At 41.8% G+C, this 57,671-nt stretch carries 53 protein-coding genes and 1 pseudogene (2 of these 54 cut by a window edge); 31 read left to right on the top strand and 23 right to left on the bottom strand.

The window, feature by feature from the left end:
• Positions 1 to 136, top strand: the 3' end of a protein-coding gene (locus ACWATR_RS24515) for a M90 family metallopeptidase (protein WP_460338185.1). Its footprint begins 689 nt before the window's first position; 136 of the gene's 825 nt are visible here — the last part of the coding sequence; its start codon lies off the left edge, out of view; the stop codon is at positions 134 to 136.
• 96 nt (positions 137 to 232) lie between these two features.
• Here ACWATR_RS24515 and ACWATR_RS24510 read toward each other — a convergent pair whose 3' ends face one another.
• Both ACWATR_RS24510 and ACWATR_RS24505 read right to left on the bottom strand, forming a co-directional pair.
• A complete protein-coding gene (locus ACWATR_RS24510) occupies positions 233 to 688 on the bottom strand; it encodes an EVE domain-containing protein (protein ID WP_460338183.1) in 456 nt (151 codons plus the stop codon).
• Positions 689 to 1,186: 498 nt separating this feature from the next.
• Positions 1,187 to 1,831 (bottom strand): class I SAM-dependent methyltransferase, encoded by a 645-nt coding sequence (locus tag ACWATR_RS24505; RefSeq protein ID WP_460338181.1) that lies wholly within the window; start codon positions 1,829 to 1,831, stop codon positions 1,187 to 1,189.
• 138 nt (positions 1,832 to 1,969) lie between these two features.
• Between ACWATR_RS24505 and ACWATR_RS24500 the strand changes: the two genes are divergently transcribed.
• The 5 genes from ACWATR_RS24500 to ACWATR_RS24480 all read left to right on the top strand — a co-directional run bounded on the left by ACWATR_RS24500 (position 1,970) and on the right by ACWATR_RS24480 (position 8,852).
• Entirely contained in the window at positions 1,970 to 3,628 is a 1,659-nt protein-coding gene (locus ACWATR_RS24500) for an ArnT family glycosyltransferase (RefSeq protein ID WP_460338179.1), read from the top strand.
• A 480-nt stretch (positions 3,629 to 4,108) separates the two neighbouring features.
• The gene (locus tag ACWATR_RS24495) at positions 4,109 to 4,576 is read left to right on the top strand and encodes a MarR family winged helix-turn-helix transcriptional regulator (RefSeq protein ID WP_420760226.1); all 468 of its coding nucleotides are present in this window, start codon (positions 4,109 to 4,111) and stop codon (positions 4,574 to 4,576) included.
• Between the two features lie 159 nt (positions 4,577 to 4,735).
• A complete protein-coding gene (locus tag ACWATR_RS24490; protein ID WP_460338175.1) occupies positions 4,736 to 6,178 on the top strand; it encodes an HlyD family secretion protein in 1,443 nt (480 codons plus the stop codon).
• Positions 6,179 to 6,641: 463 nt separating this feature from the next.
• Complete coding sequence (locus tag ACWATR_RS24485; protein ID WP_460338173.1) at positions 6,642 to 8,222, top strand: DHA2 family efflux MFS transporter permease subunit; 1,581 nt, start codon at positions 6,642 to 6,644, stop codon at positions 8,220 to 8,222.
• 48 nt (positions 8,223 to 8,270) lie between these two features.
• On the top strand, positions 8,271 to 8,852 hold the full coding sequence (locus tag ACWATR_RS24480; protein ID WP_460338171.1) for a Uma2 family endonuclease: 582 nt from the start codon (positions 8,271 to 8,273) through the stop codon (positions 8,850 to 8,852).
• Here ACWATR_RS24480 and ACWATR_RS24475 read toward each other — a convergent pair.
• A complete protein-coding gene (locus tag ACWATR_RS24475) occupies positions 8,849 to 9,628 on the bottom strand; it encodes a Uma2 family endonuclease (RefSeq protein WP_460338169.1) in 780 nt (259 codons plus the stop codon). The genes ACWATR_RS24480 and ACWATR_RS24475 overlap by 4 nt on opposite strands.
• Before the next feature lie 123 nt (positions 9,629 to 9,751).
• Here ACWATR_RS24475 and ACWATR_RS24470 point away from each other — a divergent pair, with 123 nt between their 5' ends.
• On the top strand, positions 9,752 to 11,176 hold the full coding sequence (locus ACWATR_RS24470; protein WP_460338167.1) for a hypothetical protein: 1,425 nt from the start codon (positions 9,752 to 9,754) through the stop codon (positions 11,174 to 11,176).
• Between the two features lie 91 nt (positions 11,177 to 11,267).
• Here ACWATR_RS24470 and ACWATR_RS24465 read toward each other — a convergent pair whose 3' ends face one another.
• Complete coding sequence (locus ACWATR_RS24465; RefSeq protein ID WP_069068560.1) at positions 11,268 to 11,948, bottom strand: tetratricopeptide repeat protein; 681 nt, start codon at positions 11,946 to 11,948, stop codon at positions 11,268 to 11,270.
• A 239-nt stretch (positions 11,949 to 12,187) separates the two neighbouring features.
• A complete protein-coding gene (gene acs / locus ACWATR_RS24460; protein ID WP_460338165.1) occupies positions 12,188 to 14,161 on the bottom strand; it encodes an acetate--CoA ligase in 1,974 nt (657 codons plus the stop codon).
• Between the two features lie 391 nt (positions 14,162 to 14,552).
• Here acs and ACWATR_RS24455 point away from each other — a divergent pair, with 391 nt between their 5' ends.
• The 8 genes from ACWATR_RS24455 to ACWATR_RS24420 all read left to right on the top strand — a co-directional run bounded on the left by ACWATR_RS24455 (position 14,553) and on the right by ACWATR_RS24420 (position 22,879).
• The gene (locus ACWATR_RS24455; RefSeq protein ID WP_460338163.1) at positions 14,553 to 15,200 is read left to right on the top strand and encodes a restriction endonuclease subunit R; all 648 of its coding nucleotides are present in this window, start codon (positions 14,553 to 14,555) and stop codon (positions 15,198 to 15,200) included.
• A 28-nt stretch (positions 15,201 to 15,228) separates the two neighbouring features.
• Positions 15,229 to 15,897: a Uma2 family endonuclease gene (locus tag ACWATR_RS24450; RefSeq protein WP_460338161.1), complete on the top strand. Its 669-nt coding sequence runs from the start codon at positions 15,229 to 15,231 to the stop codon at positions 15,895 to 15,897.
• Positions 15,898 to 16,048: 151 nt separating this feature from the next.
• On the top strand, positions 16,049 to 16,738 hold the full coding sequence (locus ACWATR_RS24445; RefSeq protein WP_460338159.1) for a hypothetical protein: 690 nt from the start codon (positions 16,049 to 16,051) through the stop codon (positions 16,736 to 16,738).
• A gap of 68 nt (positions 16,739 to 16,806) precedes the next feature.
• Complete coding sequence (locus ACWATR_RS24440; RefSeq protein ID WP_460340651.1) at positions 16,807 to 17,247, top strand: hypothetical protein; 441 nt, start codon at positions 16,807 to 16,809, stop codon at positions 17,245 to 17,247.
• 697 nt (positions 17,248 to 17,944) lie between these two features.
• Complete coding sequence (locus ACWATR_RS24435) at positions 17,945 to 18,292, top strand: hypothetical protein (RefSeq protein WP_460338157.1); 348 nt, start codon at positions 17,945 to 17,947, stop codon at positions 18,290 to 18,292.
• A 25-nt stretch (positions 18,293 to 18,317) separates the two neighbouring features.
• Positions 18,318 to 20,837, top strand: a complete 2,520-nt coding sequence (locus ACWATR_RS24430; RefSeq protein ID WP_460338156.1) for a hypothetical protein — start codon at positions 18,318 to 18,320, stop codon at positions 20,835 to 20,837.
• Positions 20,815 to 21,480, top strand: coding sequence for an OmpA family protein (locus ACWATR_RS24425; RefSeq protein ID WP_460338154.1), 666 nt, complete (start codon positions 20,815 to 20,817; stop codon positions 21,478 to 21,480). The genes ACWATR_RS24430 and ACWATR_RS24425 overlap by 23 nt, the downstream gene beginning before the upstream one ends.
• A 13-nt stretch (positions 21,481 to 21,493) precedes the next feature.
• Entirely contained in the window at positions 21,494 to 22,879 is a 1,386-nt protein-coding gene (locus ACWATR_RS24420) for an EH signature domain-containing protein (protein WP_460338152.1), read from the top strand.
• A 20-nt stretch (positions 22,880 to 22,899) separates the two neighbouring features.
• Here ACWATR_RS24420 and ACWATR_RS24415 read toward each other — a convergent pair.
• Positions 22,900 to 23,253, bottom strand: a pseudogene (locus ACWATR_RS24415) (DUF5615 family PIN-like protein).
• Positions 23,250 to 23,486: a DUF433 domain-containing protein gene (locus ACWATR_RS24410; protein ID WP_194041914.1), complete on the bottom strand. Its 237-nt coding sequence runs from the start codon at positions 23,484 to 23,486 to the stop codon at positions 23,250 to 23,252. Before ACWATR_RS24410 ends, ACWATR_RS24415 begins: the two are co-directional and overlap by 4 nt.
• Before the next feature lie 40 nt (positions 23,487 to 23,526).
• Here ACWATR_RS24410 and ACWATR_RS24405 point away from each other — a divergent pair, with 40 nt between their 5' ends.
• Both ACWATR_RS24405 and ACWATR_RS24400 read left to right on the top strand, forming a co-directional pair.
• Positions 23,527 to 23,667: a hypothetical protein gene (locus ACWATR_RS24405; RefSeq protein WP_460338150.1), complete on the top strand. Its 141-nt coding sequence runs from the start codon at positions 23,527 to 23,529 to the stop codon at positions 23,665 to 23,667.
• Positions 23,668 to 23,757: 90 nt separating this feature from the next.
• The gene (locus tag ACWATR_RS24400) at positions 23,758 to 24,480 is read left to right on the top strand and encodes a TerC family protein (protein WP_460338148.1); all 723 of its coding nucleotides are present in this window, start codon (positions 23,758 to 23,760) and stop codon (positions 24,478 to 24,480) included.
• A gap of 109 nt (positions 24,481 to 24,589) precedes the next feature.
• On the opposite strand, the gene ndk is transcribed toward ACWATR_RS24400, so the two are convergent.
• Complete coding sequence (gene ndk, locus ACWATR_RS24395; protein WP_435024668.1) at positions 24,590 to 25,039, bottom strand: nucleoside-diphosphate kinase; 450 nt, start codon at positions 25,037 to 25,039, stop codon at positions 24,590 to 24,592.
• 231 nt (positions 25,040 to 25,270) lie between these two features.
• Here ndk and speA point away from each other — a divergent pair, with 231 nt between their 5' ends.
• A complete protein-coding gene (gene speA / locus ACWATR_RS24390; protein WP_460338145.1) occupies positions 25,271 to 27,286 on the top strand; it encodes a biosynthetic arginine decarboxylase in 2,016 nt (671 codons plus the stop codon).
• Between the two features lie 189 nt (positions 27,287 to 27,475).
• Here speA and ACWATR_RS24385 read toward each other — a convergent pair whose 3' ends face one another.
• The 3 genes from ACWATR_RS24385 to ACWATR_RS24375 form a co-directional block, all read right to left on the bottom strand.
• Positions 27,476 to 28,645, bottom strand: a complete 1,170-nt coding sequence (locus tag ACWATR_RS24385; protein WP_460338143.1) for a sugar phosphate nucleotidyltransferase — start codon at positions 28,643 to 28,645, stop codon at positions 27,476 to 27,478.
• 231 nt (positions 28,646 to 28,876) lie between these two features.
• Positions 28,877 to 29,707: a segregation/condensation protein A gene (locus ACWATR_RS24380; protein WP_460338141.1), complete on the bottom strand. Its 831-nt coding sequence runs from the start codon at positions 29,705 to 29,707 to the stop codon at positions 28,877 to 28,879.
• A 200-nt stretch (positions 29,708 to 29,907) separates the two neighbouring features.
• The gene (locus ACWATR_RS24375) at positions 29,908 to 30,993 is read right to left on the bottom strand and encodes an AI-2E family transporter (RefSeq protein ID WP_460338139.1); all 1,086 of its coding nucleotides are present in this window, start codon (positions 30,991 to 30,993) and stop codon (positions 29,908 to 29,910) included.
• A gap of 127 nt (positions 30,994 to 31,120) precedes the next feature.
• On the opposite strand from ACWATR_RS24375, the gene pdxH reads away from it, so the two are divergent.
• Positions 31,121 to 31,765: a pyridoxamine 5'-phosphate oxidase gene (gene pdxH / locus ACWATR_RS24370; RefSeq protein WP_069068576.1), complete on the top strand. Its 645-nt coding sequence runs from the start codon at positions 31,121 to 31,123 to the stop codon at positions 31,763 to 31,765.
• A 180-nt stretch (positions 31,766 to 31,945) separates the two neighbouring features.
• On the opposite strand, the gene ACWATR_RS24365 is transcribed toward pdxH, so the two are convergent.
• Entirely contained in the window at positions 31,946 to 32,563 is a 618-nt protein-coding gene (locus tag ACWATR_RS24365; protein WP_460338136.1) for an FMN-dependent NADH-azoreductase, read from the bottom strand.
• A gap of 150 nt (positions 32,564 to 32,713) precedes the next feature.
• Here ACWATR_RS24365 and ACWATR_RS24360 point away from each other — a divergent pair, with 150 nt between their 5' ends.
• Positions 32,714 to 33,112, top strand: a complete 399-nt coding sequence (locus ACWATR_RS24360) for a winged helix-turn-helix transcriptional regulator (protein WP_460338134.1) — start codon at positions 32,714 to 32,716, stop codon at positions 33,110 to 33,112.
• Position 33,113: 1 nt separating this feature from the next.
• On the opposite strand, the gene ACWATR_RS24355 is transcribed toward ACWATR_RS24360, so the two are convergent.
• Together ACWATR_RS24355 and ACWATR_RS24350 are read right to left on the bottom strand one after the other, a co-directional pair.
• Positions 33,114 to 34,004 carry a DUF3153 domain-containing protein gene (locus tag ACWATR_RS24355; protein WP_460338132.1) on the bottom strand — a complete coding sequence of 297 codons (891 nt, stop codon included), beginning with the start codon at positions 34,002 to 34,004 and terminating at the stop codon, positions 33,114 to 33,116.
• 191 nt (positions 34,005 to 34,195) lie between these two features.
• Positions 34,196 to 34,738, bottom strand: coding sequence for a tetratricopeptide repeat protein (locus ACWATR_RS24350; RefSeq protein ID WP_460338130.1), 543 nt, complete (start codon positions 34,736 to 34,738; stop codon positions 34,196 to 34,198).
• A gap of 169 nt (positions 34,739 to 34,907) precedes the next feature.
• Here ACWATR_RS24350 and ACWATR_RS24345 point away from each other — a divergent pair, with 169 nt between their 5' ends.
• The gene (locus ACWATR_RS24345; protein WP_460338128.1) at positions 34,908 to 35,318 is read left to right on the top strand and encodes a hypothetical protein; all 411 of its coding nucleotides are present in this window, start codon (positions 34,908 to 34,910) and stop codon (positions 35,316 to 35,318) included.
• A gap of 55 nt (positions 35,319 to 35,373) precedes the next feature.
• Here the strand turns inward: ACWATR_RS24345 and argB are convergent, their stop codons facing one another.
• On the bottom strand, positions 35,374 to 36,270 hold the full coding sequence (gene argB / locus ACWATR_RS24340; protein ID WP_460338126.1) for an acetylglutamate kinase: 897 nt from the start codon (positions 36,268 to 36,270) through the stop codon (positions 35,374 to 35,376).
• Positions 36,271 to 36,618: 348 nt separating this feature from the next.
• Here argB and ACWATR_RS24335 point away from each other — a divergent pair, with 348 nt between their 5' ends.
• Positions 36,619 to 37,221, top strand: a complete 603-nt coding sequence (locus ACWATR_RS24335) for a Uma2 family endonuclease (protein ID WP_460340648.1) — start codon at positions 36,619 to 36,621, stop codon at positions 37,219 to 37,221.
• An 11-nt stretch (positions 37,222 to 37,232) separates the two neighbouring features.
• Here ACWATR_RS24335 and ACWATR_RS24330 read toward each other — a convergent pair whose 3' ends face one another.
• Complete coding sequence (locus tag ACWATR_RS24330; RefSeq protein ID WP_460338124.1) at positions 37,233 to 37,778, bottom strand: shikimate kinase; 546 nt, start codon at positions 37,776 to 37,778, stop codon at positions 37,233 to 37,235.
• Positions 37,779 to 38,607: 829 nt separating this feature from the next.
• On the opposite strand from ACWATR_RS24330, the gene ACWATR_RS24325 reads away from it, so the two are divergent.
• Positions 38,608 to 38,805, top strand: coding sequence for a hypothetical protein (locus ACWATR_RS24325; RefSeq protein WP_069068584.1), 198 nt, complete (start codon positions 38,608 to 38,610; stop codon positions 38,803 to 38,805).
• Between the two features lie 19 nt (positions 38,806 to 38,824).
• Here ACWATR_RS24325 and ACWATR_RS24320 read toward each other — a convergent pair whose 3' ends face one another.
• The 3 genes from ACWATR_RS24320 to ACWATR_RS24310 all read right to left on the bottom strand — a co-directional run bounded on the left by ACWATR_RS24320 (position 38,825) and on the right by ACWATR_RS24310 (position 42,688).
• Positions 38,825 to 39,523: a LapA family protein gene (locus ACWATR_RS24320; RefSeq protein ID WP_460338122.1), complete on the bottom strand. Its 699-nt coding sequence runs from the start codon at positions 39,521 to 39,523 to the stop codon at positions 38,825 to 38,827.
• 173 nt (positions 39,524 to 39,696) lie between these two features.
• Positions 39,697 to 40,317: a flavin prenyltransferase UbiX gene (locus ACWATR_RS24315; RefSeq protein WP_460338120.1), complete on the bottom strand. Its 621-nt coding sequence runs from the start codon at positions 40,315 to 40,317 to the stop codon at positions 39,697 to 39,699.
• Between the two features lie 16 nt (positions 40,318 to 40,333).
• The gene (locus ACWATR_RS24310; protein ID WP_460338118.1) at positions 40,334 to 42,688 is read right to left on the bottom strand and encodes a ribonuclease R family protein; all 2,355 of its coding nucleotides are present in this window, start codon (positions 42,686 to 42,688) and stop codon (positions 40,334 to 40,336) included.
• A 977-nt stretch (positions 42,689 to 43,665) separates the two neighbouring features.
• Here ACWATR_RS24310 and ACWATR_RS24305 point away from each other — a divergent pair.
• Positions 43,666 to 44,553, top strand: a complete 888-nt coding sequence (locus ACWATR_RS24305; RefSeq protein ID WP_460338116.1) for a hypothetical protein — start codon at positions 43,666 to 43,668, stop codon at positions 44,551 to 44,553.
• Between the two features lie 334 nt (positions 44,554 to 44,887).
• Here ACWATR_RS24305 and clpP read toward each other — a convergent pair whose 3' ends face one another.
• On the bottom strand, positions 44,888 to 45,499 hold the full coding sequence (gene clpP, locus ACWATR_RS24300; protein ID WP_335197050.1) for an ATP-dependent Clp endopeptidase proteolytic subunit ClpP: 612 nt from the start codon (positions 45,497 to 45,499) through the stop codon (positions 44,888 to 44,890).
• A 479-nt stretch (positions 45,500 to 45,978) separates the two neighbouring features.
• On the opposite strand from clpP, the gene ACWATR_RS24295 reads away from it, so the two are divergent.
• From ACWATR_RS24295 to ACWATR_RS24285, 3 genes are all read left to right on the top strand, one after another.
• Complete coding sequence (locus ACWATR_RS24295) at positions 45,979 to 46,134, top strand: hypothetical protein (RefSeq protein WP_460338114.1); 156 nt, start codon at positions 45,979 to 45,981, stop codon at positions 46,132 to 46,134.
• 283 nt (positions 46,135 to 46,417) lie between these two features.
• Positions 46,418 to 48,475: a thioredoxin domain-containing protein gene (locus ACWATR_RS24290; RefSeq protein ID WP_460338112.1), complete on the top strand. Its 2,058-nt coding sequence runs from the start codon at positions 46,418 to 46,420 to the stop codon at positions 48,473 to 48,475.
• Between the two features lie 375 nt (positions 48,476 to 48,850).
• Positions 48,851 to 49,453 carry a molybdenum cofactor guanylyltransferase gene (locus ACWATR_RS24285; RefSeq protein ID WP_460338110.1) on the top strand — a complete coding sequence of 201 codons (603 nt, stop codon included), beginning with the start codon at positions 48,851 to 48,853 and terminating at the stop codon, positions 49,451 to 49,453.
• A gap of 100 nt (positions 49,454 to 49,553) precedes the next feature.
• Here ACWATR_RS24285 and ACWATR_RS24280 read toward each other — a convergent pair whose 3' ends face one another.
• From ACWATR_RS24280 to cofH, 3 genes are all read right to left on the bottom strand, one after another.
• Positions 49,554 to 51,056 (bottom strand): family 10 glycosylhydrolase, encoded by a 1,503-nt coding sequence (locus ACWATR_RS24280; protein WP_460340645.1) that lies wholly within the window; start codon positions 51,054 to 51,056, stop codon positions 49,554 to 49,556.
• Positions 51,057 to 51,762: 706 nt separating this feature from the next.
• A complete protein-coding gene (psb27, locus tag ACWATR_RS24275) occupies positions 51,763 to 52,167 on the bottom strand; it encodes a photosystem II protein Psb27 (RefSeq protein ID WP_176726911.1) in 405 nt (134 codons plus the stop codon).
• Between the two features lie 151 nt (positions 52,168 to 52,318).
• Positions 52,319 to 53,464: a 7,8-didemethyl-8-hydroxy-5-deazariboflavin synthase subunit CofH gene (cofH, locus tag ACWATR_RS24270; protein WP_460338108.1), complete on the bottom strand. Its 1,146-nt coding sequence runs from the start codon at positions 53,462 to 53,464 to the stop codon at positions 52,319 to 52,321.
• A gap of 593 nt (positions 53,465 to 54,057) precedes the next feature.
• On the opposite strand from cofH, the gene ACWATR_RS24265 reads away from it, so the two are divergent.
• From ACWATR_RS24265 to ACWATR_RS24250, 4 genes are all read left to right on the top strand, one after another.
• A complete protein-coding gene (locus ACWATR_RS24265; protein ID WP_460338106.1) occupies positions 54,058 to 55,083 on the top strand; it encodes a multicopper oxidase domain-containing protein in 1,026 nt (341 codons plus the stop codon).
• A gap of 266 nt (positions 55,084 to 55,349) precedes the next feature.
• A complete protein-coding gene (locus ACWATR_RS24260) occupies positions 55,350 to 56,387 on the top strand; it encodes a helix-hairpin-helix domain-containing protein (RefSeq protein ID WP_460338104.1) in 1,038 nt (345 codons plus the stop codon).
• A 172-nt stretch (positions 56,388 to 56,559) separates the two neighbouring features.
• Positions 56,560 to 56,994 (top strand): ferritin-like domain-containing protein, encoded by a 435-nt coding sequence (locus ACWATR_RS24255; RefSeq protein ID WP_181929404.1) that lies wholly within the window; start codon positions 56,560 to 56,562, stop codon positions 56,992 to 56,994.
• Between the two features lie 128 nt (positions 56,995 to 57,122).
• On the top strand, positions 57,123 to 57,671 hold the 5' portion of the coding sequence (locus tag ACWATR_RS24250; RefSeq protein WP_460338102.1) for an FTR1 family iron permease. It continues 420 nt past the right edge of the window; 549 of the gene's 969 nt are visible here — the first part of the coding sequence; the start codon lies at positions 57,123 to 57,125; its stop codon lies beyond the right edge, outside the window.

Here is a 57,671-nt window from a genome sequence, read left to right as displayed (position 1 = left end):
AACAAATCCCGCAGAATTTTTCGCCGTAGCGACTGAGACATTCTTTGAAAAACCACACCAATTGTTATCCAAGCATCCGGCACTTTATGAGCAACTGCAACGTTACTATCAATTAGATCCTGTGCAATGGGCGTGAACTAAGCAATCACAAATCACGACATTATGTCCAGTTAATCAACCTTCCTTAAAAATGTTTTACGAATTACGAATTACGAATTACGAATTATTTTAATTAGGAGGTTTTCATCGCCAGAATCTTCAAAGCTATTGCTTCAGGGACAGGCATTACAGATAACCGATTTCCTTGTCTCAGCAACATTAACTCTTCGGCGCTAAATTTCTCTTTGAGTATTGATAGCGAGATGGGGTTAGAAAAAGTCTCGATAAACTCCACTACAACTGTTTGCCATCGAGGGGATTCAAAACTTGATTTCGGGTCGTAGTATTTACTTTCTGGATCAAACTGGGTTGGGTCAGAAATATCTTTTTTCACCACACGCATTAACCCAGCAATACCAGGAGGATTAGTGCTGGAGTGATAGAAAAAAGCTAAGTCTCCTTCATCCATTTGGCGCAAAAAGTTTCGAGCTTGGTAATTGCGAACACCGTCCCAGATAGTCTCATTTTGCTGTTGAAGGTCAACAATACTATAGGCTTCTGGTTCTGATTTCATTAGCCAATAATTCATCTACAGAAATTATCTATATACAAATAACAAGGGTCTTTAACGAATGACACTAAGAAAAGCCCAAAAGCTTGTGTCGTCTCGTTCCCAGCTTCCAGGCTGGGAATGTATTTAAAAGAGGCTCTGCCTCAATTCAACGAACTTTGGGGGTTTGAGTCCCCTGCCTCTATAAGCAGCACGTTTTGTGTTGGGGTTAAATCCCCGTTACAAAACATAATTGCGTTAGCGGAGCGGGGCGTTAGCCCATTGCGAATTGTTTTAAGCTACTGGAGGCGGAGCCTCCCAGAATGGATTCCCAGCCTGGAGGCTGGGAAGCAGTCAGAACAAGGGCTGTATCTTTATCTTAGGGAAGTGGAGGTTAAGAAATAGTAATCAAGAAACAGGGGAAGCAGTCAGAACAAGGGCTGTATCTTTTCTTAGTGCCATTCGGTCTTTAACAAGGGGATTTTTCCCTTGTCTTTGAGATAATAGCTGGATTTACGCCGTGCTGTACTAATAAATTTAACTGCGGTAAGCTATAACTGCATAAAACGGATCTCCTCCAGGTGCGCCCAACCACTGCAAGAAATTCGGTAATGTTGATTTTTGAGCTATAACTTCTGCGGTTGTAAATCCTGGAATTGAGGCGAAGTAAGCTTTGACTAATTCCACTCGCTGTGATTCTGAAGCTTCTCGCCAAGCTTGAATTGCTTTTTCAAAAAACATTCGGTTAGAAAAGCTGATAATTGCGACACCACCAGGTTTCAGGATGCGGTAAATTTCGGAAAATATTGCTTCTGGATATTGCACATACTGCACTGATACGCAATTTAGAACAGCATCAAAATTTTCATCTGGTAAGGGTAACTGCGGATTTTCGTTAAGATTTTGGACAAAGTAATGATTTAAGCGGGAATTTCGCCCTAGTTCCTCGGCATTGAGTCCGTGTCCCTCCACATGGTCAAACTCCATCTCTTCTGGTAGATGAGACACCCAGCTGCTCATCATATCAAAAATACGGGTGTTGGGTTTTAGGCGATCGCGATATAAATCTGTTAACTGTTGAATAAATCCTTCATCCACATGGGTTACGAAGCGGGGATAGGCATAGAATAGCTTATCGTCTTTATCGTCTAATTTCAGGCGTTGATTCGGTTTTAACTGCATAAATCTCTGCTTTGGAGAACTTTTTCCGACAATTGCGGCAATTTCAGGTATTTTTCAACAATCCCTATGTAAGATATTTTAATAACAGCAGGACACTTAAACGAATCTAAGTAGCAGCATTCAATTTTTATCAATTAAATGTTATATAAACTACCCTTGTTGCAGTATATTTGGCGTCAAATCCGCCTAGTTGGATCATCACCCCATTTTAGTTTGTTAGTTTGGATACTCCCTTTATTATTATTTACTTCTGGGCACAATAGTCTGATGGCACACGATGAAGCCCTTTATGCTTCGCGGGCCCGTCTGATGTTTGATTCTGGTAATTGGATAGCTCCTTGGGAAAAGGCACATCACAAAACCCCTGGCCCTTATTGGTTAATTGCTAGTTTCTACCAGATATTTGGTGTTAGTGATACTACTGCGCGTCTTCCTAGTATGATTGCTGGCATTTTGAGCTTATGGCTTGTGTATGAAATCGGCAAAATTATGCTAGGCAAAAAATTAGCTTGGCTTGCTGCTGCAATTTTAAGTGTAGAATTTCTCTGGCTGCAATACTCTCGCTTAAGTACACCTGATGTACCGATGGTTTTTTTGGTACTTTTAGCTATTTGGTCTTTTATTAAAACGGAATTACATCCTAAATATCGCTATTTTTGGAGCTTTATAGCTGGTTTAAGTTTAGGTTTAGGCTTCTTAGTCAGAAGCTTTATGATTTTTTTGCCAATCACAGGTTTATTACCTTATTTAATTTGGGAACATCGCCGTCATCGTCATCTTACTAACCCAATTTTATATTTAGGATTTTTCGTAGGTTTAATACCTACTTGTGTTTGGCTGTGGTTAAGTTGGCAGCACTATGGAAATCAGAGTTTTGAAGAGTTGCTCAACTTTCTTTTGTTTCTAAGTTCTAATGACCCTTATGATAATGGCCCGCTATTCTATATATGGAATATTCCTTTAAAATCATTTCCTTGGGCTTTCTTCGGACTTTTAGGTTTGTTTTTGACTGTCCGTCGTCCAATTAGTCGCTACAATTTAATATTAGTTGGGTTTCCAATTGTCTTATTTTTGGAACTGAGTTTTTTTACTACTCGTTTCCCTCATTATAGTCTTCTCCTTTATCCATTCGTAGCTTTGCTTGCATCTGTAGGTTTAAACTGGCTAGGTAATATTTATCAAACAAGAAATTCCTCAGAATTACCTCTTACAAAAGGTAAAAAAAATGTATCCAACTTTTTCGCCAAGCAGAATCTTCCCCGGAATCTTAGTTATGGCTTTGGTGGGTTAGGTGTTTTACTGATTATGGCGAGTATTGTGATTATTAGTTGGGGTGGTTCTGATATCCGTAAGTATGCAACTATTGGCTTTGCTATGGGATTGGGTTGGCTAATTTTACCTGGGGTGTGGATTAGTCGTTACCACTTTGGCAAGAAGTTTCTTACAGCCCGTTACTGGATTGCAGGTTGGCTAATTCCCTGTTGGCTAGCTTTGGCGGCGATAGGTAGCATAGGCCTGTTAAGCGACTATAATCCTGTTTTTAGAACTTTTTTACAACAACCTGCGATCGCCTCAATTCTCCAATCTCATCCGATCTACTTTGTGCAAATGGACGATAAAATCCAAGTAATGCTTGATTTCTATCTTCCTATTCAAGCTCAACCAGTTGTCTCTATTTCCCAAGTACCCGCTTTGAGCTATGCTTGGGTTTATACTAACCAGACCCCTAAATTATCTCGGCCTCACCGTATTATCGATACAGTCAAAGAGTATCAGTTTATTCAAGTTCTTCCCTAAGATAGATGCAAAGCTAAGACTTACGCACTGTACAACTTAATCATGGTATGCATATACGAAAATGGGTCGTTTCAGCCTTTTATTAATTGTTCTTCGATGGTCATCTGTAGGGGTAAAGCACATTGCTCATTGGTGTCAACTTAACGCGAAACCGCACGTCCGCCAGGGATTGTAAATCCCTGTCTCATAGCTAAAGTCCTCTGAAGAGGACTAGATATCCCCAAAAATATTCAGTCTACTTCAGTAGATTTTAGCTATGAGCCAGAGAATTGATTCTCTGGCGGGTTAGGAAGCCCGCAGCGAAGCTATTTTTGGCTTAAGTTGACACCAATGAGCAATGTGCTTTACCCCTACGACAGACGTGCTTTTTCAAAGAATCCATATTTGGTATTTTCTATCAATGCGTAAGTCCTAAAAGCAACAGTTGCTAAAAAACACTAAATCTAGTTACAATAGTACGTATACTAAGTATTTTGCTAAATGGTTTCTACATCTAATCACTCCCCAGCTTTAGAGTCGTGGCAGCAAAATCTGGCACCATACAATTTAGGTTACAGAATCAAATTAGTCTCACAATTGCTCAGTCGCAAATTTACTGAGAGGCTAGAACCATTTGGATTGACGCCATTTCACTGGCTGGTTTTGTGCTGTTTATGGCAAGAAGATGGTTTACCGACTTCTAGTATTGGGGATAAACTCAAACAAGTGGGAGGAACTTTGACAGGTGTACTAGATCGCATGGAAGAACGCGGCTTGGTGCGTCGAGAACGCGATACCCACGATCGCCGGATCTGGCGGATTTGGCTAACGGATGCAGGTAAGGAACTAGAAGCTGTCTTACCGCCAATCGCCGCAGCCGTGCGTGATGAAGCGATGGAAGGTATTTCTTTTGCTGACCGAGAACTGTTTTCCCAAATCTTGAATCGAGCGATCGCTAACCTCTCCTAAAAGCTCATCCTAATAATCACCCAACCGGGGGAAGTGATGTCAGAATTGGTTTTGAGATAATACTACGCATACTAAGGAAAAAAGATTTTTTTCAGGAAATATTACGCATTCTAAATAAACGACTATCAATCAAATTATCGAACAAGCGAGTTAAGAATCATGAGCGCTAATACTTTTAACGGACACAACCAAAACAAGATCCCAGTTATAGAAAAAGAAATGATTCCTGATTCAGAGACTTTAGAAGCTGTGACTGTAACAACAGAAGCACCTGAGATCGAGAAAGAAGTTCCACCGAAGCGGAAAAAACCGACTGCTTTAATTTTGGCAGGATTAGGTGTCGCTGCGATCGCCGCAGGTACTTTTGGTTATCACTATTGGCAATATGCCTCTACCCATCAGGAAACAGACAACGCCACCGTTGCGGGAAATATTCACCAAATTAGTAGCCGCATTCCCGGAACTGTAAGTCAGGTGCTTGTGAATGATAACCAACTCGTGCAACCGGGACAATTGTTAGTGGAGTTAGATCCACGGGACTATCAAAGTAAGGTACAGCAAGCCGCCGCCGCCCTAGAAAATGCTCAAAGTCAGGCGCAAGCCGCCCAAGCAAATATTGCTTTAACTTCACAAACCACTAGTGGGAAGACAACCCAAGCGCAGGGGGATGTCAGCGGTGCAGTAGCAGCAATTTCCACAGCCCAAGCAGCAGTACAAGAAGCCCAAGCTGGGATACCAGCAGCCCAAGCCCAAGTCAGACTAGCCCAAGCAGGAATTCCCGCCGCCCAAGCGCAGGTAGCGCAAGCCAATGCGAATTTGGAAAAAGCTCAAACAGATTACAATCGTTACAACGAGTTATATAAGACAGGTGCGATCGCTCGTCAGCAGTTAGACACCGCTAAAGCAGATTATGATGTCGCTTCCGCACAGAAAAACGCCGCCATTCAGGGAGTAGAACAAGCCCAAGCCAAGTTAGCCTCCGCCAAAGTTGGTGTAGCCCAAGCCCAATCTCAATTAGCACAAGCGCAAGAAAATGTAGTCAGCGCCCAAGCTAAATTGGCAGCATCTAAGGGAGGATTGCAACAAGCTACCGCCGGCGGACAAGATACAACAGTAAAACGTAGTCAATACGAAGCGGCAAAAGCTGCGATCGCGCAATCAGAAGCATCGCTTAAAGACGCACAATTGCAACTATCATACACCAATATTACCGCGCCCAGTGCCGGACGCATAGGTAGGAAAAACGTGGAAGTTGGCAACCGAGTCCAATCGGGAACACCATTAATGGCGATCGTGGATAACAGCTATTGGGTAATTGCGAACTTCAAAGAAACTCAATTAGAAAAGATGCGGCCACAAGAGCCAGTAGAAATCAAGCTAGATGCCTTCCCTCATCATACCTTTATTGGTCGTGTTGACAGTATTTCGCCAGCTTCCGGCGCTCAGTTTGCCTTATTGCCACCGGATAACGCTACAGGTAACTTTACCAAAGTTGTGCAGCGCATTCCAGTAAAAATAGTTTTCGATCAAAAGAGCATTCAAGGATACGAATCGCGGATTACACCGGGGATGTCTGCGGAAGTTGCTGTGGAAGTTAAGTAGGTAATTGGTCATTGGTCATTTGTCATTTGTCATTGGTCATTAGTCATTTGTCATTGGTCATTAGTCATTAGTCATTTGTCACAAGACAAAGGAATAATGACGAAAAATTCAATAATATTTAATCATCAGAATTTTTGCTAAATAAATTGGTAGGAGTAAACCAAATTATGTTATGAAACGTAAATCGGCTTAGAGGTTGTTTAAAAAGTCCTCTTGTCGGTATCAAAAGTTTTAGATCCCCCTAAATCCCCCTTAAAAAGGGGGACTTTGACTCCGATTCCCCCCTTTTTAAGGGGGGTTAGGGGGGATCAAAAGTGCCTAATTTTACAGAACAATACTTTCCAAACATCCTCTTAAAACCATTACCAATGACGAATGACAAATGACCAATGACAAAGGACAAAGGACAAATGACAAATGACAAATGACAAATGACAAATAACTTTAAAACAGGAAAAACATTATGGCTAATACAGGTGTAATTCATCAGCAAGCGCCGCCAGAACGTGTCCCGCTCAAAACGTGGATTGGTGTATTAGCTAGTATGCTTGGCGCATTTATGGCAGTATTAGATATTCAAATAACTAATGCTTCGCTGCAAGATATTCAAGCAAGTTTGGGAGCAACTCTAGAAGAAGGTTCTTGGATTTCTACAGCGTATCTTGTTGCAGAAATTGTGGTAATTCCTCTCACAGGATGGTTATCACGGGTGTTTTCCCTGCGGCGTTATTTGTTAGTAAATACTGCACTATTTATTTTCTTTTCTATATGCTGTGCTTGGTCGTGGAATCTAAATTCCATGATTTTATTTCGCGCCTTACAAGGTTTTAGTGGGGGAGTATTAATTCCCACCGCTATGACAGTTGTCTTAACAACTTTACCCCAATCTAAGCAATCGGTTGGACTGGCTGCATTTGGATTTAGCGCAGTATTTGCACCCTCAATTGGCCCGACATTGGGAGGTTGGTTAACAGAAAACTTTGGTTGGGAATACAACTTTTATATAAATGTAATTCCAGGGGCATTAATGCTGGCTGGTGTTTGGTATGGAATTAAGCAAGAACGTCCCCAAATTAGTTTACTGAAACAAGGTGATTGGTGGGGAATTATTGCAATGGCTCTTGGGTTGGGTTCCCTACAAATTGTTTTAGAAGAAGGTAGCCGCAAAGATTGGTTTAGTTCCGCGCTGATTTTGCGCTTAAGTGTAATTGCGGCAATTTTTTTGGCGATATTTTTCTTTATAGAATTAACTCGGAAGCAACCATTTATTAATTTACGACTTTTGTTTAGGCGTAACTTTGGTTTAGCCAGTATTGTCAATGTGTCGCTGGGAGTAGGATTGTATGGTTCAATTTATATTTTACCGCTGTATCTCGCTCAAATTCAAAAGTACAATGCGCTGCAAATTGGTGAAGTACTAATTTGGGCTGGTATTCCCCAACTGTTTATTATTCCCCTTATACCCAAATTGATGCAACGCATTGATGTGCGCTTAATGGTAGCTGTTGGTGTAACATTGTTTTCCATCAGTGCATTTATGAACTCTGGAATGACGAATGAAACAGGATTAGATCAGTTACGCTGGTCGCAATTTGTGCGTGCAATGGGACAACCTCTAATTATGGTTCCGCTGACATCTATCGCTACTGCTGGATTAAGTCCAAAAGAAGCAGGTTCGGCAAGTGGTTTATTTAATATGATGCGGAATATGGGCGGTTCTATAGGAATTGCATCTTTAGCAACTTTATTAAGTAATAGAGAACAATTTCACTCGAATAGATTGGGCGATGGAATATCTTTATATAACCCAGAAACTCAACAGCGAATTGACCAAATGACACAGTATTTTATCAGTCGAGGAGCAGATTTGAGTACAGCGCAAAGTCAAGCGATCGCATCTATATCTAACATCGTCCGCCGAGAAGCATTTGTGATGGCTTTTAACGATTGTTTTTACTTTATTGGCATTGCATTGTTACTTAGTGGCATTGCCGTTTTATTCTTCAAAAAGGTGAAGCCAACTGGTGGCGTTGTCGCTCATTAGATTTGTTCTATGGGTTAAAATGTTTGATAAAGCTACTAAGGTACTAAAATGGTCACTAGCCAAAGTGAGTACTATATCTCCCCAGAAGAATATTTAGAAGGCGAGAAATTTAGCGAAATCAAACACGAGTATATTGATGGGCAAGTCTACGCAATGGCAGGAGCAAGTGACGCTCATGTTACAGTTAGCCTAAATGTATCTATGCTGCTGCGTAACCATCTCCGGGGTAGTGGATGCCGTGTCTATATGTTAGACATGAAAGCACAAATTGATGTCATCAACCGCTATTTTTATCCCGATGCAATGGTGACTTGTGATATACGAGATAAAGAATTTGAATATTTTAAGTGTTATCCTTGCTTAATTATCGAAGTGCTTTCTGAGTCAACAGAAGGCTATGACAGAGGGAAGAAATTTGCTAGTTACCGACACTTAGAATCGCTACAAGAATATGTGCTAATTTCACCAGATCGAATGAGTGTAGAATGCTTCCGCCGTAATGAGGAAGGACATTGGGTACTTTACCCTTATGAAAAAGGGGAAGAAGTGCATTTAGCTAGCGTTGATTTTCGTTGTGCGATCGCAGAAATATACGAAGATGTAACTTTGATAGATGATAATATTTCCTAATCTAGCATTTCTGGGTCAATTCCTAAAGCGTTGAGCTGTTCAGGAGACAGAGTACGCAACTTCTCTGTAATTAAGAGCCTCTTCTGTCGTTCAGTTTCAGCCCTTTGTCGCTCAAGTTCCGCACGTTCTTCACCCGTCAGCAGTAAATTTCCTTGTGCATCCCACCACCGCAACCAAGGTAACTGTGCATTTTGATAAAATCCTTGCCAGATTCCTAACTCTACACCCATAGGAGCAATTGGGAAATGTCCTCGGTCATTGGCTTTCATCCGTTGATAAGTATTATCAACTAGGTGGTAAACTTCCACTTGCGCCTTTGTTACTTCATAAATCCCATAATAAGGCACTCGAATTGCCTGCTCATAAACCCAAAACTTCCCAACATTTCCACCTTCCCCTTGAGATGGTGGTGTGTTATCTCGTTCTTCTGAACCATCTCCAGAGACAAATTCCAGCACAATCAAGGGTGCAATATATTCCTTCCACAGCACATAAGAACGGCGCATTTTACCGTTAAGTGTCGGTGGTACATTGGGTACATAAAACCAGTCTGGTGCTTCAGCGCCCTTTTCAGGAGGATCTGTCAATCGCCAGTAGATGCCAGAATCTTGTCCAATACAATATTGACTATCAGGATGAAGTTTCTCTAGAACAGGTTTAATTGAATCTGTGATTAAAATACTTTGCGGATGCTCCTGAAGATTTTTCACGAATGTACCGTCTGAGTCTGGTAACTGGGTGTGATCAGGTAAAGTTAATGCCGATAGGGAAGTCATGGGCTTTAACCGAAGGTTTCTATGATTTTCATTGTAAATTATGATTTTGTATACTACTGAAAGTTGGTATTTATTTTATATTACAACTATAATACGTTGTATAAAAGTAATCTCAATAAACAAATGGACTCGTCTGACATAATTACACAGCAAAGCTATAGTTCCCAGTTAAATAACTTTGAAGCAAGTGTATTAGGTTTTTTGATAGAACAAGGTTTACCAACTGACTCTGTATTAGTTTCGGTAAATGAGCGTGTAATTGTTTTTAAAAATCTTACCGATGTACTATCAAAAATTAATGATGAGCAGAAGCCCCATTCTGTATACATTTCTAAATATATTGCTGCTGTAGCATCAGGTTTATTTGATGCAGCATTAAATTACTTGTGGGACGAAACAATCTTAGAGTTAAGAAAGCGGGTATCGCAATATGATATTTCATATTTTTATGATAATGCCGTAAATAGCCCAGAAAAGCGTAAAAGTCTGAATTCAGAAGATGATTTAGTTAAAGTAAATGATAGTGAATTAATTGAGGGTGGTAGAAAAATAGGATTAATTTCAGAGATTGGATATAAGCATTTAGACACAATCAGATATATGCGTAATTGGGTAAGTGCCGCGCATCCAAATCAGAACGAGATTACGGGCTTAAAACTAGTTTCTTGGTTGGAAACCTGTATTATAGAAGTTATTTCTTTACCTTTGTCTAATGGAACAATAGAAATACAGAAATTTCTCAAAAATATTAAAAAAAATAATATTTCTGAATCGGATGCTAGACAAATAGCAGCATTTTTTATAGAGCTTAACCAAGAACAAACTAACAATTTAGCATCAGGATTATTTGGCATATACACACGCTTAGATACAACACCACAGACAAGACAAAATCTTCATAGGCTAATACCTTATCTATGGGATAGAGTCGATGAGCAGACACGTCAGCAGTTTGGGATTAAGTATGGCAGGTTCGTTGCAAATAATGATCAACTAGAAGCAAAGCTTGCCCTTGAGTTTTTAGAAATAGTTTCAGGCAAATCGTATATTCCTGAAACTCTTTTATCCGCGGAAATAGATACTGCCGTTGATAATTTACTTAATGCTCATCGCGGGTGGGATAACTTCAATAATGAGCCACCGTTTGCAAAAGCATTAGAGACACTTATTAACGACAGGGGGCAGGTTCCTCTTCAAATACGTGAAAAATATGTTTTGGGGCTGGTAGAAGTTTTTATTACTAATGGAAATGGAATTTCCCGCAATGCTGAAGCTAGCTATAAGTCTCTCATTGAACGATTCAGCACAACTCAAGCAGTTATGGCAATTTTGTCTTTCAATAACACAATGATTGCTAGTAAACTCCAGCATAACTTATGTCAAAGTAAGTATCGTGAACTTTTAAAAATGATGGAATTAAAAGTTTCGGCTCCAGCAGTTAAGGAACTAATAGATGAAATTGAAAAATATAAAGGGCCATTACATAGGTTGAAAGAGCAATCAAATTTTAAGAAAAAAGTTGAGAATATGCGAAAAATTATTTTTTAAAAAAAGTAAATAACAATGTAGGGCACGTTAGATTTTAGCAACACACCCTACCTGTTACGATATCTTACAGCATTGGTTTACCTGCTGATTCTCAGGAAATACCAGGATCATCAGCCGTTTTGATCTCTTTCAAAATTCGTTCTACTTGGTTAACTTTTTCACCTCTATTTTGTTCTTTGAAAATATTTAAAGCTTTTTCTAAAGAAGATAGTGCCTCATCTTTTTTATTTGTTTGCCATAATGCCAGTGCAAAATTAGTCAGCCCCTCTGCATAATTAGGATTAATGTCTAGAGCTTTTTTATATTCAGCAATGGCTTCTTCCCAGCGACTTTGGCTTGCATAAACCATACCGATCGCATTGTGAGCTAGAGCGTATTTTGGCTGGAGGCGAATGGCTTCTTGATAGGCGCTAATTGCTTCTTCTGGTTTCTTTTGGCGAAAAAGCACATTTCCTAGTTGAAAGTGTCCAAAGGTATCTTTTGGGAATTGTTTAATTAATTTACGTAAATTTTCCTCTGCACCTGTCAAGTCTCCCTGATTCAACAAAGCATTGGCTTGTTGCAGGAGTTGCGATCGCTCTGATGGGCCTGTATCGGAAAACTGTGCTAGTTTTTGTGGTTGTCTCTGTGCATTCTGTTCTGGCGTATGCAAAGAAACTTTGCCCGGAACCGCTAACACTAATGGTGATAGACCAACTACAGTTATGATACTCAGCATCATGCCGCTAAAAGATTGAACAAATGCTGATTTGGGTTTGTGCTTCACCTTCATGGCCCTAAGTGCCTCAATAATGTTCTTATCTTTATGATAAATTGGCGTGTGTTGGCGCGTAATGCGTCACAAGACAGATCGGTAAGGGTCGCATATATAAATGAGAGCCAGAGCGAATAGAATTCGCGGCTACACAGGCAAAGTCCGCCTCCACGGACTAAGAAAAAATTGAGGATTTGAAACCCACGGAGGTGGGTTTTGTTTGTGTAGACGCGGTTTCTAACCGCCCTTTTAACTCTTCATGCGCCTTCCCGTAATTTATCCAACACGCTTCTGTCTTCCAATGTCGAAGTATCTCCAGATACCTCTTGACCAGCAGCTAGATTCCGCAGCAAGCGCCGCATAATCTTACCCGATCGCGTTTTGGGCAAAGCGTCTGTAAAACGAATTTCTCCCGGACGAGCGATCGCACCTATTTCTTTAACAACGTGCTGCTTAAGTTCTTTAATCAGTTCCTCACTTCCCTGATAAGTGCCTTCTAATGTCACAAAAGCAACTACTTCTTCACCCTTAAGATCATCAGGTTTACCCACTACCGCCGCTTCTGCAACTGCTGGATGCGAAACTAAGGCTGATTCTACTTCCATTGTACCGAGTCGGTGTCCTGATACATTCAGTACGTCATCCACACGACCCATTACCCAGAAGTAGCCATCTTCATCTTGTCTCGCGCCATCACCAGCAAAGTAAGTATATTTACCATTTTGGGGTGGAATGTGTTCCCAGTAGGTGCGGCGGAAGCGTTCTGGATCGCCGTAAACTGTCCGCATCATTCCTGGCCAAGGATGGCGGACTGCTAGATAACCGCCTTCGTTATTGGGTACGGTGTTTCCTTCCAAATCCACCACATCTGCAATAATTCCGGGGAAGGGAAGAGTTGCGGAACCGGGTTTGGTGGGAATTGCCCCTGGTAATGGTGTAATCATGATACCGCCAGTCTCCGTTTGCCACCAAGTATCAACGATTGGACAGCGATCGCCACCAATTACTTTGTGATACCACATCCAAGCTTCGGGGTTAATTGGTTCACCGACGGTTCCCAGCAAACGCAACGAAGATAGGTTTCGCGCATTCGGATGTTGTTCACCCATCTTAATAAATGCCCGAATTGCCGTAGGTGCGGTATAAAAAATATTAACGCCGTATTTTTCAATTACATCCCAGAAACAACCAGGATTAGAAGCACGGGGCGCACCTTCATACATCACCGTGGTTGCACCATTGGAAAGAGGGCCGTAAACAATATAGCTATGTCCCGTAATCCAACCTACATCGGCGGTACACCAATATACATCCGTGTCTTGCAGGTCGAATATCCATTTGGTGGTGATATGGGTATACAGATTATAACCAGCAGTTGTATGGACTACGCCCTTCGGTTTGCCCGTGCTGCCGGAAGTGTAGAGGACAAACAGCATATCTTCGCTGTCCATTGGTTCGGCGGGACAATCTGCTGATACTCCTTTTTGCAAATCATGCCACCAATGATCGCGTCCGCCCAACTGCATATTAGTTTCTTGTCCAGTGCGTTTGACAACTAGGACATTTTCGACACTGGGAACAGCACCATCAGCTAAGGCTTTGTCTACCTGTTCCTTGAGAGGAACGATCGCATCTTTGCGCCAACCACCATCAGCGGTGATTACTAGTTTAGCTGTAGCATCGATTAAGCGATCGCGCAAAGCTTCGGCACTAAAACCACCAAATACCACACTATGAGGTGCGCCAATTCTGGCACAGGCTAACATTGCGATCGCAGCTTCGGGAATCATCGGCATATAAATACCAACGCGATCGCCTTTTTGTACACCCAGTTGCTTCAATACATTGGCAAACTGGCAAACTTCCCGGTGCAGTTGGGAGTATGTGAGAGTACGCGAATCCCCTGGTTCTCCTTCCCAAATCAATGCTGCTTTATTTTTGCGCCAAGTAGTGAGATGTCTGTCAAGACAGTTGTAAGAAATATTAATCTTACCGCCAACAAACCACTTAGCAAAAGGTGGCTGCCAGTCTAATACGGTATCCCATTTTTGGAACCATTCTAATTCTGTTCCAGCCAAATCTGCCCAAAATTGCTGCGGATCAGCTTTGGCTTTGTCGTAGAGGCGCTGATAGTCTTCTAGACTTTTGATATGGGCGTTCTGTGAGAATTCCGAGCTAGGGTGAAAGAGACGATTCTCTTGTAGGATTGATTCTATGGTTGGTTGAGACATGATTACATTTACAAACGGTATTGTTACTGAAAACTATTTTTAGTTTAGTTGTGCTAGACGGTGTTTAGATTTTCGTTAAAACCATTTTCAAACCGGTGAGAGGTATAGGTATGCAAATCGACCTAACCCCCTAACCCCCAACTCGTCGCGGGAAGGGGGAACAATTCAAAGCCTCTCTCCTAAAAGAAGAGAGGTTTGGAGAGAGGTCAAAATCGTACTTCATGCTTGTCGAGAACCGCTATAAGCTAGGTATAAATTGCCGAGTTATTTAGTTTACATTCATTTTCATCTACCGAAAGCAAGCGATTAAAAAAATTAAAGACGTTTTACAACCTATCTACCAGGAATGTTGCAATATTGTAAATAGTATTGACAAGCAAAGCCTGAAATTATGACGCTTACCGTTGAAGCCAGCAGCTTATCTCTCAACGATGTTCATCGCTTTCTTAAACTAGAAGAACTTTCAACTGGTTCATTCACAGACTTCTTAAGTCTAGAACCACTCTCTGAGTTTGAACAACAGGATTTATTGCGAATCAAAAATGACTTCCGTCGCTATTTAAGCGCAGGCAAAATTTCTGAAGGATTGGTTAAATTTTTAACAATTGCACCATTAATGCGGTTAGCTGGATTTTACGATGTGCCGATTCGGTTGACAATGGAAGATAGCATTGCGATCGCAGTCGAAGATGAAGACACAAGAATTACCGGACGGATGGATATTTTAGCAATCAACAATCCTCAAAGTAATATTGCGCCGCCTTTTTGGGTTTTAGTAATTGAAACTAAAAATAGTGCGGTCAATGTAATTGAGGGTTTACCTCAATTACTCACTTATGCTTTTAAGAGTTTAGAACAGCAGTCATTAGTTTGGGGTTTGGTAACTAACGGACAACTTTATCAATTTGTTTATTTAAGATGTGAAAATCAGCCCATTTATCAATTAATGCCATTATTAAATATGATTGAGTCTCCCGGTGCAATTGAGTTATTAAAAGTTCTCAAAGCTATCTGCAAGTTACCGAATTTTCAGGAATAATGAACGTAGAATCGCGGAGCGATCGCTAATGTCTGAACCTGCTACCCTAGAATTGATCTCTGATAATATTTCAGAGGATGAAGTTATTTTTCCTCCTAGCGATATATTGAGTAGCGAACCACTTTTAGAAAGTGACCTGCACCGTGACCAAATCGATTTGCTGATTCGCATACTTAAATTATGGTGGCGAGAGCGGCAAGATTTCTACGCTTCTGGCAATTTGACTATTTACTACAGTCCTAACCAGAAAAAATCAGAACATTTTCGCGGCCCAGACTTTTTTGTAGTTTTGGGAACCGAGAAAAAAGACCGTAAAAGTTGGGTAGTTTGGCAAGAAGACGGCAAATATCCCAACCTGATTGTGGAAATTTTGTCAAGTTCAACGACAGCAGTTGATAAAGATTTAAAAAAACAAGTTTATCAAGATACCTTCCGTACACCAGATTATTTTTGGTTTGACCCTGTAACAATGGAACTACAGGGATTTCATCTAGTTGATGGTAAGTATCAAGAAATCCAAGTAACCACTGATGGACGTTTGTGGAGTCAGCAGTTAGAACTTTATTTGGGAGTTTATGAAGGTAAATTAAGATTCTTCACTACTGAAAATCAATTGATACTATCATCAGAAGAATTGGCTGAACAAGAACGTTTACGTGCTGACCAGGCAGAAAGACGCGCCCAACAGGCAGAGTAAGAAATTGCTCGACTACGGGGGTTTTACGTACACAGGGCATCGACTCAGAGAATATTTAATGACATCAGAAAATTAACTAAGGACATTTTCAAGTTAAGATTTAATTATCAGTGTGTAAAAAAAGCGTTATCTTCTGAAAGTAGGGCATCGTTTGCAAGGAAAAGAGATTAAGGATAAGCTAAAGTCCCTTATCGAGCAAGCCTCCTCGATAGATTATAATTTAGCGAGAAAATTAGATGAAATCAATCGTTGGGTAAAGAATATCAAGCCAGGTTCCCTGACTGCAAAACCCTTTGTCATTGCCTTTCTATTAGAGGTGATTACAGATTCTACTATTTGGCTGATCATCAAATCCTTACCTTTGGAAGAACAAAAAGCAAAGTTCGAGCAAATGACACCCATTGAGAGATATTGGTATGGTTATCTCTTTCCTAGATGGATTAATGCAAGTGACTCCAAGTTTTATATTTGGAAACAAAAATTGATGGCAGGCGAATTTAATCAGGTTGATGATGATATCATTAAATCAATAGCCCAAGATGTTGTAAGTCGAGAAGGTAGTTTTTGGCAGCGTTATATCGCCGACCTATCGATGGCAACAGACCTAATTGTAAGTAGTCGTAACAATCAACCACTGTGCATTCAAGTAACTAGTGTATCTGAAGAACTTAATTACCCAAAGTACCAAGCTTGGCAAAATACACTGCGATCGTGGGAAATAGAGAGAGGGCTGTTCTTAAGTTACAATCCCAAGGACGCTAATTTTGTCAACCAGTTAGTCAACGTGGCCCTGTATAACAGTGATTACCTTTCTGGTGGCAAATATTTAAAATTTTCGTGAAATTTCTGGAATTCGATACTCAAGGTTTGTGTTCTAGCCTACATACTTACGTGCTAATTACGGCTTTTATGGCTAACAAAAGAGAAACTCACTGCAACAATCAAGTAGATACATTTGCTGAAGCTTTAGAAACAGCGCGACAAATGCAGCAGAACTGGCTAACTTACGGGGTTGATTTTGTCAATTTTTACGTTGAAGATGTAGATGGAGACTGGCTAGAAACGTGGGGACATGACGAAATATTAGGTAATTTTCAATTAGATACTATTAAAGAATTTTTGGTAAGTAATGATGCTGTAGCTGTTAGGGTAAGAGAGCATTTAGGAGAGCGATCGCTATTTGATTTTGCCGTAAACTTAGAAGAATCTTGGAGAATTACTGAGACTAATGACAGGTTATCTGCTGTGAGAAGCTTGTTAGCTGGTGAAGAAGATAGTATTGATACTCACGATATCAGGTTATTGGATTTAGCAAATACTCTGGTGGTAAAGTTAGCAGAGATTTTGTGAAGTTTTTAGTTTAGTGGTGGTAAATTCAATTGCCCTTAAAGTATTGAATTTGCAATGGTAATGTTGAGCTACTAAAACAGAATATTAGCGATCGCTGTTTGATTTTACAGTAAAAAACCTCACCTTGTCCTATCAGACATCCCTCTCGTTACTAAGCCTACGGTAAGGAATAATTAATGAGTCCATTCTTTGTAGAGACGCGATTTATCGTGTCTCTACATGAGGGGTTTCTCGCTATCTCAAGCGTATTGGGATAAAACTGGTGACTTGTGTGTACACCGTAGCATTACTAAGGAGAGAGACAAATTTTACATAGTCAAATCAATATGAGGTATCTTAATTGCACACACCCTAAATATTTGTTGCAAAATTTCAATTTTTTATTGCCAATGTTCAAACAATTGTTACTCAGGTTAAAGCATTTATAAAAAAGGCTTAAGTATTTATTGCAAAGATTAAATATTTACTTATCAATGTTGAAACAGTTGTTACTCACGTTAAAGCATTTATAAGAAAGGTTTAAGTATTTATTACAAAGATTAAATATTTACTTATCAATGCTGAAGCAATTGCCCAAAAAGCGGCTTGGCATCCAAAAGTACTTTTATCAAAATAGATTTACCAATAAAAGTTAAATAAAAGTTCCTATTTTGGGAATTATAGACCTATTAAAGCTCAGGCAAGTAGGTCAAAAGCATTGATTAGTGAAACCGCAAAACTACTTTACCCATCGGTGGAAAAATTGGTTAACGAAATTGTGGCGGTTAACCACGCTTGGAAAGTTGCTCGTGAATTATTTGGACAAGATTCACCCCTATCTATTTCTTCACGGGATTTAAAAACCTGTTTGCAAGTGCGTTTGTTACGAAGCTATGCACCAGAAAAAGTTTATTTAATTGAGGATAAAGAATCAGAAGGTGAAGCACTTTACAGCTTACGTCTCCGAGAACCTATAGGAGAACGCCTGTATGCAGAGCATCTCCCAATGCGGATAGCTCAAGAAGTTTTTGCGGATAAAGAATTAGAGCTATTCAAAAAAATATAACCAAGATAAACAAGAAAGGTGCAGTGTGGAAATAGCAAAAGTTTGGGACATTATTTGGGATAACGAACCTTTTCATTGGGCAACTGCTTTTGTCTTAATAGCCGCAATTATTGTCGAGCTTTGCACACTATTTCAGTATTGGCGCTCAGAGTGTGGCACAACTGGAGCCTCTATTAAATTTTTGAGTAATTTGAAAAATGGTAAAAATGTAAAGCTTTCAAACGAAGTTCGCCAATGGTTAAAAGTTCATTTAGGAACTGATGACTCCAGTAGATTCAGACAAAAAGATGGTAACTTCATACTGATAAAATATCCATCTGTTTTAGCCCACGCCATACCTCGTAGTTCCCTACGCTTCGTGACAACCTTGTGTACTGCCATCGGCGTTCTAGGAACCTTTTATGGTATACAACAGGGACTCCAAGGAATCAATTTATCTACAGAAGATACCAAAGAATTGATGACTGCCAGTAAAGAGTTGTTGGTGGGAATGAAAACAGCCTTTTCCACTTCCCTAATGGGGCTTGGTTCTGGTAGCTTGTTTACTCTAGTTTTGTTTGGGTGTGATTCGCTACGGCAGAAACGGCGCGATAGTTTGCGTCAGAAATTGAAGGCGATCGCAACTTTAAAAACGGCAGATAACGACAACCATGAAGTAGCTGAAGCACTTAGTCTTGTAGCAAAAAACTTGACTGGGTTAAAGCAGCTAAATGCAGAAGGCATTGGTCAAGCTGTAAGTAGGAGTATTGCAGAACAATTCGCAGGTTTAAATCAATTATCAGCCCAAGCTATAGGTCAAGCTGTAGGTCAGCAGATTAAGCCAGCCTTGGAAGCAATGTTCAAAGAACAGAAAAAGCTTCGAGAAATTCAAGAAAATCAGGGACAGAGAGTTTTAGAAGAACTCATCAAAGATTTGCGAATTCAGGTACTTGAACCGATTGCGGATCGGCTAGATAAAAGTGCAGAGTTAACCCAACAAGCTTCCGAAGCTGTGCTGAGTCTGCATAGAGAATTGGGTGGTATATCTCAAAGTTTGGCAAGTTCCATCTTGACAATTCAGAGCTTTCAAAAAGAGACTCTGGTTGAACTCCAAGGATTTGCTAAGAATTTGGGAGACACTCTCAATCAATTCCAAACAGATACAAAAGATGTTTTACAACAAACAGCACAGGAAATTAACCAAGCCGTACACCAAAGTATTCAAGGACTGACAGCCCAGCGAAGTGCTTTTGAAGCAAGTGCATTGCAAGCGGCTGCTACCTTCCGGGGAATTCGAGAAGAACTGCAAACAGCGCTACAAGAACGCGCAACAGTTGAACAGGAGATGCTTCAAGGATTTGCTAACAATATGGGGCAAACTTTGAGTCAATTCCAAACTGAAACTACGGGAGTTATACAACAAACATCTCACGAAATTAATCGAGCGGTACTTCAGAGTATCCAGGGAATTACAGCCCAGCGAAGTGCTTTTGAAGCAAGTGCAGTGCAAGCGGCTGCTACCTTCCGGGGAATTCGAGAGGAACTTCAAACAGCGCTACAAGAACGCGCAACAGTAGAACAACAGATGCTTCAAGGATTTTCTAACAATATGGGGCAAACTTTGAGTCAATTCCAAACTGAAACTACGGGAGTTATACAACAAACATCTCACGAAATTAATCGAGCGGTACTTCAGAGTATCGAAGGAATGACAGCCCAGCGAAGTGCTTTTGAAGCCAGTGCAGAACAAGCTGCTGCTACCTTCCGGGGAATTCGAGAGGAACTTCAAACAGCGCTACAAGAACGCGCAACAGTAGAACAACAGATGCTTCAAGCTACTCGGACTGGAATTATCCAAATTCTCACCCAAGCAAATAGAACCTTTCAGGAGCAAACCAATACTCTACAAACAGTGGGTAATCAAGCTTCTGGGTTGATGAATGATGCGAAAGATAATCTTCTGGCTACTTTAGGAAATATCGACGCAACACTCACAGCAACTCGCCATACAGTAGAAGATGATTTGACAAGATTTAGGGAAGAATATCAAACAAATTTACAGACATTCTTTCAACAACAAAATAACTTACTTGAGGGGACTCTAGGCAAACAACGAGATGGATTATCGGGGATTGTGAATAATCTTGATCAAGTCTTTCGGGAAGAATCTCAAAGGCGTAGTGAATTGACTCAAGAGGTAGACAAAAGTATGACTAAAATTCAGACATCTGTCGAACAAATTAACAAATTAGTTAGCGCGGCTGGATTAAACGATGCACAACGACTAATTCAACTAGAAAAGCTTGCAAGCGGAATTGGTCAGCAAGTGCAAATAGTAGATAATTCATACATAAGTTTGAATAAAACATTTCACAATAGTCTTGAGTCTTGGCAGAGTCACCTTGAAAGTTCTATGCAAAGAACTGTTGACTTACAGGAAAGCTTTTTCCAACAAGCAGATACTTCTATGGCTAGGGTTTGCGGAGATTTACTAGAGACAGCAAGAGTTCTAGTTGCTGCACATGATAACCGCCAATTTGGTAATGGTGGAAGCAATCATGGATGATTTTATCCGAGGTGAAATTGATGCAGAGATTATAGAGGATGATGACTCTAGTATCTATCTGTCTATTGGCGATCTGATGTCTGGGTTACTAATGTTTTTTGCTTTGCTATTTATCACTGCACTACTCCAGCTTGCACAAAAGGATGTACCAAAACGGGTAGTAATTGGTAATGTTGTGGGACAAATGAAAAGCAACAATATTAATGTCAAAGTCAACCCGGAAACTGGGGATGTCAGTATCCAAGAATCAATTCTTTTTGCCAAGGGAAGTACAGAACTTAAACCAGAAGGTAAAGCCTTCCTACGTCGCTTTATTCCTGTTTACAGTGGGGTTATTTTCTCAAAACCAGAATTTGAGCAGGAAATTAGCCGCGTAGTTATAGAAGGTCATACTAGCTCAGATGGAGACGATAAAACTAATCTACAACTAAGCTTGTTGCGATCATCATCAGTTTACAACTACATTTTTTATGATATGAATTTCCCTACCAAAGCACCTTTAAGCCAGAAAATATTAGCTGCTGGTCGGGGAGAAATTGAATCTGACAATAAACGTGATAATCCAGGCGATCGCAAAGTAGTTTTCCGCTTTCAGTTTCGTAGTGATGAGTTAAAGAAAAATATCACTAAAACCTCTTTTTAAAGGAACTAAAACATTGAATTTTCAGTTTTCCATTCCTTCCCTACCTGAAACTCCCCAGTGTAGTCCTAATCAACTTATTCAGCTTGCAAGTAAGTTACCAGATGCAACAATATCAATACCAAGCGTTGATAAAGTATTGGAAGCTATTGAACAGGGTAAAGCTGATCGAGTAAGTAAGTTAGATTGGATTTACTGCATCCATGCTAAAGCACAGTGGGATCAGCAAAATATTGACCGATGCAGGAAAACATCAGCAGCCATTTGGAAGGTAGCAATTTCTAATTTATGGTTGCAACATCAGCTATTGTGGCGTTTAGCTCTTTATTATAGTGGTCATCAAGAACAGGGGTTAGCAAAGTCTCTAGCTGAATCTTTTGATATCTTTGCTAATTCTGACTTAGTTAGTCACCTGCTACCAGTTCAAATTATTCGGGCGCTTTGCAGTAAACAAGCAGGTAGAGAATTAGCAAAAATTGCTTGTGAACAGCGTATTAACCGAACTGAACTTCTAAACAAAATCAAAGGAGATTTACCTATTTGGATTACATTATTCAGCAGATTCATAGAAGATATAACCCCCTATTTTACTACAATTCGCTCTCCAACTCAGCAGCAAGTAAGATGGTTGTTAAGTTGCTTGGATGAAATGTCAGATAGTCAGCAAATAAAAGCTGTTAATCATTTGCTAACTAATGTTTCCAATGATATAGCAAGCAATCATTCTTTACTGGTTGATTGGTTGAGACATAACTATAGAAATGGTGAAAATTGGTATAAACTTTCAGATCAAGCAAGGCAAAGACTTCGAGAGTGGATTGGAGGTATCAATTATGGTGATTTCCAAAAGTTAGTAAATCTCATATTGAACAAGCTGGATTTAGAAAACTTCGAGTCAAATCGGCTATGTAGTCGCAGGGATTTTTGGGCTAATTACAGTAACCGCTTTGAACGGCTTCGTATCTTGTTACCCAAGACATCACAAATTGCCATAGGGTATCAAATCCAAGGTGATGTTGATCTATTAGAGGATGATGGTAGCGATCCAACAGAGGTTTGTATATTCGATTTTGGTGAGTGGTTTGTAGTCGAATTCTTTCGTGGAAGAGGTAGTGAGACGCGCCTGTTTCCGAAAAATTCCAGAAATGAGCAAATCCTTTTTGGTGAATCCACACTTTCAGTCAAACGGATTCGCTGTCTAGGTGGCGATAGACACGATCATGTTTATCTTTGGCAGGTATTTTCCCACGCCTGGCTTGCAGATAAAGGAATTTTGCCTAATCTAGATACCCAGCCTTCCAGAAACCCGACAGTACATCAATTGCAAGAGCGAGAACACAAGTTTGAGCCGTGGAAAAGAGAGATTGAACGTCTAGAACGAGAAGCTAAAGCCTATGTGTGATGTTAGAAATTTTATAGAGACTACTGATGCACAATAATGGTGTCTCGATTTATTTCAATATAGGAATGCTGCTTAAACAATTCAACTACAGATTGTAAGTTAGCTATAAATAGGGATTCCAATTCTGAGTTATTGATATTTCCTGTCGTGATTAAAAGTAGTTTATAAGGTTGCTGAACTGTTAAAAAAGAATTGACAAAATCCACATCTTTGGTAATTCAAATTCTATTTTGTTGAATTGATACGGTATTAATCTCATTATCTGGCGTAGCATTTTCCCGTGGTAAGTCTCTGGTGTGGATCGTGTCATAACCTGAAGTTTTGAGAAAACGGGCAAGACGAACTGGTAACTGAGCATCGACAAGAAATTTCATGAGGCAATTCGATGAATGCTTTTGACTTGGCTAAGTCGAGCGGCAAATAACAAGACAGCCAGAATATCTTCAGATTCTAAATCGTCATAATCTTTCAATATTTCTTCAGTAGTCATGCCAGAACTGAGTAGTTCCAAAATAAACTCAACTGGATAACGAAGTCCTCGAATGCAGGGTTTACCGTGGCAGATATTTGGATTATGAGTGATGCGTTGTAGAAGTGTGTTATCCATAAATTCTTACCATATTTTTGTTGTCATCTTTTAATTTTAGATGCGAACTGACAACAGTCCATTGCGATCGCATTCACTAAATGTTAAAACTTTGGATGTATTGACTTATACGCAAACTACCCCATTTGTATTAGGAACGCACACATTCAACCCTCTTCAAAATGCACCACAAGCACGTTAAGCTGAATTAGAGAGACAATTTATTGCCCTTTTTAATATACAAATCTCTGTTCCTGTCAAATTTTAATTTTTTCTGCTTGAGAAACCCGGAATGCTAGACCGAATTTTTGATTACCTCGACTTTCATTTCAGCCTTGAAGCCCTTATAGTTCTGGTGATCCTGGTGCTTTTAGAGGCGCTGTTATCTGCCGACAATGCGATCGCTCTGGCTGCGATCGCTCGCGGGCTGGAAGACAAAGAACTTGAGCGTAGAGCTTTAAACTTTGGTTTAGTCGTTGCTTATGTGCTGCGAATCAGCCTGATTCTCACTGCCACTTGGGTACAACAATTCTGGCAATTTGAATTATTAGGCGCTGCTTATCTGCTGTGGTTGGTGTTTCAACACTTTACCTCGGAAGAATCAAAGGACGATCACCATCACGGGCCGCGCTTTAATTCGTTGTTGCAAGCAATACCCGTGATTGCATTTACAGATTTGGCATTTTCTTTAGATAGCGTGACAACTGCGATCGCAGTTTCTCAAGAAAAATGGCTGGTGCTAACGGGTGCAACAATTGGTATTATCACACTGCGATTCATGGCAGGATTGTTTATCCGTTGGCTAGATGAATATGAAAATCTAGAAGATGCCGGCTATATAACTGTAGCGTTCGTGGGCTTACGCCTGTTGTTGAAAGTGGTGAACGATAGTTTAGTTCCCCCAGAATGGATCATGATTACTGCCATCTTCCTGATTTTAGGCTGGGGATTTTCCAAGCGCGTTGGCACTGAATTACCCCAAGTAGAACCGGAAAAGAGCGAAGCATCTAAATAAAAAGAGCAGGAGGCAGGGGGCAGGGGGCAGGGAGATTAGTTTTCCCCTCTGCCTCTTTTCAATTCCCAATTCCCAATGCCCCATGCCCCATTCCCCACTCCCTAATGTCTTACTCGCGCAACCAAGGCGTTAAGTGTGGTTGCCAACTGACTAATTCTTCATCCTTAAACCATAGAGCTATTTCCCGTTGTGCGGTTTCTTGAGCATCAGAACCGTGGATTAAGTTGCGACCAATATTCAGGCCAAAATCGCCCCGAATCGTTCCCGGTTCTGCTGTTAAGGGGTTCGTCGCACCAATAATCTTTCTGGCAGATGCAACAACGCCATCACCTTCCCATACCATCGCTACCACTGGGCTAGAAGTGATAAATTCCACTAGACCACCAAAAAAGGGACGTTCTCGATGAACATCATAGTGTTGTTCAGCCAATTCCCGACTAACTTTCAGGAACTTTAAACCAACCAGGGTAAAACCTTTGGTTTCAAAGCGACGGATAATCTCACCTACTAATCCCCGCTGGACTCCATCAGGCTTAATTGCTAAAAATGTGCGCTCCATTGCTATCTCCCAAAGCTTAATAAAGTTTTTATCTAGTCAATTGTCCTTTGTCCTTTGTCCTTTGTCCAAGGGTTTTACACTAATGACTAGTGACTAATGACCAGTGACTAATGACATACGACTCTTGACCAATCAGAGTTTATCTCAGAAATTATCTTTGGGTGCATATACGTTCCCAGATGAATGCGCTAAATTGTTAACTCGTGGGTGAAAAACAGAGGTTAGGAAGAAATGGGTGTTGAGTCAACTGCTACATCTGACGAGGTGGTACAAGTACCGTCCAATGGACAAAAAGAAGTGAAAAATCATAAGCACAAAAAACTGTTACCACCTAGTCCTACCACAGGAGATTTACCTCGCTCCTGGAAAATTGAGGATAGCGAAGCCTTGTACCGCATTGAAGGATGGGGACAACCTTATTTTTCCATTAGCGCTGCTGGTCACGTTACCGTGTCACCCAAGGGCGATCGCGGGGGTTCTCTTGACTTGTTTGAATTGGTCAACTCCATGAAACAGCGCAACTTGGGACTTCCCATGTTGATTCGCTTTTCTGATATTTTGGAAGACCGGATTGAGCGGTTGAATGCTTGTTTTAATAAAGCGATCGCTCGCTACAATTACCCCGGTGTCTACCGTGGCGTGTTTCCCGTCAAATGCAATCAAGAACGGCATTTGATTGAAGATTTAGTGAAATTTGGCAAACCCCATCAATTTGGTTTAGAAGCAGGTTCCAAACCAGAATTAATGATTGCTCTGGCTGTGTTGGATACACCAGGAGCATTGTTAGTTTGCAACGGCTACAAAGACCGAGAATACATCGAAACGGCAATGTTAGCCCAAAGACTAGGGCAAACACCAATCATCGTTTTAGAACAAATTGAAGAGGTTGATTTGGTGATTGATGCCAATCGCCAGTTAGGTATTAAGCCGATTTTGGGGGTTCGTGCTAAACTCAGTACCCAAGGCATGGGACGTTGGGGAGCCTCTAGTGGCGATCGCGCTAAATTTGGTTTGACAATGCCTGAAGTCATTGAGGCTGTTGACAAGTTACGCGAAGCTAACCTGCTCGATTCTTTGCAGTTGATGCACTTCCACATCGGGTCACAAATCTCTGCCATTAATGTGATTAAAGATGCTATCCAAGAAGCCAGCCGCATTTATGTGGAATTGGCAATGCTGGGGGCAGATATGAAATACCTTGATGTTGGTGGTGGCTTGGGCGTAGATTATGATGGCTCCCAAACCAACTTCTATGCATCGAAAAATTACAACATGCAGAACTATGCCAACGACATCGTGGCAGAGTTAAAAGATACCTGTGCGGAGCGTCAGATTCCCGTACCAACACTGATTAGTGAAAGTGGACGAGCGATCGCTTCCCATCAGTCGGTATTGATTTTTGATGTTCTGAGTACCAGCGATGTCCCCCTCGATGCACCAGAACCTCCACAAGAGGGAGAATCCCCGATTATCAATTACCTGTGGGAAACTTACCAATCCATCAATAAAGAGAACTACCAAGAGTTCTACCATGATGCCGCACAATTCAAAGAAGAAGCCATCAGCCGCTTCAACTTAGGAATTTTACGCCTCAGAGAACGAGCCAAAGCCGAACGCCTCTACTGGGCGTGTTGCCAAAAAATTCTTAACATCACCAGACAGCAAGAATACGTACCCGATGAACTGGAAGACCTAGAGAAAATCATGGCTTCCATCTACTACGTTAATATGTCAGTGTTTCAATCGGCACCAGATTGCTGGGCGATCGATCAGCTATTCCCGATCATGCCAATCCACCGCTTAGATGAAGAACCAACCCGGCGGGGAATTTTAGCAGACTTAACCTGCGACAGTGATGGTAAAATCGACCGTTTTATTGACCTGCGCGATGTCAAATCGGTTTTAGAGTTGCACACCCACAAGCCCGGAGAACCCTATTATTTGGGGATGTTCTTGAATGGAGCTTACCAAGAAATCATGGGCAATTTGCACAACCTATTTGGCGACACCAACGCCGTTCACATCCAATTGACGCCCAAAGGCTATCAGATTGAACACATAGTCAAAGGTGACACCATGAGTGAAGTGGTCAGCTACGTCCAGTATGACTCCGAAGATATGGTGGAAAACATTCGCCAGCGTTGTGAGAAAGCATTAGAAGAAAAACGCATTACCCTAGCGGAATCTCAGCGACTACTGCAAACCTACGAGCAGAGTCTCAGAAGATATACGTACTTAAATAGTTAGGAATAGGGGACTGGGGACTTGGGACTGGGGACTTGGAACTGGGGACTGGGGACGACTTGGAACCGGGGACTAAAAGAGAGTAAAGAGTGGGGACTAGATAGGAAAGTTTTTCCCAATACCCAATACCCAGTCCCCAATACCCATTCCCCATTCCCCATTCCCCATTCCCCATTCCCCATTCCCCATTCCCTAATTTACATTTGTTCCCAACAATTCCTCTATCGCTTGTCGTTCAACAGGGGTATGAGATGGTGGTGTCTGACGAGCATCGGTAATTAGCCAGTCTAAAGCAGCGGCTTGAACATCAATCGCAGCACCAGTTTTATCCACGCAATAACGTCCAAATACCAGCTTATCGACTAACCGAACTCCGGGACCCAAGCGCGACCATTCAAAAATCACGCTGTTATCTACTGTTGCACCACTACATATCCAACAATTGGGGCCAATCATTGCTGGGCCGACAATTTTAGCTCCATCTTCGATTCTCGTCATACCGCCGATATAAACTGGGCCTGTAATATCCACTTTGTCCCAATTTACAGCGACATTTAAGCCAGTGTAGATGCCGGGGGCGACTTCATGACCAGGAATTTGCACATTTTTGATTTCACCCAGCAGTACACCGCGAATCGCCCGCCAATAGTCTGGGACTTTACCAATATCTACCCATTCAAAGTCCATAGGAATGGCGTAGAAAGGAGCTTTGATTTCTACCAATTTGGGAAACAATTGGCTACCAATGTCATATTCCACATCAGAAGGAATATAGTTAAAAACCTCTGGCTCAAAGATATAAATACCTGTGTTGATGTTAGTGCTGAGAGCTTCTTCAGTTGAAGGTTTTTCTTGGAAAGCTTTGACACGACCATCTTCGTCAGTCACAACCACACCGTAGCTAGAAACTTCTTCCTTGGGGACAGATTTCGTGATAATAGTAGCGATCGCTCCTTTCTTTTTATGCCATTTAACTGCCGCAGTTAAATCCAAATCAATCAAAGCATCACCGCACAAAACCACAAAGGTATCATCAAAAAACGGTGAGAAGTCTTGGATGCGGCGCATTCCTCCCGCTGAACCAATTGCTTCCCCCTCCAGTTTACCGTCGTCATCAATTTTCCCTTCAAAGGAATAGGCAATCTGTACCCCAAACCGCTGTCCGTCACGGAAATAGTTTTCTATTTCCTCAGCCAAATGACTAACGTTGACCATAATCTGGTCAAATCCATGTTGGCGTAATAGTTCTAGTAAGAACTCCATCACTGGCTTTTGCAGGATGGGAATCATCGGTTTGGGAATTGTATAGGTAATTGGACGCACGCGAGTACCCTTACCAGCTGCGAGAATCATCGCTTTCATAAAATTTATTCCTCAACCACAAGCCAGTTTACTTTCATCGAGTGATACTTAATCATCAGTTTTTATTTCTGCTGTAAGTTATCCTTCAAAATAGGAATAACAGGAATTTAGTGGTTATTACAACCATCAGTATACTTAGATGACAAGCGATCGCTTATCTTTTCAATTTACTCGGATTTTGGAATTGAATCAAAAATCTGTAAATTATCTGTAGGGCGACTTTTGATTTTCTTAGTTCATAGATTGCTCAAAAGGTTTACAGGTCTTAGCTGAATCTGTAAGTAGACGAACTTTAATCTCATGATAAAACTCCTCTTGAAACAGCTCTACTTTGGATTGAGCCGAAAGTAATAGTAGCGCCCAGAAAACGCTAACTAAATTACTGTGTTTAGTCTCATGTCCAGACCCATTTTGCTTGAGAAGCTTTGTTTTAGTCCACAAATCTACAAGTTGTTCTAAATTCAACCAATTTTGTTCTGAATTCAGTTCCCTTGCTGATAAGTTCAACACCTGCTCCAGTTCCCCAGCTACTTCTGTCAGGTTTTCCTGGTGAGCTAACTCCAGAGCCTCCCGCATACTTTGAACGCTAGGTTGGCGTCTGGGACGGATCGGTTTAGGGACTTTTTCTACTAGTTTTAGCTGGTTCGCCATAATCTGCAATTGCTTGATTAGCTCTTGCAGAGTCACCCGGCGCTTTGGTGGCGGCATTGCCGATGGACGACGACGCAATTGCCGTTCTAATGGTAGACGATGACCCTGATGTGATAAACCATCTTCACCTTCCAATAGGCCATCATCTTCTACACCATCTTGGACATCTCCTACTGTTGACAATTGCATCAAGGTATTGGCTTTGAATAATACCAGCATTGATGCTGACAAAAATGCTTGTCCAGATTGAGACAAGTCCGCTTCATAGCCTCTTCCTATTGACTCCGGTGCCATAAGTTCTAAGTAACGGTCAATCACCTCAATCACTTGGACATCCCAAGGGTCAATTTCTCCCTGTTCAGCTTGGTAAATCAGGAGTGTGATTGTTTTTAATAGCTCGGAAGCTTCCATCAACAGGTTCTAAATTAATTAATGAGAATCAAAAGACTTTAAATTCAACAGTAAACTCATTGACTATTGGCAAAGCGTGTAGTTCATACATTTGCTTGCACTTCTTTTAATCAGAATTGCCTGCTGGCAGTCAGTATCTTCTGAAATTTGTAATCAATCACCATTGTGAATTGTGAGATCAGAATGTGCAACTTTTGACATTAATCTGGAGGCGAGTCATGGGGAATAGTGACAGTTGATACAAAGTCACCCGACTTACCGCTCTTGATCGCATCAAAAGTGCCTTTAATAGTACCAGCAATGGGAACAGCAACAAGCGTTCCCAACAACCCAGCAATCTCAAATCCCATCAAAATAGCCACAAAAATCCAAATGGGATTGAGTCCAATAAAGTTGCCAAGTAACCTGGGAGCTAAGAGGTTATCTTTAACCTGCTGCATGAGAATTGCCGCCACAGCAACTTCAACTGCTAACCACCAATTTTGCAACAGTACTAAAATCGTCACCAGACCAATGCCGAGAAATGCCCCAATAAAGGGAATGAGTTCTGAGATACCGATTAATATGGCAAACAACAGGGCAAAGGGTACCTTCATCACTAAGAAAATTGGTGTTAGAGTTACCACCATGAATAGACCTAGCAACAACTGGCTGAGGAAGAAGTTCTGGAAATTTAGGCGTAAGGATGTAGTGAGGGGATCTCCAATATTAGAAGGCAAAAGATTGATCAGACCATACCAGACGCGATCGCCATATAAAAGCATATAAAATGCAAGCACAATCACTAACACTATGTCAAGCAATCCTGAGAGCAATGTCCCAGCAAATCCCACTGCACCAGAAGCTAGCTGTTGTACCAAATTCTGAATGTTGGCGTTGATTTGGCTGCTTATAACTCTCAGATCAATTGGCAAGCGTCGTTGCTTTGCCAGGATCTCAAACTGCTCTAGGTTTGCTTGACTGGCGGTTAACCAATCAGGGATCTTATTTAACAGTTGGATTGTTTGGTCAATAATCAACGGCACTAGGGTGACGCCCAGAATCCCAAATAGGGTTAATGTTGCAAGTAAAACTATGATCACCGCCTGAGTGCGGGTGATTCGGGCACGTTCAAAGAACTGAACCGGGTAATTTAGGAGAAAAGCCAGAATTGTCGCAATGCTCAAGACGGTAATGGGATGCTGAAAATAGCGAAAAAGCACAGACAGCAGCCACACATTAAGAGCGATAATTGGGCCACTCAGACCATAAATTAACAAGCGTTGAAGGGAGGCTGAACGGCGCATTTGATGCAACCTATTTTAGATATTCTTTGAGAGAATTTGTAAAATTCTTGATGGCACTGATCATCATGATAGATATTTTTAACAAAGATATATATAAGCGTATCTGATAGTAAGGAAACAAATCACAATGGACAAAACCGTAGCTGATCTTCGTAAGGACTACACCTTGGAAGGTTTGAGCGAACTCGAAGTAGACCTCAATCCTTTTATCCAATTTAAAAAATGGTTCGATCAGGCAATCGCAGCACAACTTCCTGAACCCAATGCCATGACCATTGCCACTGCCACACCAGATGGGAAGCCCTCTGCCAGAATGGTTTTACTTAAGGATTTTGATGAACGGGGCTTTGCCTTCTTCACCAACTACAACAGTCATAAAGGACAAGAACTGGCAGAAAATCCCCAGGCGGCTTTAGTCTTCTGGTGGGCAGAACTGGAACGTCAAGTCAGAATTGTGGGGTATGTGGAGAAAGTTTCCGAAACTGAGTCCGACCAGTATTTTGAAAGTCGCCCTGGTAAGAGTCGCTTGGGTGCGTGGGTATCTAATCAAAGTGAGGTGATAGAAAGCCGAGAAGTCTTAGAGCGGCGCTTGCAAGAGTTTAATAGCAAATATGAAAATGAGGAAATCCCCCGACCGCCCCATTGGGGAGGCTTACGAGTGATCCCCACAGAAATTGAGTTTTGGCAAGGACGCCCTAGCCGTCTGCACGATCGCTTACTCTACAGGCGTTTAGATAATGGCACTTGGAATATTGAGCGATTGTCACCATAAGGGACTTCCAAATAAATAAATATCCCATCGCTATGTAGGCAGGGACAAGGAGCAGGGAATAGAGGGAGAGAAAGTCGTTTTGCAGGAGTGAAATTGGATAATTTATTTCTTGGAGTTCCCTAAGAAGACGCGGGCATTGGGAACAAAATTACTACAACTTCTCCCCTGCTCCCTGCCCTCTTACCACTGGGCGATCGCATCTTGAATTGCTGCCCGTGCTTCTGATAGAGATTGGGTACGGGCATCACCCTCATTCAAGCTGTTAGCGTTAATAAATTGAATGTCTGTAATCCCAATAAAACCGAAAATCGTCCGCAGGTAGGGTTCTTGGAAGTCGTATGCAGAAGCAGGAGATGTCGGGCTGAAGTCACCGCCGCGGGCTGTGATGATAACTGCCTTTTTACCCTCGACTAACCCTCTAAAACCTTGAGCTTCTAAAGCAACAGTCCGGTTAATGCGAACGATTTGGTCGATATAAGCCTTAAAAGTGGAAGGTATATTGAAGTTGTACATTGGCACTCCAAAGACGTAGCGATCTGCTGCCAAAAACTCATCAACCAGTTCGTCAGAAATCCTAATTGCCTCAGTTAATTCTGGGGTATGGGTTTCTGGTGGGGAAAATGCCGCCGCAATCCAAGCTTCATCAACGTGAGGAACTGGGTAATGCCCTAAATCTCGATAGACGATCGCATCTTCAGGATGCTTTGCTTTCCAAGCACTGACGAATTCCTTAGATAGTTCTCTTGAGTGCGATCGTTCAGCACGGGGGCTGGAATCAATATGTAGAATGTTTACCACCAAATATCTCCTGATTAACTAGGATTTACTGCTTTTACTTTTCTTTAAGTCTTTATTTCAAAGCATTACATTAGATACTAAAAGTAACTAGTTACTAAAGTAAAGTAGTTACCATAAAGTAACTACCGGATAATTTTGGCTAATTTATCGATGTCTGCTTCTAAAAATCCTGATGCTTGCCCAATAAGTATTTTGATGTCCCTATTATCAGGGCCCTGGACAATGTATATACTCTGGGTGTTGGGTAATAGTGGGCCTACTCGCTTTGGTGCATTGAAGCGCCAAGTCGAGGGCATCTCAACCAAAATGCTGACAGAAAGACTGAGGATGCTTGAAGCAGCAGAAATTATTTATCGCCAGTATGAACCAACTATCCCACCCCAAGTAACTTACGGTCTTACAGAACGGGGTCAAGAACTCATTGAAATCCTTCATCAACTCAATGCACTTGCTGAACGTTGGTATGGCGGCGAACAACAGTCTGAATGTGAATTAAAAAAGCCGATGGAGAATGCATCGGCTTCGCTAACAAAATTCAACAGAATATAGTCTACTGTTCCTGTATCACTGCTGCTTTAGGAGGAAACTGAATTCTGGGATCTGGCATGAAATTGTATCTCAAGTACAATCCTCCCCAGACAAACAAGATAATTAACAACGCACCAATACCAAGAGGGCTAGGAAGCCAGAAAACAGCTTCTATGTGGTTTAGCTCACCAGGCTGGAGTTTCCACACTAATTGATTGCCATTTTTTTCTGGCTCAATTGCAGTTTCAGTTAGTTGGATGTTTTTGGCTCCCCAAGGAGTCTTCAGGCTAAATTCCAAATCGAGAATTGAACCAGCATTAGTCAAGACGTTACCTTTGCTGGCAATTAGAGATAGCGATCGCAAATCCAAATCATAAATCAACCGATTTCGGACTAAAAGTAAAAAATTGTTCTCCTCTAAGAGGACGTTTGATTCAATTTTCGGCAGTTCTGAGTCAGATTCGCTCTGGACAGGCTCGGAGGGTTGATTCGCATGGGAGTTAAAAAATTCGTTGAACTTTTCTTGCAATTCCGTACCACTGCTAAAAGGAATGGTGACAATAATTTCTTCTTGGGAAACTCGTTGCGCTTTGCCCTCAAGTTGACGGGCACGGCGTTCTATGCTGTTTAACCATTCGTATACAGAATCACCACTAAAACTAGTTAATCGTTCTCCCAACTTAATATGCTGTACTAGTTCACCACTATTTGAATTGTCAAAATTAACCCCCACATCGTACTTTACACAGCCAGAAAGTAGCAGGGATGTTAACAGCACTAGCCACAGAATAGGGCTTCGCATAGGAAAGACACGGTTCATTCGATTTCGACCATTTAGTTTTATATTTCTCAATACCAAACTAAATGGTCTGATGAACCACAAAAAAATCTTTCCGAAAATTGAAAAATTCATAATTATAAATCTCCCCAAAAGTCAAACTTTTTAACCAATCTTGACTTCTTAGTATTGTTTCAACTTCCTGGAACACCATTTTGATCACTCTGGGTACTGGGGAAGAAAAGATGAGTAAGAATTTGGTTTGGGTCTGAATCCTCATTCAAATCTTCCCAATCCCCAATTCAATCAAAAATCCAAAATTGATATCAGCTAGGGGTTCCTGAGAAATTCAACCAAAGCAAGTACGAGATGGTTAAACCAATGGCAATTAGCGCCACCCAGATAAAGCGATTATCTCTGGTATTGACCTGACTGAGATCAACGAATTCTGGCTCCGTAGGTTTAGGTTTTTGCTGAACAGAAGATTTAGTGGATTTAGCAGCTACAGAAATTTTGAGTTCATTATCGGGTAGTGCGGCCAAATCAGGGATTTCGGTCATCCATTCGCTAGGTCTTTTCAGCTTTGGTGCTTTTAAGATGTAAAGCATCCGTCGCGCTTGTTTGCCGGTTTCAAAATAGGGATGGCGTTTGAGTCTTTCGCAAAGAGCGATCGCATCGTCGGTGCGTCCAGCTGCTTCATAAGCTGTCACCAGATAAATTTCTACTTCACCCCCAAGCCGAGAATTACGAGCTAACAGGGCACTGGCCTTTTCTAAATTTTCTACAGCTTCGCGATATTGCCCATTTTCAAAGGCAATTTTTCCAGTCTGGTAGTGGGTTTTAGCAATTTCTAAACTTTCTGCACTCACGTCTTATACAAAAATTAGCACTATTTTTATTTTGCCAATGCCAGCAATCTTTTTGGAATCTTTTCAAAAGCTGGCAATCTGAAAGTGGATAAACTTCTAAAATTTTAAGTAAGTAGCTGCGACTATTTTCTGATTAAAAATTCCGGTATCTTATGCGGGTGAGCAAAATATGTTGAAAATCAAGCATTCACAACTGAATTGGCTCCTAGCAGGTATGACTTTAGCAGTGATGGGTGTAACCATTGCTCCAGCTTCCGCCCAGCGTGTAATCGTCATTGATGGTGGTTATGGAGTTAGGCGAGCGCCATCTGTCGGTTCCTTTATTTATGGTAGTCCGATTCCTACACCTATGCCTGTAGACCCAGCAACAGGATTAATCCCACAACGCAATCATTTCCGCGATTATTCCTATCCCCAATTCAGACAAAACGTGAGAAATTCCACCCTGATTAATCCGACTCTGGTTAATCCGTCAATTCGAGACTCAACCATAGTTAATCCGGTGATTATCAATAATTCATGGCGTCGGACACCATTTAGTGGCGGGCGATCGCGCGTTATCATTACCTATCCCCGCTAAGGAAGTGGGTGAGCAGTAGGAGAACTCTTCACTCCTCACTCCTCACTCCTCACTCCTAAGAGGTAAACTGCGAACCCAGAATCATTGTCCCAATCCCAACATCGGTAAAGATTTCTAGTAATAGGGCGTGGGGAATGCGGCCATCAATGATGTGTGCTGCACGGACTCCTTGAGCAAGCGATCGCACACAACAACTCACTTTGGGAATCATCCCACCGCTGACTATACCATTAGCAATCAACTCGCGGGCTTCGCGGATGTCTACTTTCGGAATCAAAGTAGATTGGTCTTTGTAATCTTTTAAAATTCCACTGGTGTCGGTCAGTAAAATTAACTTTTCTGCACCTAATGCTGCGGCAATTTCTCCAGCTACAGTATCAGCATTAATGTTATAAGCTTGTCCCGTTTCGTCTGCGGCGACGCTGGACACTACCGGAATATAGCCATTGCTAGCGAGGGTGTCCAAAATCTTGATGTTAACATTGCTAACTTCCCCCACAAAGCCGATGCCTTCTTGACCTTGGGGACGGGCTGTAAATAGATTACCGTCTTTACCGCAAAGTCCTACAGCCAATCCACCAGCTTGGTTAATTAGCGCGACAATTTCTTTGTTAACTCGACCAACTAAAACCATTTCCACCACATCCATTGTGGCGGCATCAGTGACTCGCAAACCATTCTTAAATTGTGGTTCGATGCCCAGTTTATCTAACCAACTGTTAATTTCTGGGCCACCGCCGTGAACTACAATCGGACGCAAGCCCACGCAGGATAAGAATACAATGTCGCGGATAACTTTGTCTTTGAGTGCGCTATCTTTCATTGCTGCGCCACCATATTTGACAACAACAGTGCGACCGGCAAATTGTTGAATATAAGGTAGTGCTTCGCTTAGTACACGTACACGAGTGGCTTCAGCTTGCCTGATGTATTCAGAATCGTTGACCGTCATGAGGAGCCGCCGTTGAGAGTTAAAACCTATTTCAGTAAGTGTAGAAGACTTTGTAACCTGTAACAATGTCTTGTGGCTGCCAAGAGCAAAATAAGCTTTTTGTATAAGTATCACTTACAAAAACTTATTTTTAAGATACAAGATTAGGTGCAGCGTTAGCAGAACCCAACATTATAAATAAACTGCTTAAGGAGCAATATTCAGTACAACATTATGCCTGATGGTAGTGTTCGGAATAACTGAATACTAAATAAATCACTGTTGCCAGATTACCCGACACAATAAGCAAGCGATCGCTCCTTCAAACCTCTAGAATTGAAATCATTCGGCTGGAGCTAGGGAATGAAAATGACCACGCTGCTAATTCAAACTGAAAGCACACCCCTAACAGTAAATTTCCCCTCGCTGGTGCAGATGACAAATGAGCAATTCTACGAATTCTGCCAAGCCAATGGAGATTTACGAATCGAGCGTACTGCCAATGGGGAAGTCATCATTATGCCACCAGCTTTTTCAGATACGGGCAACCGTAACTTTAACATTGCTGCACAGCTTGGGTATTGGACTGAACAAGATGACACTGGCATAGGCTTTGATTCCAGTGCAGGTTTTACGCTACCCAATGGAGCAATGCGTTCCCCTGATGCTTCTTGGATTGAACTGGAGCGCTGGAATACCTTAACAGATGCACAAAAAGCTTCATTTGCACCAATTTGTCCCAGCTTTGTAATTGAGTTACGCTCATCCAGCGATCGCCTGAGCAAATTACAAGAGAAAATGCAGGAGTATATTGATAACGGTACATCACTAGGCTGGTTAATTGATCGGCAGAATCGAAAAGTCTACATTTACCGTCCGAATCGAGAAGTTGAAATTTTGGATAATCCCGAAGTAGTTAGTGGCAATCCAGAATTACCAGGATTTGTCCTGCGGATGAGCAAAATTTGGTAATTTGAGTTTTCTTAATGAGAAACTTGTGTTTTGAGAACACTAGGAATTGCCTCAAGTATTCGCTTGGCAATGTCTTCAGGTGTATCCCCCTCTCGCTCGGTGATATGCAAATCGGCTTGAGAGTAAAGTGGGGTTCGTTGTTCAAGGAGCGATCGCAACTTACCTTTAGGATCGGCATCTTCTAAAAGTGGTCTTGTGATATCCTCAGCTAAACGGCTGTAAATTAGCTCTACTGGCGCATCTAGCCACACTATCAACCCGTGGTGCAAGTAACCCCAGTTTTCTCGCCGCAGTACAATGCCCCCACCAGTTGCTATAGTCAACTTTGTAAAAGCACAGACTTGTGAAAGTACGTCGCTTTCTAATTGGCGAAATCCCGCTTCACCTTCTTGGGCAAATAACTGATTGATAGATTTACCTGTCGCTTGGGTAATAACATCATCGGTATCAACAAATCCATAGCCCAGTTCCTTTGCTAGTAAGTGACCTACTGTCGTCTTACCAACGCCCATCATCCCAATTAAGTACAGGTTGACTCCTTGTAATAAGCTGCTCACCAGTTGCTTCGCTCCAATTATTAGTTCTGAGTCACAGTTTAAAATTATAAACTCAATGACTCAATCTAAGATTTAAAAATACGGAGTTTTGCATCTATCTCACAACCAGATATATAAAAGAGGGATCGCACTATGGGTAGTCACAAAGGCAATCACTAATCAGGTTTTAATCTGGGAAGTTCTTAAACCAGAAAAAATGAAAAATCAAATTGTTTGTAAATCTCCAAGAAATTTATTTTCAACTGATGTCAAGGCTTTTCTCTCTGCGGATATCAAATTTACGTATAAGTTTTCTAACGTTCAATTATTTTTAACTTCTACAGATTCATCTTCTATTTACTATGAATCAACTGCGGTCATTACCGTTATTAATGTATTGAAAGTAACTTAGGCAATAAATTAACGATTCTTCTGTGAAATTACCATAAGTAATAAATTACGAATTTATCAGGAATGTAGTAAATTCCCTGAAGTAACTTGGTAATTGCTGCATAGCGATCGCTCTGCTTAACAAAAAAATTAATATAGCTTGTTTGAAACTTTATCCAAACAATATCTGTCTATCTAAATAATCAGGATTTTTACCCTGTTAGGTAATTTTAAGTATACACAATACTGTGTTTTTAACAGCACAGGGTCGTTATTCTAAAAGTTCAGTTATAACAAGCCCCGCTCAATTAAATGTTTCTTATAAAGGTGTAAATGATGACTTATTCGCTGCGATCGCTAAAAAAAACCTTGCAAAGTTGAAATTTCGGCACAAAGAATACTGCATATTTCACCCCAATAAGCCTGAATGAATAAATATAGTATGAATGAGGTGTCAACCATGACTCGAATTCGTGACGTTGTACAAAGAGCTTTAGCTACTGGCTATTTGACAGTGGAAGCTGAAGATCAACTACGACAACTGTTGACTACCCGATATGACTTAGAAGATTTTAATGCTTTCATGACTTTGCAGGAAGCTGCCATGACTGGTAAGGTCAAGCAGGAGTCTAGAGAGCAGTGTGGCATTAACAAGTAGAGACGTAGCCTACTACATCTCAACGACGGGGGCGTTTATCATCATCCTCAAAATCATCATCATCCTCAAAAAAGTCCCAATCATCATCATCGGCTTGATTGGTAGTCGGCGGCTGATAAGGGGGGATGATTACTCGGTAATCAGCATCATAAACAGATTCAGTTTTTCCCGCAGCTGTATTTTTTGGCTCACGGTAGCTGTAAGAATAAACTGAACCAGACTGAGAACTGCTTTTGGCTTCTGATTGACGTTCGTAAGTTTTAGAGTCTCTAGGCTGTTGAGCTTGAGGATTGGGGGTAGGCGCTTCCTCTGAATTTTCATCAAAATTCCAATCATCATCTCTACCATTTGTCTCCCAATCATCAAATACATCATTGCTAGCCTCTTCTTTTTTACTAGCTGGTGGTGGAGGGCTGGCAGGACGAGATGTAGGTTCTTCTCTCCGAGTTGTCTTGGCACGCGGTGAAGTTGCAGTTGCTCTGTTAGGAGTTTGGCGTTGTCCTCCTACAAAATAACTGGATAATTTAAACAAGGTAGCAATCAATACAGATGTGAAAGCACCAGTGGCAGTACTGAAAAAAATCCATATCGCTAGTGGTAATGGTTGAGTTTGCACGCCCAAAAATACTAGCGATAGGGCAGGTGAGAAATTTTGGACTAACAACAGTGTTAGTCCTCCCAGTACTGCCACCAATAGAATTAAGCGAATTACAGCCATAGCAATTTTGTCAGTTGTCAGTTATCAGTGGTTAGTTGTCAGTGGTCAGTTGTCAGTTATCAGTCTGATTACTCTTCACTAATTACCGTTCACCGACTACTGACACTATCAGCCATCTCTATCATTACCCTTTTAGGACTATTGTGAAATTTCCGATGAGTCCACTGAGGGCGTTAGCGACGACCTTCCCACCGCTGAATTGGGATGCAGTCAATATCTAGTTGATCTAAAGCACGGGCAACTACAAAATCAACTAAATCTTCGATGGTTTGGGGATTGTGATACCAGGCGGGAATAGCGGGAACAATTCTAACTCCAACTTCTGCTAAAGAGGTTAAGTTCCGCAGGTGGATGAGGCTAAAAGGCGTTTCACGCGGGACAATGACCAGCTTTCGCCCTTCTTTGAGTTGGACATCCGCTGCCCGTTCTAGTAAATCGGAACTCAAGCCAACTGCTAGCTTTGCCACTGTACTCATGCTGCATGGAATGATCATCATCCCCAGAGTGGCAAAGGAACCACTGGCAATTCCGGCACCGACATCACTCCAAGGATGGCAGCGGAGTTTACCCGAAAGTTCAACTCCAGCTTGTTCTCGCCAAAATTGTTCTTGTTGAGTTGGCTCTGGTGGCATCCGAATTTCCTGTTCTGATTGCCAAACCATGTAAGTTGATTTAGAGGCAACCAATTCAATACTATACTCCGCTTCTAGCAAAAATTTGATCGCGCGAACAGCGTAAATCAGACCAGATGCGCCCGATACGCCTAAGATTAAAGGCTTGGTGTTATTTGACACGTAATTTTAGTTAATTTTACTCATCCTCTGAGTAAGGGTCTAGGTCATCAGGCTCCATATCATTTGGTAAGTAGAGGTCTGAAAGCTCCTCACGAGAATCATTGCCAGTCAAACCTTTGGCTACACCATCGCTGCCGACTGTTACCAAATCAATTTGTTGACGGTAGTAATCGACACTTTTAACTTGGACGGCGACGCGATCGCCTAATCTATAAGAAGCGCGATTTTTGCGCCCAAATAGTGCTTGTTGTCTGGCGCGATATTCGTACCAATCGTCTTTGAGAGAACTGACGTGTACCAATCCTTCTACCCGCAAAGGCACACCAGGATTACTGCTGGATTCTACCTCGGCGGCTGGTACTTCAATTTCCACAAAGAAACCGTAGGATTGAACCCCGGTAATTACGCCTTGAAATACCTGACCGATGCGCTGCTTCATCAGTTGGGCTTTTTGCAGTCCAGCTAAATCAGCTTCAGCTTCTTGGACTTCTTTTTCTCGGTCGTTGATTTGGACAATTACCCTAGTTAAATCGCTTTGCAGTTCTTGTTGCAATTCTGGGGGTAAAACGTTCCAGTTAATTTCCTCATGGCTGGAGGAGTGGCGCAGGTTAACGCGCTCTCTGACACGGGTATTGCGGCGATCGCGTCCGTTTTCGAGTAGCGTGTAATACACTCTCTGCATCAGCAAATCTGGATACCGTCGCAAGGGAGCGCTAAAGTGGACATATTGCGGTAGTGCTAGACCAAAGTGAGATCCTTTGGTGGTACTGTACGCGGACGGCTTAAGTGTATCTTGTAATAAGTAAGTAAGAACTTGCTCAGAAGGAGATTCGGCAAAAGCTGTGGTCAAATGTTGATAATCTAAGGGTTGAATATCGACTTCTGCATCTAATGTGAGGTCAACGCCTAAATTGACTGCCAATTTCAGCATTTCCTGAACATCTTCAACATCGGGTGTACCTTGGACTCGCCAGATAGCGGGAACACCAAGAGCATTTAAGTGAGTTGCGAACAGTTGGTTAACTAGCAGCACTAACTCCGTGAGTAGCGATCGCACTGGTAAATCATTCACCACCACAGCGCCTAAAATCCCCTCATCATAATAGGCGTTTTGGCTAGGCGGCAGATTTAACTGGAGGCTACCACGATTCAACCGCACCTGTTTGACGGCTGTTTGCAAGGCTTGGAGGTCTTGCAGGATTTGGGAAACCTGTGATGATTTGTCTTGAGCTTCACCTGTGAGAATTGCTTGAGCTTGTTCTGTACTCAGTGCAGTCTCTACGTTAATTACACTGGGTTGAATTTCCCACTCCAGCACTTCTCCCGATTGGGGATCAATGGTAATTAAAAAAGAGATGGTTAAGCGATCGCTCCCAGGTACTAAAGAACAGCGTTCTGCCACCAGTGGAGGCAAAATTGGCAGCACTAATTCTCCCAGATAAACTGATTTACCCCGTTTGAGAGCTTCTCGATCTAGGGCTTCGTCAGGTTGGACATAGTGAGAAACATCAGTGATATGAACGCCCAACAGCCAATTTCCGGCTAAGTTTTTTTCTAAACTAAAAGCGTTTTCTATAACTTTAGTATCGCCATTTACCCCTTCAATGGTGAGAGTAAACAAATTACGCAAATCTAGCCGATTTTTTAGGTCTGCTTTGAGCAGCTTTTTGGGTAATCTGGTAGCTGCTTCCAGGACATTATCTGGAAAAGTCCGGGAAAGGTCGTGTTTGCACGTAACTAAATCTATATCAGCAGCAGCTTCGGCATCGCTGCCGAGGATTTGCACCACTCGACCGAGGGGAGGATATTGTGCCAACGGATAACGCAAAACTTCCACATGAACCAGGTGATCGATCGCTTCTTCCAGCTTTGCCTCATTAGGTTGAATCTTGAGTTCAAACAGCAATCGATCATCTAAAGGCACAGCTCGGAAACCAGTTTCCACCTGCTTAATTCGTGCCAGTAAAGTGTGATTAGAACGTTCGAGAATCAGCTTCACCTCCCCTTCGGGAGAGCGACGGCGACTGCCTTCCTTGAGAACTCTAACCAAAACGCGATCGCCATTCCAAGCATTACTCAGATGACTTTCACGGATGTAAATATCCTCAGCTCCTTCCACATCTTGAATAGCAAAGCAAAAGCCTTTACTAGAACAACGGAGTTTTGCCTCAATGATTCCGTCTTCTGATATACGGCGGTACTTGCCCCGTTCCTTCACTAAAATACCGATTTTTTCAAGAACATCTAAGGCAATGTGAAGTTTTTGTAAACTTTTTTCATCTTCACAGCCAAGTTTCTTTTCTAAAACCTTCCGAGCTACCAATTTATCATCGGTGAAATTGGCAAGGAGTGTAGCGATTGAAAATTCCATGCAGTGAACCGACCTTTGGTCAAAACATCATTTTTTGTTTAATCTGGTTCTTTTCTGTATACCCTCACGGCTTACAGAAACAAGTTGGAAACGAATTGCCCAGAGGCAAGGCTTCCTAAGTTCCAAGGGAAGGAAGCCCGACCCAGCAAGAGTGGGAAACTACTCCCGCAGTTCCGAGCAAAGAAAGCCGACCCACGGACAACTCTGGGCGTCTACGAACTTCTCACTGCACGATGCTCTCAGAATTCGCCTGCGTTTAAATCCCTTCACCTAACCAAACTTAAGATTGCACGCCTGATTCAAATTTAGCCCCGCTAGGTAATTACGCGACGGGTTTTTGAGAAGCTGGGTTTAGAGAATCCATACTACCCAAAAGCGCTATGCAGGGGAGCCACCGCTCTACTTAGGGTCACCCCAAGTGGAGGAGGCAGTGCGGTCTTGGGGTCTCCCCAAGTGGAGCAACTGCCGTCAAGTGGCGTGGAAACTACAGGTGTTTGATTGTCTAGAGTGAAGGTAATTTTACGCCATTAGACTCTGATTTTTAACTAGGAGGAACTGCCGTGAACCCAATTGTCCCACATGTAGAATCGGTAACAATTAGGTGAGCAGCTTAATAAGCAGTGAGGGCGAACCTTATCTTCATTATTGTAGATTTAGAGCGCACTTCCAGAAAATAGTTCTAGATATCAAGTTGGTTCACCAGTATAGCATTGCAGGTAAGACTACCCAGGTAAGTTAGCACTAGCCAAAAATTTCGTCAAAAAACAGCTACTGCTACAATTGGGACACAAGGCAAAGCAAAAATATTACTTTAAAAGGGACTGGGGATTAGGGATTGGTGATTAGGGATTAAGTATTAGAGACTAGGGATTAGGATTAAAATAATTCTTTCCCAGTCCCCAGTCCCCAGTCCCCAATCCCCAAATCCCCAGTCCCCAGTCCCCAGTCCCCAAAAGATTTAGATTGGTAGCAGTATTATGTTGGCTCAATTCCAGAGCTTGTATCCCAAGGGCAGTTTGATTTCTGAATTAGTACAAATTTTTCAAGGAAAATATATTGTTCGGGCAAGCGTACAAATTGAAGGCGTAACCCGTGCTACGGGTATGGCAGCAGCAGAAACAGTAGAAGCAGCAGAAGACCAAGCCAGAACTAGGGCACTGATAGTTTTGGGTATTACAAATACGCCACCAGAATCAGTGGCATTTACCTCAAGTCCAATTTCCCCGGTACAGCAAAATTCTCCCTTGAATCCCAAAGGTGGATTGAATGAGTCCGCTGCCTATTCTCCTGCAAAAGATGGAGATTTTGTTAGTAGTCAGTGGCCACCAGTTAGCGACAAAGAAATATCTATACCGCCTTCTAAAGAACGGAACATTAAACCAGAAGTAGTAACAAGCAGTAACGAACAGTACGAGTACAGCAATACTGCACCCCTAACAAGCGATACCTATAACCAGGATTTAAATCAAAACTTTCCTGTTACCCCCAATCGGGAGCTAGAATTTGATCCTCCAGTTGAAAAATTGGAAATAACCTTTGATAACCAGGTTGAAAATCAAACCTTTCCAGCAATTTCTGCTAATAATGTCACACCATTTATACCCCGGAGTTACAGCCCTCAAGAGGATGTCCCTACCCCTTCAGGAACAGGAAAGAGAAAGAAGAAAGCTGAACCCGTGGATTTATCGGATGTAATTGCTAAAACAGATGTCGAACTTCAGCGTTTAGGCTGGACACCAGAACAGGGACGAGAGCATCTGATTAAAACTTACGGTAAGCGGGGGCGCACTTTGCTAACTGAAGAAGAATTGCACGGATTCCTCAAATTCCTTCAATCTGAGCCAGACCCAATAGCGGGATTTTGATTTGTCATTAGTTATTTGTCATTGGTCATTTGTCATTTGTCATTTGTTCAAATCGGTATTAAATAACGTGAGTTCGATAAACCTCTCCCTGCCTTGAACTAAAGTTCAAGTCTGTCCCTCTCCGAGTCGGAGAGGGACGGTTTTGCGTAGTAAAACCAGGGAGAGGTCTTTTTTTACGTCTAATTTAGATGGACACTATCACTCATCGAACATCACGTTAAATACTTGAGTAGACTACCCATTTCAAAAATAACCCCTCTTCTAGTTATGAAGAGGGGTTATTTTTGGGGTTTAAGGGAATTAAAAGTGTTAAATCACCATTTAATCGTGATTATTAATTAACAGCAGCAACGGCTGGACGGCTACCAGCGGCGTGACGGTCAATCACTTGGTCAATCAAACCATAATCCCTGGCTTCTTCTGGTGACATGAAAAAGTCACGTTCAGTATCTTCAGCAATCCGCTCAATTGGTTGACCTGTATGTTCAGCTAAATAGTCGTTTAGCCGCCGCTTGTGGTAGAGAATTTCCCGCGCCTGAATTTCAATATCAGTCGCCTGTCCTTGAGCACCCCCTAAAGGCTGATGAATCATAATCCGAGAATGGGGTAGACTCATTCGTTTACCCTTAGCACCTGCACTGAGGAGGAAAGCACCCATACTCGCCGCCAATCCGGTACAAATTGTACAGACATCAGGGCGAATGTGTTTCATAGTGTCAAAAATGCCCATACCAGCCGTCACCGAACCACCGGGAGAATTGATGTACATATAAATGTCTTTCTCCGGGTCTTCAGCATCCAAATACAGCAGTTGGGCAACAATCAAGTTAGCAATGTTGTTGTCAACCTGTTGTCCCAAAAAGATGATGCGCTCACGTAACAGCCGTGAGTAGATGTCAAAGGCGCGTTCACCTCGACCCGATTGTTCAATAACGATAGGAATCATGGAAGCGTGTTTGTGGCTACTTTAAATACATTTTATCGGTGACAGCACGAAACTGGGGTTTATCTCTACTGTTCTCAGCTAGATAGAAGCAAATCTTTCCCATTCTGCTTTATCGAACAAGGGAGCAAAAGCACATTTTGCAATAGATTCAACCTCTAAGGGCACTTTTTAGTCTTAAAAGCTGTCTAAAAGAATATCCCGGTTTAGGGAAGAACTGATTAAAAAACTCCAACTCTCGCCATCTCATGTTTCTGCCTTTGCTGCACAACCTTGGCGATGTGTGTGATTAGACCGATAACCGAAATCCGACTTGCCTAGGGAATTATATTAAATATCCAGTAACATTTTAAACATTTTTTTATAATTTCCCTCAGCAATTATCAAGTTATTTTTGTTAGATTCGGTAAATCGATAGTACGAGGTGTATTTAGAATAACCAGTCCTACTTGAAATGCTATCCACTCAGAGAGAGACGTGCCATGCTGGAAAAACTTGTACAAGCCGCCATCATCACCTTCTTGCTCCACCTGATAGCAGGACTTAGCCCAAATACTTTAATTCAGACAAAGACAGCATCACCTATACGAGAAACGCCACCAAATATTGTTAGCTTGCTATTGCGATCTTTTCAATAACAATGTTTCATAAGTTGCACAGGTGTAAGTAAGTCGGCGCAAATAAACCTAACCATATAAAAATCATTTCCTTGTAGTCGGCGCTTTAACACTAAAGCACTGTTTACAAACTCGGAATTTTTTACACCAACTTACTTAGGCGATATCAAAAAGATGGATTGCTAACTCCTACCCAAGGGGTAATTTGCGCGTAGGGTTTCTTGCTTATGTACATAGCCGACTCGGCTAACACTCCTGGGAACAGGATAGACTGAGCAAAGAAGGCAACTACTTGCATTTGAACATGACTAATCGTCTTGCTGAAGCTAAGAGCCTCTATCTCCGCAAACACGCCGAAAACCCCATTGATTGGTGGCCTTGGTGTGACGAAGCACTTGCAACTGCAAGGGCACAAAATAAACCGATTTTTCTCTCCATTGGCTACTCCAGTTGCCACTGGTGTACTGTCATGGAAGGCGAGGCTTTTTCTGATATTGCGATCGCTGACTACATGAATGCCAATTATCTTCCCATCAAAGTAGACAGGGAAGAAAGACCTGACCTCGATAGCATCTATATGCAAGCTTTGCAGATGATGAGCGGTCAAGGGGGTTGGCCTTTAAATATTTTTCTTTCCCCAGAAGATTTAGTGCCGTTTTACGCTGGTACTTATTTCCCTGTAGACCCGCGTTATGGTCGTCCAGGATTTTTACAGGTGTTGCAAGCGCTTCGCCGTTATTACGATACAGAAAAAGAAGATTTACAGCAACGCAAAGCCTTAATTATTGAGTCTCTGCTCACGTCTGCGGTGTTGCAAGACGATACAACAACGGAGCTTGAAGACCATGAATTACTCCGCCAAGGTTGGGAAACCAGTACAGGTGTAATTGCCCCTAGTCAATCCGGTAATAGTTTTCCGATGATTCCCTATACAGAATTAGCACTGCGGGGAAATCGATTTAATTTTGAATCTCGCTATGATGGCAAGCAAGTTGCTACCCAACGGGGACTAGACTTAGCGCTGGGAGGCATTTATGACCATGTGGCCGGTGGTTTTCATCGCTATACTGTTGACCCGACTTGGACAGTTCCTCACTTTGAAAAGATGCTCTACGACAATGGACAGATTGTCGAGTACATAGCTTCTTTGTGGAGTACGGGAGTACAAGAACCAGCGTTTGAGAGGGCGGTTGCTGGTACTGTACAATGGCTGAAGCGGGAAATGACCGCACCTGAAGGTTACTTCTATGCTGCTCAAGATGCCGACAGCTTCACTGAACCCACGGCGGTAGAACCAGAAGAAGGAGCCTTTTATGTCTGGAGTTACAGCGAACTACAACAACTATTAACGCCTGAAGAATTAACGGAATTAGAACAGCAGTTTACGGTGACGCCTAACGGTAACTTTGAAGGACGTAATGTTTTGCAAAGACGCCATACAGGTCAACTGAGTGCAACACTGGAAGCGGCACTGAAAAAGCTGTTTACAGTTCGTTATGGCGTTAGTTCTGAGTCAATAGAAACTTTTCCCCCAGCTCGTAACAACCAGGAAGCAAAAACCACTAACTGGCCAGGTCGCATTCCCTCGGTGACAGATACAAAAATGATTGTCGCTTGGAATAGCTTGATGATTTCTGGGCTGGCTAGGGCTGCTGGGGTTTTCCGACAACCGTTGTATCTAGAATTAGCAGCACGAGCCGCAAATTTTATCTTGGAAAATCAGTTTGTAGATGGGCGTTTCCAGAGACTTAACTATCAAGGAGAAGCGACTGTTTTAGCTCAGTCTGAAGATTACGCTTTGTTTATTAAAGCTCTGCTAGATTTACAAGCTTCCAACCCTGAGCAGAAGCAATGGTTAGAAAATGCGATCGCTATCCAAGATGAATTTAACGAATTTCTCTGGAGTGTAGAGTTAGGCGGTTACCATAACACATCAAGCGATTCTAGTCAAGATTTAATTGTCAGAGAGCGCAGTTATGCGGATAATGCTACACCATCAGCTAATGGAATTGCGATCGCTAATCTTGTCCGTCTCGCCCTACTCACCGATAATCTAGATTATTTAGATTTAGCGGAACTTGGTTTGAAAGCTTTTAAGAGTGTGATGCATCGCGCTCCTCAAGCTTGTCCCAGCTTGTTTACAGCTTTGGATTGGTATCGTAACTCCACCTTGATTCGCAGTACAACCGAGCAAATCAACGCTTTGATCCCCAAGTATTTGCCGGTGGCTGCATTTGCTATCACATCTGATTTACCAGAGGGAAGCATTGGCTTAGTTTGCCAAGGTTTGAAGTGTCTTGCACCAGCAGCAAATGTAGAGCATTTATTACAGCAAGTCGAGAAAAGTCAGGTGAGGGCGTGAAATCGCTCTCAAGAAGGGATTAAATACTCAATATTCTTATTGAGATCCCCAACCGCCAGGGGTTATAAACCCCTGGCTAATAGCTTAAGTCCTCTTTTAGAGGACTAAACAAGAATTTTAGTCCATTTCAATTGGCATTCTAGCCCGCCAAGACTCGAAGTGCAAAGCTAGTCCACTCAAGTGGACTGAAACTCTTTGTTAGTCTTCTTTAGAAGACTTTCGCTATTAGCCTCAGAATTCATTCTGAGGCGGTTGTTGGGATTGATGCAAGATGTCAGTTTCAATGGACTTTGGCTATTAGCCAGCGATTTAAATCGCTGGCGAGTGATGCACACAAGTGCAAAATATATTTCTAACCTATATTTTTGTTGACGAATGACTATTAACTCATGTAGCAAATTAACCGCCATTGTGTTAGCTGGCGGTAAAAGTTCTCGGATGGGTCAAGATAAAGCCTTGATTCCCATTCAAGGGATGCCATTGTTGCAACGAGTTTGTGGGATTGCCAAAGACTGTGCTGATGTTGTTTATGTAGTAACTCCCTGGCCGGAACGCTATCAAGATTTGTTTTTGCCTGGTTGTCAGTTTATCCGAGAAGTGCCTTTATCTGGAGAATCTTTAGCCCACGGGCCTTTAGTTGGTTTTGCCCAAGGATTAGCCGAAGTACAGACAGAATGGGTGCTGCTGCTAGCTTGCGATTTACCAAGGTTGCGGGTTGAGGTGTTGCAAGATTGGGTAACTAGACTTGATGGCGTGGGGGATAATGCGATCGCAGCTTTAGCTCATCATCCCAAAGGCTGGGAACCTCTATGTGGTTTCTATCGCCGTCGCTGTTTGCCCCAACTTCTAGAGTTTATCAACCAAGGGGGGCGATCGTTTCAGCAGTGGCTTCGGCAATATCCGGTAGAAGTTTTGCCTTTAGCAGAACCCGAAATGTTATTTAACTGTAATACACCAGAAGACTTGGCTTTAAGTTAATTGAAGAAGATACAGAATTCAGAATCAATGAGTGTGGGATAAGAGAGATTAAGAAAATTTTCCTTCTGAATTCTGAATTCTGACTCCTGAATTCTGTTATTTACTGAGTGCGACAGAATTTGCGATCGTTATCATGCTGAGGGTATTGCCAAGAATAGGCAAAATGGCTGACTCCCTTCAATTGGGGAGAAAATTTGCGAAGTGCTTGCATTTGCGCTTCCAGGGATGGACGATTACTAATTGATTCTCCCCATTTGCCGGCTAAAGCTGGAATAACTTGAGTACCCGGTTTAGTCATACTCAAAACCCGTTGCACTTGCGCCACAATACAACTGACATTACCGCAAGTTCCATAAGCCATTGGATGCCACTCTAATGTAATGGGGAATCGATCCCAAGGCTGCAAACGGGAATCATAACCTTGTCCTACAGTTTGATTACCATCGGGGAAAAACACCACTCCCGTGGAAATACCTTGCTGCTTTGCTGGGTAACTAGCTATGGTGACAAAATCTAAAATTCCTTGCATAGCGTGGGCAACAGTAAGCTGCCACAACTCCCATTGTAAAAGTGGTTGTCTATCGGTTGCAGACCGGATTGATTTTTCCGCTGGTGTGGTAATACGTCCTTGCCAGAGGGGTTCTCCTTCCTGGGGATAAAGTTTATCGACTTCCGTTATATCTGTGCCAGTGACGAATCCCTTCCTCAAAAAGCGGCGAATTAAGTCCAACCCTTTATAATTTTGTGCTCGTTTAAATAAAGCTTCTTGGATTGCGGGACTAAATAGCCATAAATCTGAAACTTTGGTGGCGATAGAATCACTTCCAGCTTGTCGGGGATAACGCACGTAGTCCAATAGCAAGCCATCTGGCCGACGGCGCAAAACTTCTTGTACTAATTGGTAGTAGTCGCGTTTCGCTTGCGTGTTGTAGGGGTCGATAAATAGTTGAGAACCGTTATCTACGACATATAGGCTGGTTTGACCCTTACCATTACGAGCGATCGCTTCTTCTCTATCTGGTCGCTGGGCGTAAGTATAACCGAAATTTGTCGTAAACATCCAGGCATAGACCTTCAAACCGCGTTCTCGACCTTTTTTTATTGCTGTGGTGAGTATATCGATGTTTTCTGCTCCTGGAGTGCGAATCACAGAAGGCCAAGCCGTCGGGTTGGCTGTTGCTGGTAATAATACCTGTCCGTCGTAAAATACTTCTAAATAAACTTGGTTATAGCCACGGTTAACAATCCGATCCATAACCTGATCAATTGCTCCTGGCTGAATGTCACAAGGATACAAGCGCAACCAGAGGGCTTGGACTTGCGGCCAAGTTCGAGTGCGGCAATTCTTTAATTCCTGTGCTTGTTTTTGTAATATATTTTGGTAACGCGTTTGAGCATTTTGGTTGCCTTTGAGGGCTGATAAACGTAAGTTTTCTTTTTCTTGCGCCGCCGCGGATGATAACTGACAATACTCAGTTACTTGCGCCCTTGCTGGTTGGCTCCCAAAGTTGGGAAGCAAAGAACTACTAGTAAAAACAACAGCGAATAGGCGCCGCCAAAATAATAATGTTGATCTTCCAACGTTCAAGGGACGGTTAGACATACCTACCAGTAGATGAACACAATAATTAATCATTGACCCCAACCCAGATAATTAGGGGCAACGTGTATCAAATTATATATAAGAATCCTAAATGATATGTGAAAAATTTTAAGTAATGTTAGATATAACTGTGCCTCACATATCCAGGTTTTGGTAGGCAAAGCTTACTCTACATATATTTAAAAAATCACAGTAGGAGTTCTATAGTTAATTTGTAAGGGTTTTGAAACCTATTTTTTCAAGACTCCCAAAGGCCTATTTGTGTTGCCGTATTTTTATGGAAAAATATGAAAAGTGTTGTTAGCGGTAGCGGTGCGTTGAGCCAGTGCTGAGTTGAAGGAACGCCCACAAGGGGAGTTGCTCTTACCAAGTATTGAATACTTCTTAGATTCACTCAGCACTCATCGCTAAGTTTGGTGAATGCATAAATGGCAGTATAAAAAACCTGAATAGAGAGTAAGTTTAGTCTGCTATTGGGTAAGTTATGCTTCTACCTTAGTTAGTGAAAACCTATCAAAACGAGTAAGATTTTTAACCAAGAATATCCTGGTTCTAGCTAAGAGAGTGTCAATTAATTTAGTGAAAATTAGTGAAAAATGTAAAATTCAGGTTTATTTCAAGTTGACAAATTACTCCATCATCATCGGTCAGGAGTCAAAAGTTTTGACTCCTGACTCTTGATGATTGAGTAGGCAATAGTTAATAGTTAACCGCCACGATTCAGTGCCGTCTCTACCTGCTGTAACTCTTTCTCTAGACGAGTTTTGAGTTTTTCGGGTACGGGACGGTTTGGGTAAGAACTGTAATGTCCAGCCAGGGAGTTGAGGGCTGTTCGTATGGTTGTAAAGGAGCCAAGACCAGAAACAGAGTTAGCCCGTTGGTAACGAGCTGAAAAGTCATTTATTTTTTGACGCGCTTCTGCTTGAATTGCTGCTTTGTCTGGCGAATCTTCTGATAGTTCTAAAGCTTGTCTCATGATATTGACTACAGCCAAGGTGTCTTGGCGGTAATCTCCACTTAAACTATCCGGACTACCAGAACAGCCCATTAAGCCGATAGCTACAACCAAAACCAGCGCAAGCAAACGCGACCAATAGCGCTTCATATGCATTAAGTAAAAGTATACGTAAATCAACGTCCATCCTATCTTGGATTGGTAACTTGGGGATCAATTGAGTGCTGAGTGGGGAGTGGGGAGATGGGAGAGACAAGGAGAATACCCCATAACAAATGACTAATGACCAATGACTAATGACCAATGACTAATGACTAATGACTTTTTGATAAAGAGTCTCCCGTTGTTGGTAAGGTCGTCCTAAAGAAGCGATCGCAGCTTGCAAGGTTTCCACTTCCATACACGTACCGCCCAAAGCTCCTGCCATTGTGGTAATGTGTTCCTCCATCAATGTGCCGCCGATATCGTTGCAACCCCAAACTAAGGCTTCCGTCGCACCTGCAAGCCCCAGTTTTACCCAACTCTGCTGATGGTTAGGAATCCAATTACCTAAGTAAATCCGCGCCACAGCCCCTAAAAGTAGTGCATCACTCAAAACTGGTTGATCGCGTCCGACACGACGACGTAAGGATTTGGGTGCTTCTTGCCCAACGAAGGGTAATAAAATAAACTCTGTAATCCTTGCTGGATATCCCTGATTGATGGCGGTTTGTTGGAGCGATCGCAATTTTTCTAAATGCCCGATTTGCTGTTCGTGGGTTTCAATATGCCCAGATAACATGGTGCTAGTGGTATGCAATCCTAATTTATGAGCGGTGCTGACAATTTCTAGCCAAGTGGCTGTATTAATCTTCTCTGGACATAGTATCCGCCTTACTTCATCGTCTAACACTTCCGCTGCTGTTCCCGGCATTGAACCAACACCAGCATCGCACAAAGCAGTAATCACATCAGCATATTCAAGTCCGTCAAGTCTGGCGATAAATTGCACTTCCTGGGGAGAGAATGCGTGGAGATGTATCTGGGGAAATTCCTGTTTAATCGTTTCTACGACCTTGAGATAATAGGGCAAAGATTTGCCGTTTACCTGCGCTTGCGGATTTAATCCCCCCTGCATACAGATTTCCGTCGCACCTCGGCGCACTGCATCTGTCGCTTTTTCCAAAATTTGCGCCGAATCTAGCCAGTATGCATCGGTATCACCATCATCTCGACGAAAAGCACAAAAACTACAGTGCTGCTCACAAATGTTAGTAAAGTTGATATTGCGGTTAATTATATAGGTGACAGTATCGCCTGCCTGTGTTTGGCGAAGTGTATCGGATGTAGTACGTATTGCTGCGATCGCCTCCGGGTCAGTTTGTTGTAACAATACCACCCCCTCTTCGGGAGATAAGTCGTACCCCATCAAGGCACGTTCCAGAATCTTTTCAACAGCAATTTTTGTTAGCATTACTTTCTTAATTTCTGAGTAAATCTTAATTTTATCAACAATAATTCAGAACTCAGGAGCGGAGCCAGAGACGCTCCGCCTCCAGTCAGAATTCAGTATGAATGAGAGTCTATCTAAGTGATAACTATTGGTTTAAAATTTCCCTAAACTTTTGGTAAGACTAGTATTAAATAATATTTTTTAATAAAACCTAAAAATGCTTATCAAAATTTATTTAGCCGCGATTTATATTGTTTATAAACCAATTAAATACACTACAGATTAACGCTACTTACTTGCTGGCGTTTATATCCAAGGTGCTATTATACTCATTGTCTGTACTCTAAGTACTGACAAGGTAATAAATATATTAACAACAAGCATGAAACAGTTAGTTTTCTCTCAATATTATTTATAGGATGAATAGCGTTAAAATTCCGGAAATTTGGCTGGATTTTTCAGCTACTAATTCTCACTTTACCTAGATTTAATAACTTCAGTAGCAATTTTGAAGCACTATAAAATTATTGACAATAATTATTAATTCCTCTAATATTTAAAAGCAATTGAAAATCTTTTGCAATTCTTTTTGGCGCTAACCGTAATTAAATGTCATGCCCAACAACTCCGCTCTGGGTAACGGAAAACCGTGGAGCCGCCGTCAATTACTGAAGCTGGGCCTAGCAGGTGCTGGAGTAACTGGTGCAGCTGGACTTTGGCAGATACTAAATCTACAAAGTCAGTCAATCGTCAAAGTGCCACCACTCAATATAGAAGCACCAGACGACGTTACTAACCCGATGAAGATGTTAAGGGATTTTGATTATGGGACGGTGAAGCAAGAAAATGGGCGGACTATCCGGGAATTTCAGTTAACTGCGGGTACTTCCATCATAAAACTCAATAGTGCTGTCTCTTACAACATCTGGGATTTAAACGGTCGGATACCAGGGCCAACGCTACGGGCAAAACAAGGCGATCGCATCCGGGTATTATTTCTCAACAACGCGGGGCATTCTCACTCTTTACATTTTCATGGTGTTCATCCAGCAGAAATGGATGGTATTCGCCCAGTTAGCAACGGCAAAGCCACGATTTACGAATTTGATGCTGAACCTTATGGGGTTCACTTATACCACTGCCACATCGAACCAGTCACCCGCCACATCGCTAAGGGACTGTACGGAATGTTCATCATCGATCCACCTACTCCCCGTCCCCCGGCTGATGAAATCGTATTAGTGATGGGTGGGTATGACGTGAATGATGATAGCCATAATGACTATTACGCCTTCAATGGTCTGCCCCACTATTACATGCATCATCCCATTGGGATTTACAAAGATCAGTTGATTCGACTATATGTCCTCAACATCATTGAATACGATCCGGCAGTAACGTTTCATCTCCACGCCAACTTCTTTGATGTCTATCGCTATGGCATGAGTATGACTCCTAGCGAAAAAAGTGATGTGATTACGATGGGTGTAGCAGAAAGGCACATCTTAGAATTTGCTTTTCGCTATCCAGGTAAATATATGTTCCATCCCCATCAGGATGCGATCGCAGAAAACGGTTGCATGGGTCAATTTGACGTACTTGCTGAGAGGATCTCCCAAAATCCTATGAAAAACTCCTGACAATATTATTTAGTATTCGTAATTAATTCATGAAAATTTTAGAGAATAGTTGATAAAAAATATCATTATATGCAACAGTAAAATCTATGACAATCTGTCAAACAAACTAGATCCTAGTAGTCTGTCAATAAATAATTGATGGATAAATTCCCTGTAGAGACGGCGATTTATCGCGTCTCTCTAACCGTCACAATGAATTTGACAGACCACTAGTAATAGTTTGAAATTTTTCAATTAATACCTTTTAAGTTGTGTGAGAAGCAAAAATGATAAAACTTCGTTATATCTGTTTAACAGCAGCAGCAGCATTAATAGTTACCTTGAGTTCCTGTACTAGTACACCGACCGCAGAAAATCCATCGACACCAGTTGCTAGCCCTCAAGCTACAGAGGCAGCAAGTAATAACACTCATACTGGTCACGGTGGCAAAGAAAAAATTAACATTAACAGCGCTATATTGTCAGAATTGGATAAGTTTGAAGCCAAGCTAGGTATCCCAGCTTTATCGAACAAAATCCAGGCAGCTCGTCCTTATGGTAGCCCAGAAGATTTAGTTACTAAAAAAGTAATTACTCAAGAACAGTTCGACCAAATTAAAGACCAGGTTGGTGTTCAAGAAGTAGTACTCACAGGTGAGGCAAAAGATGTTGACTATATGTCTAAATTAGGCTTAATGAAAGGGCATCTTTTAGTAGCACGAGAACTTCTTGATCAGAACCAGCCGAAACAGGCAGAACCTCATATTGGGCATCCAGTTGAGGAGATTTACGTTGACGTAGAAGATCAACTTAATGAGCGCAAAGTTAAAGAATTTAAGACAACTTTGGTAAGTTTGCAAGATTTAGTGAAATCTAGTCCAAAGGATAGCAAAATTAAAACTAACTTTACCTCTTCAGTGCAAGCAGTTGATGGAGCAATCGCAGCTTTGCCAGCAGACGAACGCTCAAAACCAGGATTTGTACTACAGGTGATTAACGAATTGCTAGATTCAGCTAACTCCGAATATGGCGCTGCGATCGCAGATGGTAAAATAACCGCACCAATTGAGTATCAAGACTCCCGTGGTTTTGTTGTTTACGCCAATGATTTATACAAAGGAATTTCTAGTCAAGTAGCTCAAGCAAATCCCGAAGCACACAAAGCGATCGATGCTAGTTTCGCTGAACTCATAAAAGTTTGGCCCACCGCCATACCACCAGCGAAAGCAGTCAAAACACCTAATGATGTTACCAAACTGGTGAAAACCATTGAGGAAAACTCTCAAAAAGTCGTTGACAAATCCAATACCCAAGCACAGCAATAACATTTTGATTTAATGGGAAGTATAGGGTAAGGAGTTTAAAATAGTTAAGAGTTAAGAGTTATGAATTACGAGTTATGAGTTATGAGTTATGAGTCCCAAACTCCTAACTTCTAACTCCTAACTTCTAACTCCCAACTAATTACATTCTCTTCGTTACTTGAACTAACAGCTGATGCAAGAACTTGACCATAAAAAGACTATTGACCTGCTCAACGCCATCATGGAATTTGAACTAGCAGGAGTAGTGCGCTACACACATTATTCTTTGATGGTAACTGGCCCTAACCGTATTCCAATTGTGGCTTTTTTTAAAGCACAGGCAAGTGAATCTTTACTTCATGCCGAACAAGTGGGAGAAATTCTTACCGGTTTAGATGGGCATCCCTCCCTGAAAATTGCCCCAATGGAAGAAACTTATCAGCATAAAGTCAAGGATATCTTGGAAGAAAGTTTATCCCATGAAAAAAAGGCATTGGAACTGTATAAAAAATTGCTCGAAACTGTCACCAATGCCAGCATTTACCTTGAAGAATTCGCACGCGGTATGATTGGACAAGAAGAGATGCATAATCTCGAATTGAAAAAGATGCTACGCGATTTTAGTTAATAGTCATTAGTCCTTAGTCATTGGTCATTAGTCATTGGTTATTAGTCATTAGTCATTAGACAAAAACAAAGGACAAAGGACTAATGACAAGGGACTAATGACAAAGGACAAAAGACAAAGGACAAAAGATGAATTTTAGTACTGCTCTACCTACTTTTGTAATAACACTTCGAGAAGGAGTGGAAGCTGCCCTTGTTGTTGGTATTGTACTAGCTTTGCTGAAAAAAGCTAAACAATCCCGACTCAATTCTTGGGTATATGCTGGTGTCGGCGTTGGCATTGTCGTGAGTGCCTTAATAGGCGTGTTATTCAGTTGGATAATTCAAATACTGGGAGCTGCAAATCCTCAATACACCACTGTAGTTGAGCCAGCTTTGGAAGGTGTATTTAGTGTATTAGCGATCGCAATGCTCAGTTGGATGCTAATCTGGATGACTAAACAAGCCAGATTCATGAAAGCGACAGTTGAGGGAGCAGTAACAGAAGCGCTGACACAAAACTCAAATGCTGGTTGGGGTGTTTTTACCTTAATTTTAATTGCCGTTGTCCGCGAAGGCTTTGAAACTGTTCTATTTGTTGCAGCTAATTTTCAACAGGGATTAATGCCAGCGTTGGGCGCTATTGCTGGTTTGGTAACGGCATCCGCTATTGGAGTGCTGCTATTTAAATGGGGTGTC

The sequence above is a fragment of the Nostoc sp. UIC 10890 genome (assembly GCF_054786515.1).
This window is presented reverse-complemented; position numbering and strand designations above follow the sequence as displayed.

Coding starts and splice junctions, on each gene's coding strand:
- ACWATR_RS24510 (WP_460338183.1), bottom strand. CDS start 688: ATGAATTATTGGCTAATGAAATCAGAACCAGAAGCCTATAGTATTGTT.
- ACWATR_RS24505 (WP_460338181.1), bottom strand. CDS start 1,831: ATGCAGTTAAAACCGAATCAACGCCTGAAATTAGACGATAAAGACGAT.
- ACWATR_RS24500 (WP_460338179.1), top strand. CDS start 1,970: ATGTTATATAAACTACCCTTGTTGCAGTATATTTGGCGTCAAATCCGC.
- ACWATR_RS24495 (WP_420760226.1), top strand. CDS start 4,109: ATGGTTTCTACATCTAATCACTCCCCAGCTTTAGAGTCGTGGCAGCAA.
- ACWATR_RS24490 (WP_460338175.1), top strand. CDS start 4,736: ATGAGCGCTAATACTTTTAACGGACACAACCAAAACAAGATCCCAGTT.
- ACWATR_RS24485 (WP_460338173.1), top strand. CDS start 6,642: ATGGCTAATACAGGTGTAATTCATCAGCAAGCGCCGCCAGAACGTGTC.
- ACWATR_RS24480 (WP_460338171.1), top strand. CDS start 8,271: ATGGTCACTAGCCAAAGTGAGTACTATATCTCCCCAGAAGAATATTTA.
- ACWATR_RS24475 (WP_460338169.1), bottom strand. CDS start 9,628: ATGACTTCCCTATCGGCATTAACTTTACCTGATCACACCCAGTTACCA.
- ACWATR_RS24470 (WP_460338167.1), top strand. CDS start 9,752: ATGGACTCGTCTGACATAATTACACAGCAAAGCTATAGTTCCCAGTTA.
- ACWATR_RS24465 (WP_069068560.1), bottom strand. CDS start 11,948: ATGAAGGTGAAGCACAAACCCAAATCAGCATTTGTTCAATCTTTTAGC.
- acs (WP_460338165.1), bottom strand. CDS start 14,161: ATGTCTCAACCAACCATAGAATCAATCCTACAAGAGAATCGTCTCTTT.
- ACWATR_RS24455 (WP_460338163.1), top strand. CDS start 14,553: ATGACGCTTACCGTTGAAGCCAGCAGCTTATCTCTCAACGATGTTCAT.
- ACWATR_RS24450 (WP_460338161.1), top strand. CDS start 15,229: ATGTCTGAACCTGCTACCCTAGAATTGATCTCTGATAATATTTCAGAG.
- ACWATR_RS24440 (WP_460340651.1), top strand. CDS start 16,807: ATGGCTAACAAAAGAGAAACTCACTGCAACAATCAAGTAGATACATTT.
- ACWATR_RS24425 (WP_460338154.1), top strand. CDS start 20,815: ATGGTGGAAGCAATCATGGATGATTTTATCCGAGGTGAAATTGATGCA.
- ACWATR_RS24410 (WP_194041914.1), bottom strand. CDS start 23,486: ATGGATAACACACTTCTACAACGCATCACTCATAATCCAAATATCTGC.
- ACWATR_RS24405 (WP_460338150.1), top strand. CDS start 23,527: ATGCGAACTGACAACAGTCCATTGCGATCGCATTCACTAAATGTTAAA.
- ACWATR_RS24400 (WP_460338148.1), top strand. CDS start 23,758: ATGCTAGACCGAATTTTTGATTACCTCGACTTTCATTTCAGCCTTGAA.
- ndk (WP_435024668.1), bottom strand. CDS start 25,039: ATGGAGCGCACATTTTTAGCAATTAAGCCTGATGGAGTCCAGCGGGGA.
- speA (WP_460338145.1), top strand. CDS start 25,271: ATGGGTGTTGAGTCAACTGCTACATCTGACGAGGTGGTACAAGTACCG.
- ACWATR_RS24385 (WP_460338143.1), bottom strand. CDS start 28,645: ATGAAAGCGATGATTCTCGCAGCTGGTAAGGGTACTCGCGTGCGTCCA.
- ACWATR_RS24380 (WP_460338141.1), bottom strand. CDS start 29,707: ATGGAAGCTTCCGAGCTATTAAAAACAATCACACTCCTGATTTACCAA.
- ACWATR_RS24375 (WP_460338139.1), bottom strand. CDS start 30,993: ATGCGCCGTTCAGCCTCCCTTCAACGCTTGTTAATTTATGGTCTGAGT.
- pdxH (WP_069068576.1), top strand. CDS start 31,121: ATGGACAAAACCGTAGCTGATCTTCGTAAGGACTACACCTTGGAAGGT.
- ACWATR_RS24360 (WP_460338134.1), top strand. CDS start 32,714: ATGTCTGCTTCTAAAAATCCTGATGCTTGCCCAATAAGTATTTTGATG.
- ACWATR_RS24355 (WP_460338132.1), bottom strand. CDS start 34,004: ATGAATTTTTCAATTTTCGGAAAGATTTTTTTGTGGTTCATCAGACCA.
- ACWATR_RS24345 (WP_460338128.1), top strand. CDS start 34,908: ATGTTGAAAATCAAGCATTCACAACTGAATTGGCTCCTAGCAGGTATG.
- argB (WP_460338126.1), bottom strand. CDS start 36,270: ATGACGGTCAACGATTCTGAATACATCAGGCAAGCTGAAGCCACTCGT.
- ACWATR_RS24335 (WP_460340648.1), top strand. CDS start 36,619: ATGACCACGCTGCTAATTCAAACTGAAAGCACACCCCTAACAGTAAAT.
- ACWATR_RS24325 (WP_069068584.1), top strand. CDS start 38,608: ATGACTCGAATTCGTGACGTTGTACAAAGAGCTTTAGCTACTGGCTAT.
- ACWATR_RS24320 (WP_460338122.1), bottom strand. CDS start 39,523: ATGGCTGTAATTCGCTTAATTCTATTGGTGGCAGTACTGGGAGGACTA.
- ACWATR_RS24310 (WP_460338118.1), bottom strand. CDS start 42,688: ATGGAATTTTCAATCGCTACACTCCTTGCCAATTTCACCGATGATAAA.
- ACWATR_RS24305 (WP_460338116.1), top strand. CDS start 43,666: ATGTTGGCTCAATTCCAGAGCTTGTATCCCAAGGGCAGTTTGATTTCT.
- clpP (WP_335197050.1), bottom strand. CDS start 45,499: ATGATTCCTATCGTTATTGAACAATCGGGTCGAGGTGAACGCGCCTTT.
- ACWATR_RS24295 (WP_460338114.1), top strand. CDS start 45,979: ATGCTGGAAAAACTTGTACAAGCCGCCATCATCACCTTCTTGCTCCAC.
- ACWATR_RS24290 (WP_460338112.1), top strand. CDS start 46,418: ATGACTAATCGTCTTGCTGAAGCTAAGAGCCTCTATCTCCGCAAACAC.
- ACWATR_RS24285 (WP_460338110.1), top strand. CDS start 48,851: ATGACTATTAACTCATGTAGCAAATTAACCGCCATTGTGTTAGCTGGC.
- ACWATR_RS24280 (WP_460340645.1), bottom strand. CDS start 51,056: ATGTCTAACCGTCCCTTGAACGTTGGAAGATCAACATTATTATTTTGG.
- psb27 (WP_176726911.1), bottom strand. CDS start 52,167: ATGCATATGAAGCGCTATTGGTCGCGTTTGCTTGCGCTGGTTTTGGTT.
- cofH (WP_460338108.1), bottom strand. CDS start 53,464: ATGCTAACAAAAATTGCTGTTGAAAAGATTCTGGAACGTGCCTTGATG.
- ACWATR_RS24265 (WP_460338106.1), top strand. CDS start 54,058: ATGCCCAACAACTCCGCTCTGGGTAACGGAAAACCGTGGAGCCGCCGT.
- ACWATR_RS24260 (WP_460338104.1), top strand. CDS start 55,350: ATGATAAAACTTCGTTATATCTGTTTAACAGCAGCAGCAGCATTAATA.
- ACWATR_RS24255 (WP_181929404.1), top strand. CDS start 56,560: ATGCAAGAACTTGACCATAAAAAGACTATTGACCTGCTCAACGCCATC.